Below are 51,208 nucleotides of genomic sequence, written 5' to 3'. Positions count from 1 at the left end.
CAAGGGCCAGTTTACCTAAAATTGGTGAAGCACCAACAATTATCGCCGCTTCACCTGAAATTATTGAAGTACCAGTAGCAAGGGCCAGTTTACCTAAAATTGGTGAAGCACCAACAATTATCGCCGCTTCACCTGAAATTATTGAAGTACCAGTAGCAAGGGCCAGTTTACCTGAAATTATTGAAGTACCAACAATTATCGCCACTTCACCTGAAATTATTGAAGCATCGGTAGCTAGCGCCAGTTCGCCTAAAATTGGTGAAGCACCAACAATTACCGCCACTTCGCCTGAAATTGTTGGAGAAGCAAATATTTTTAGAAAAATTCTTGATAATGAACAAACAGTAGAATCAGAAAATCCTGAAATATTAACCTGGGATAATGCAGATATTCTAGAAAACCCAATTTATCCACAAGATGAGGTAAGCACAGCACCTAAAGTTGAGCAAAATGCGATCGCACAAAAACCCGCACCTAAAGGTTATGCTACTGGTGGTCATGTTACAGACTCCCCCGTTGAAAATCGCCAGCAGATAGCACCGTCGGATACAATACCTGCAATGCTTACACCTGGGGAGTTTGTGATTAATACCAGGGATGCACAGAAGAATTTACCCCTACTACATCACATCAACACTGGTGGAACACCGCACGATATTATTCTTCCAAGTTTACAGACACCCAATTTTACAGAACCAGAAGAAATAACTTCTCTAGAGACTCCGACTAAAGTCGATTCTTTTTCAGACACTTCATTACAGCTAAAAAGTACTGAGACTGATTCACCTGAGATATCTAATTCTTTAATTCCTTCTTCCTTGGGGTTGAATATTAATCAAAATAAACTTTCGATTCTCAATTCTCCACAGCTTAATCCTCTTCAAAATGAAACAATAGATGTCGGTGAATCTTCACCTCAATACTCATCGCCTCCCCTGATTTTCCGAAAAGCCAATTCTACTACAACTAAGACATCTTCCCAATGGTCAAACACACCTTCTCAATGGTCAAGTGTGGAAGATTTACTAAATGAAAATAATGATGATTTTACTAGCTTTAACTTTAATGAGGGAGAATTGAGCAGCCAAAATTATGAATTTTCTCATGTTTCAGAATCGCCACAAGTTTTTGCCAAACATTTTCCTTCACCTAGAGGTTTTGCTGATGGTGGAGAAGTCACTCTACCCGATATATCTAGAGAAATACAACCGATAACTGAGACTATAGAGAGTGCATCTTCATCTTTTCAAGGAGATGAAAAAGATGATACAGCCGATTTGGAAGCTCTAGCGCGTGAAATTTATCATAGGTTACGACAACGGATAGAAATTGAGCGAGAACGTCATGGCGGTTACTCAGGTAGATTACCTTGGTAGATTTACATTCAATAATTAATTTTTGGAGAATATTCAAATGGCAAGTCCAGCAATTATTGTTATTCAAAAACGTCAACCGCAACTTGAAAAAGCCAAACTTGTTGCTTATAACGGTGAAGCGCCAGATATTGAATTAATGTTTAATCCTACAGATATTAGTTTTGCTCGGACTGTTAAGTGGGAAAGTAAGGATGGTAATAGAGGAACTACTCTACTTCCGAAAGTAAATTTTTCGGGTGTTGAGCCTTACAGGTTTACACTTAAACAGTTACTTTATGATACTTATGAAACGAAAGAGTCGGTGATGAAAAAATATATAGACAATATCAAAAAAGGTGTGGAAACTATCAGTAAAGCAACTGATAAACGCCCACCTGTTTATATATTTACCTGGGGGAATGAATATTTCTATTGTGTAATCACGAGTTTAACTTACACTTTAAATATGTTTCTGAGTGATGGGACCCCAGTCAGGGCACTGGTAGATATAGCCTTACAAGAAGTAGATAAAAATAACCTTCCTGGAGGGCGTGAATCTGCTTCTAAAAACGAAGCTCGTAAGGGAGATAAAAAGGGTAAACAATTAGGTAAGACAAATTAATAAAGTGATGAATTAATATTTACTTTGTGATTAAAGGCGGAACTGAACATTTCATAAGTCATAGAATAATAGTTATGCCTCCTAAAAAAAGCCTTTATTTAAGCGAACCTAAAATACAGATAGATGGAAAACCAGCTTCTCCTGAATTAATGAAGGATTTGTTGCAAATTACAATCGAAGAAAGCCTTCATTTACCAGCAATGTTTACGCTAGTAGTCCATAACAGCTATATTCCTGCATCTGACCGAGCAGAAAACAAGGCTTGGCGACATGAGCAGTTGTTTAAGATTGGAAAAAAAGTGAAGTTAGGTTTTACTTCTAGTACTACTCTAGATAATAATTTTCAAGAGGAGGTAGGAGAATTTCTTATTGAAGGCGAAATTACAGCGATGGAGGTTCACTTCAATGAAAAATCTGAAGCTGATATCATTGTTCGCGGTTATGATATTTCGCACCGTCTGCACAGAGGTCGTTATAATCGTTCTTTTTTAAATGAAACTGATAGCGGTATAGTCAAAAAAATAATTCAAGAAGTAGGTATAAGACCTGGCAATATAGAGCCAACTGGTGAAGTTCATAAGTACGTCTTTCAAGAAAATCAAACTAATATGGAGTTTTTGCGAGAAAGGGCTGCTCGCATTGGGTTTGAGTTATTTATTACAGAGGAAAAACTAAATTTTTGCAAACCAAAAACTCAAGGAGCTTTATCACTAAAATGGCTAGTTGATATTAATAAATTTAGTACTCGCGTTACCAGTGCTGAACAAGTAAGTTCTGTGGAAGTACGCGCCTGGGACTATACCCAGAAACAATTGATTAGTGGAACAGCTAAGAAAGAAAAGCAAGTAACCGAGACAGGTAATAAGCTAGGAAGTAGTACTAGTAATGCATTTTCTAATCTTAAGTCTCCCAAAATGATTGTCGTGGATAAACCTGTTGCTAGTAAAAAACAAGCAGAGACGATGGCTCAGGCTTTGTGTGATGAACTAGGAGGAGAATTTGTTTATGCAGATGCAAAATCAGAAGGGAATCCTGAGATTCGTCCTGGACGGGTTATTAATCTTGAGGGTATGGGCGATCGCTATAGTGGTAAGTATTATGTTACAGAAACGCGCCATTTCTTCAGTCAACGCGTTTATGAAACTGATTTCAGTGTGCGGGGACTCCGTTCTGGTAACTTATTCACAACTCTATCCCCAGAAAAACGTCTACAGCCGTCTGAGACTTTATTAGTCGGAATTGTGACTGATAATAAAGACCCAGAGAAAATGGGCAGAGTGAAAGTTAAGTTTCCCACTCTCACAGAAGACCATACAAGCGACTGGGCGAGAGTTGTCTCTGTGGGAGCAGGTCAAAACAGAGGCTTCGACTGTTTACCAGAGGTAAACGATGAAGTTTTGGTAGGTTTTGAACATGGCGATATTCACCGTCCCTACGTCATTGGTGGGGTGTGGAACGGGAAGGATGCACCACCGGAAAACGTGGGTGATTCAGTTACAAGTGGTGTAAGATTACGCACCATTAAGACTCGCGTTGGTCATGTTTTACAGTTTGTTGAAGAGGATAAAGGAACTAGTAAAACAGGTATTCGCGTAGAAACTAAAGACGGTCATAAAATATATCTCAATGATAGTCAAAGGTGCATAGAGATTGAAACTAAAGGCGGACATAGAATCAAAATGGACGATATGGCTAAATCTGTCTCGGTGAAATCAACAGGTAATATGTCATTAGATGCTGCTGGAAATATAGACATTTCAGCCAACGGCACGATTACAGTCAAAGGTGCATTGATTCGACTTAATTAATTTGTAATTTTTAATTTTCTATGTTTTTTCTCAGCGCTCTCTGTGCCTCTGCGGCTTAAAAGTAATTTATCTAACCACAGAGACGCAGAGAACACAGAGGCAAGAGATTAAAAATGGATTTTTTGACTAACTGTTTTTAACCATCTTGAAAGGGTTAGGGCGTGTTTTCAAAGTCTTAGATCCCCCCAACCCCCCTAGGGGGGCTAAGAATCTCTTCAAGTCCCCTTTTTAAGGAGAATTTAGGGGGATCTAAACAATTAGGAGGCTAAACGAGTAGTTTGAAAATATGCCCTAGTACAGTTGCGAAACAGCTAATTAAAAACACTATAGGAGGTTGTGATGGGTAAACCAGCAGCAAGAATTACCGACAATGTAGCGCATCCTTTACCCCCAGTCTTAACAGGAGGGCCGGGTAGTCCCAATGTGTTGATTGGGTCTTTACCTGCGTGGCGCGGCGTACTTGCCGCAGCAGTACCAGGTTTGCAGTCTGCCAAAACAGCTTCTGATACAGCTATCCAAGCGGCTGAGGCTGCTACCCTAGCGGCGGCAGGTACACCAGGCGCACCTGCTGCCTTAGCTACCGAACAAACTACAAAGGCAACATCAGCAGCTACTATGGGTAGTGCGATCGCTGCTGCTGCTGCTGGTGCTGATATTCATAATTGCGCTACACCTTTACCCTTACCTCCTCACGGCCCTGGGGTTGTAATTGATGGTAGCCAGACTGTGCTGATTAACAATCTACCCGCCTCTCGGATGGGCGACACTATTATAGAAGCATTAGGGCCACCGAATAAAATTATCAAAGGTAATCCCACTGTTTTGATTGGTGGCTGATTGAAGAAATAAAGAAGATTGGGCAGAAGAATACTGCACGTGTGAGTATCAAAGACTCGTGTATGAGTCTTAAAGTTACAAATCATTCAATACAGTTCAGTTAAGCTTTTTTCTCTCCCCCTGCTTCCCCTGCTCCCCCTGCCCTCCCCCCCGCCTCTTCATCCTCGACCTTTGGCGAATAGGCTTAAACCATCTGTGCCGATATCTTTAAAGGTATAAATATAATCAATATGCCAGATATGGTTTATGGTCGTGAACGAGCCTATTTGGGAACAGGTTGGGCTTATCCACTGGATTTAAGCGTGCAAGGTGGAATACAACTTAGCCGTGAAGATCAAAAAGTTAAAGAATCTATTTGGATTATCCTCCGCACGGGAGTAGGTGAGCGGGTTTATCGACCTACCTTTGGTTCGCGCTTATCGGAACTGGCATTTGCACCTTTGAATAGCGAAACCTTACTGCGAATCCGTCTTTATGTTTTGGAAGCTTTAGAAGTTTGGGAACCACGCATTATTATCGATGAAGTTGTCACCGATCCTGACCCTGTGCGTGGCAGAGTGGACATCATCATCAATTATCGACTTAAAGACAGTCCCGATATTTATAGTTTTGTTTATCCTTATTATTTGGTTTCAGCTGGGGAGGAATCGTGAACTTTGACTTTTTACCGAAATTACCTTCTTCTAACTTAGACGATCGCGCCTTCGATGATTTGGTGGAAGAATGTATGATGCGTATTCCTCGCTACTGTCCAGAATGGACAGACCACAATCTCAGCGATCCAGGAATTACGCTAATTGAGTTATTTGCTTGGTTAACTGACCAAATGTTACTCAGATTTAACCAAGTACCTCGAAAAAATTATGTTGCTTTCTTAGAATTACTGGGTATTCGTCTTCAGCCTCCCGCCTCAGCCCGCACGGAATTAACTTTTTATTTAAGCGCTGCATTACCCGAAGCCTATACGATTCCAGCCGGATTAGAAGCCTCAACTATTCGCACTGAAACTACAGAAGCGATTACCTTTAGTACAGATGCTCCTCTAATTATCGGCAATCCCCGCATCCAACACTTCTTAACTGCCCAAACTACCGAAGATATTCCCCAATCTCTGCGCGAAAGAGTCACAACTTCATGGACTCGTCAATCTAACGGTTTCTGGACAGGTAATGAACAACCAATATTTGAAGAGGAACCCCAGCCTGGTAACTGTTTTTATTTAGCAATTAATTCTGACGATCCTTTAGATGCTAATGTTTTAGAAATTATTTTCCAAGGGGCTGCGGCTACTCCTGCTGGGATTAACCCCAATCAACCACCCCGCAAGTGGGAAGCCTGGGACGGGGAAAATTGGCAACCAGTTTTATTGCAAGAGTCGGATGATAAAACTCGCGGTTTCAGTTTTTATGAAATGGCCCAACAGGGTGGAAACCCGTCTCAAGGTGCAGAGGTACGTTTGCATTTACCTCAAATTTGGCCTGTGGCTAATTTTACTTCTTACCGAGGTCGCTGGTTGCGATGTAGCTTTATTAGTACAGAAGCCAATGAATCTGGTTACAATCGTCCGCCAAGAATTATTGGTTTAGCAGCGCGGTCAATTGGCGGTACTGTTAGGGCTAGTCACAGTACGCTGATTGTAGATGAGCGATTGGGAATTAGTGATGGTACACCTGGTCAGAGTTTCCAGTTACAAACAGCACCAATTTTAGAACGCCGAGAAAATGAATATATTTTAGTTACTCCCAGTGGTGGTTTGCCTCAGCAGTGGACTGAGGTAAGAGATTTTGCTGATTCTGGGCCGCATAACTTCCATTACACCATCGATTCCATCACTGGTACAATCCAGTTTGGGCCGTTGATTCGGGAACCTAGCCAACTTAAACAGCATACCCAGATGCGATCGCGAATTCAAGAACCATCGCTAGATAACACATCTGTACAAGTTTTAGAAAATAACCAGTCGGAACACCAATATGGGGCGATTCCTCCCCGTGGGGCAGAGATTAAAATTGTTACTTATCGTACAGGCGGTGGGAGAGAAGGCAATGTGCAAATTGGGGCAATCCAGTTTTTGAAGTCTGCGTATCCTTACATTACAAGTGTGGTCAATCGTGTACCTGCAATCAATGGAGCCGATGCCGAATCGCTAGAACAGGCTGTAATGAAGGCTCCCCGCATCCTCCGCACGCGCGATCGCGCCGTCACTGCTGAAGATTTTGAAGTTTTGACCCAACAGGCGGGTGCTGGTGCGATCGCCCGCGTCCGGTGTTTGCCAGCAAATTCTCGCAGACAAGCTGGTATAGTTAGTTTACTTGTAGTTCCATTCGCAAATACAGATGCGATCGCTCAAAGTGGTGGTATGGCACCAGAAGAATTTGCCCTCAGTAACGCCCTGCAAGAGCGAATTTTGAGTTACTTAGATGAAAGACGGTTATTAGGGGTACAACTAGAATTACAAGAGCCGAATTACGTAGGTGTTTCGGTACAGACAGAAGTTGCTTTAGAGCCAGCATACAACAACCCTTTTGCCAGCGAAGAAATTCGCCGGAATTTAAGGATATCACTGTATAAATATTTAAATCCCTTAACTGGAGGAATGGACGGCAAAGGTTGGCCATTTGGGCGACCAGTTTATACATCAGATATTGTCGCACTACTGCAACAAACTCCAGGCGTGCGTCATTTAGGCCCCGTCCTACTGTTTCCCATCCGCAAGCAAGGAGAAAATTGGCGACGACAACCATCACCAGAACAATTAATTGACCCAGGCTCGGAAGGTTTGATATGTTCTTGGGCTGACACCAATCTACGTTCAAATCACGACATCCAAATAATTCGGAATTAGTCATTAGTCATTAGTCATTAGTCAGAAATTCTTTTCTCCTCTGCTCCCCTGCTTCCCCTGCTCCCCTGCTCCCCTGCTTCCCCTGCTTCCCCTGCTTCCCCTGCTTCCCCTGCTTCCCCTGCTTCCCCTGCCCTCCAATCCCAATCCCCAATCCTATGGTTCAAAGTCGCTCTAGTCCGGCTGTAAGCATTCAATTAACGCCAATGCAAATACCCGAAGCTTTACCTGTGGCGGGTTTAGGATTTACAACTGCGGATATTGATATAGGTGGACGTACTTTACTTTTGCATCCTGGACATCCCAGCGAGATGATTGTGCAAGTGCAAAACTTAGAACAACGTCCTTTGCGGGTAAGCTTAAGCGTTGACGGAAACTTTCCGTCCCAGTGGTGTCAAATTGGCACAGAAGGTAGTGAAATACCGCCTCGTGGACAAATGGATGCTGTTCTCTACTTCTCAATTCCTGACACATTTTTTGAAGACCAAGAAGCGATTTCCCCTGGAAAAAAAGATAAACTAACACTCAATTTTCGCAGCCTAATTACTTTACATATAGACTCAGGCACGGAGAACGAACAAATCGAGAGAAGCGAGTATTTCGATTTATATATCCGTCCCTACACCGCCTACATGGAGTTCTTGCCAATTTTGTATCGAGAAGTAGACTTTATTGGTCGCTTCATGAAAATATTTGAGCAAGCTTTTCAACCAATAGTTGATAGTTACAATGTCATGTGGGCAAACCTCGATCCTTTGACAGCACCGCAAGCATTACTACCCTTTATGGCTCATTGGGTTGCTTGGCAAGTAGATTCTGTTTGGGATCTCCAGCAACAGCGGCGTTTAATTCGTCGAGCCGTAGAACTCTATCGCTGGCGCGGAACTCGTAAAGGATTGCGTCTCTACTTACATCTTTATACTGGTTTACCGCTAGACGAAGATTTACCGAATGAAGCTGATAAACATATTAGTATTACAGAACCTTTTGGGCCAAGTTTTATTATCGGAGACGCACAATTAGGAAATGCAGTTTTAGCAGGTGGGCAACCATATCATTTTATAGTACGTTTGCGTTCCAACATTTCTAGTGGCATTATTAACGAACAACTTATTCAAAGAATAATAGAACAAGAAAAGCCAGCTTTCTGTACCTATGAACTATCTATCGAAAATCCCTCTAATTAAATAATTCGTAATCCGTAATTTTTTAAAATTAAACAGATTATTAATCTAAAATCCAAAATCTAAAATCGCTATGTCCCATCCTTTCCCACCTCCACCAATCAAATCCCTTGAACGCCTACAAGCCGCAGACGGTTTACTAATCAATGCGGAACGCTGGCGCACAGCCCATGATTATCATCGAAATCGGCAAAATGCTCAATATCAAAGTTTAAATCAACCAGGAATTGTCTGCGGTTTAGGCGTTCGAGATGTGACAGCCCCAAGCCAAGTTGAAGCTAGATATCGAGATGGGCGTTGGGTACAAATTCAACCTGGCATTGCCATTGATTTAGCAGGTAATCTAATTGTTGTACCGACTTCTTATGATTTTCCCATTGATATAGAAGTAGTAAGTTCTGAACCACTCACGATCTACTTAGTAGTTAGCTATGTAGATCCTGATGAATTGCGGCGTGGACAGCAAAGAGATATTGTTCAAGAAACCTATCGAATTGACCAAATAAACTCCATACCAGCCAGTTCAGAAATAGAAATATGTCGGATACTTCTGCAACCAGGACATACTGAAATTACCCAACCTGCGGATGCTTTCTTTCCGGGATATAACAACATTGATTTGCGTTATCGTCGTCAGGCACAAATGCGTCCTCAAGCACTTGTGTGTATGGCACAGGCGACTCATAGCGATCCTGATTGTGCGCGTAATTTTTTCAGCCTTTCGTATTTGTTACAAGCAGTAGAACCCCTGTATCCCAGTTTACGAGGGTCTGATGAACCAGGTCAGGTTTCTTTAGGAGAAAATATTCAAGATTATGACCTCCTTTATCTAACAGGTGGACAGGCAATTTCTTTAAATAGTCTCGAATTTGAATCGCTCAAAAATTACTTAAATTTGGGTGGTGTGCTTCTCGTCGATGCACCAACAAATGCTAATGCTTTAATTGAGAGTACTCAAGCCTTAGCACAACAGTTAGAAAGTCCTTTAAGACCTTTAGAAGAATTGCAACGGAGTCATCCTTTAAGAACAAAACCTTTCTTATTTGCTGCCTTGCCAATGGTTAATCAACAGCAAATTAAATTGTTAATCGGTGGTGGAATTATTTTAATAATTGGTGATTTAGCAACTGCTTGGGGACTGGATAGAGATTTGAATTTACCCAGATTGACCATTCGTACAGCCCAGGAACTTGGAATTAATATTCTTCACTATGCTTGGAAACGGCGACAGTTGATAGGTTTGCAACAAGAAGATAATTCCGGGCAGTGGTGAAAGCCAAATTAGTCGGGTGAGCATTGCTGCCAATAATATACAGCAGATTGCAGGTAAGTTAGGTACAAAATGCCGGACTCACGCATTAGAGATAAAGAGTTTCTATTTCCTGCCTCCTGCCTCGAAACCCGTAGCTTTGTACTTCATGCAAAGAAATACTGCTGTATATTGCCCCTACGACATCTCTATCAAACCAACCGCGTACTATTAGATCGAAGCAAGCTACGCGCAACGTCGCCCAGAGAAAGCGGTTCAATAATTTTCATAAATTAAATAGGATTCCTATAGTTGTTCGTGGTTATAGGAGTTCTTTTATAGATTGACTAATTTACAGTCTGCAATGTTTGACAGGCTGTAAATTCAACGAGAAATTTATACTTCCAGGATTTTAGATATTTTTTAACTTGCAGTTGTATACAAATGTTCTCAAGTAAGTTATTATTCTCATGATGATTTAATAGTAATTATAACTAATAAGGTTATCCATGCTTTTTCCCTTCTTGATCATGTTCCGAGAGGGCGTTGAAGCTGCACTTGTCGTGGGCATCATTGCCAGTTATCTGAAGCAAACTGGGCGTACCCATTTGATGAAGTCAGTTTGGATTGGCATCGCACTAGCGACTTTTATTTGTTTAGCTGCTGGGATTATTTTGCAAATAACCAGTCAGGAGTTTCCGCAGAAACAACAGGAACTATTTGAAGGGGTAATTTCCATCGTCGCAGTTGGGGTTCTCACCTGGATGGTTTTCTGGATGCGCCGTGCGGCTCGTTCGATCAAAGGCGAGTTACAGTCTCAAATTGAAACTGCCATTCAGTCGGGAGATAAATGGGGTACAGCACTGGTGTGGATGTCATTTTTTGCAGTGCTGCGGGAAGGTTTGGAAACAGTAGTGTTTCTACTGGCGACGTTTCAGCAAAATTTGGGAATTCAAGCTCCTGTGGGAGCATTGTTTGGATATGCAGCCGCATTAGCCGTTGGTGTAGGCATCTATCAGGGTGGTATTCGCATCAACTTGAGGCGATTTTTTAAATGGACAGGAGCCTTTATTATCCTGGTTGCTGCTGGACTCTTAGGAAGTGGGGTGAGAGCTTTTCATGAAGCCGGAGTGTGGAATTTACTACAAACAGTGGTATTCGATGCTAGTGGAGTAATTCCCAATAACGGGTTTCTAGGTTCACTTTTGGCAGGATTTTTTGGATATAACGATGCCCCTACTGTCAGTGAGGCGATCGCCTATCTTGGCTATCTAATTCCTACCATGTCGCTGTTCTTCTTAGGGGATAACGCTAGACAGAAGACTAAAGCAAGTCATTCTTAGCTACTTCAATAATTTTTAGGAAAATACAACAATGAAAAATGTTTTAAAGTATTCAACAATTATCTGTCTAATTGCCTTGACAGTAGCCGCCTGTGAATCCAAGAAATCAAGCGATACTTCCGCGAATAGTACTCCAGAGGCGAAAGTAGCCAGTGATACTTCTAGCAGCAGTTCTGCAGAAACTGCTTTGGCTGTGACAGATAAAGGTTGCGAACCCAATCAGCTAACGGTAGCATCTGGGCAAAATAGTTTTGTGTTGACCAACAAAAGCAGCAAACCTGTGGAGTGGGAGATATTGTCTGGGGTGAAAGTCGTTGAGGAAAAGGAAAATATTGCTCCTGGCTTCGTTCAAAAACTCAAAACCAATCTAGAACCAGGTGAATATGACATGGCTTGCGGTTTACGTAGCAATCCCAAAGGGAAAATCACTGTGAAAGCAGGTGGAGATTCTCAAGCCAAAGGGACTGTAGATCAGGGTCAATTAGTCAGTGCGATCGCAGAATACAAAGTCTACGTCACCAAAGAAACTGACCAGTTGGTGGCAGATAACAAGACCTTCACAGATGCCGTAATTGCTGGCGACCTTCCTAAAGCTCAGAAACTCTATGCCTCTACCCATGTTCATTGGGAACGTGCAGAACCGATAGCTGAATTGTTCTCCGACCTTGATAAAACGATGGATTCTCGTGCTGATGACTTTGCTAAAAAAGAGGTCGATCCACAATTCACTGGATACCATCGCATAGAGAAAGCTTTATTCCAAGACAAAACGACAAAAGGGATGAAACCTTTTGCCGAAAAGCTACAGAAAGATGGACTGGAACTACAAAAGCGCATTGCTACGTTGACCATTGAACCAAAAAATATGGTTGGCGGTGCTGCTGGGTTGATTGAAGAAGTAGCTGCTACCAAAATTTCTGGAGAAGAAGACCGTTACAGCCATACTGACCTATGGGACTTCAGCGCTAATGTAGACGGTTCCCAAAAGATTGTCGAGTTATTGCGTCCCGTCATCCAAAAAGCCAACCCAGATTTACTCGCGCGTGTGGATGCTAACTTTACCAAAGTTAATCAAGGACTTGCAAAATACAAAACCCCTGATGGTGGTTTTGCTACCTACGACAAAGTAAGCGAAACAGACAAGAAAGACATGAAAACAGCGATCGCTGCTCTTTCTGAAGATTTGTCTCAACTGCGCGGCACTTTGGGCGTTAATTAAATTTTTGCATAATTCCCACAACAGTAAACTATGTCTAGTTCGGAACAACCAAGTTTACGCATTACTCCCCGGATCAGCCGTCGTGATTTGCTGATTGGCATGGCAGCAGCCGGTGGAGTAGCAGCTTTGACCAGTTTGGGTTATCGCACTTTTTCGGAAACTGCTGAAGACCCATCTGAGGAGACTGTGCCATTTTTTGGTATTCACCAAGCAGGTATTATTACCCCTGTCCCAGCTTCTGCCCTGATGGTGGCATTTGACACAACAGCTAGAACGAAAGCGGATTTGGTGCGGTTGTTTCAAACTCTGAGCGATCGCATTCAGTTTCTCATGGCAGGGGGAACACCCAAGCTCCGCGACCCCAAATTTCCACCCAATGATTCGGGAATTCTAGGGTCTGTAGTGGTTCCCGATAATCTCACCATCACCCTAGCAGTAGGTGACTCGCTTTTCGATAACCGTTTTGGACTTGGCAACTTGAAACCCAAACGGTTAAACACTATGCCAGGTTTTTCCAATGACCAACTTGACCCGGATTTGTGTCATGGAGATATACTGCTGCAATTTTGTGCCAACACAGAAGAAGCGAATATCCATGCTTTGCGGGATATTATTAAGAATCTGCCTGATTTGCTAACTCTGCGTTGGCAAATAGAGGGGTTTTTACCACCTAATACTCATAAAAAGCTTGGCAAAACCACAGTGCGTAACCTGCTTGGTTTTAAAGATGGCACTGCAAATTTAGATGCTAGCGATGATAAATTGATGAACCGGATTGTTTGGGTAAGGCCAAACAATGGCGAACCAGCTTGGACAGCAGGGGGAAGCTATCAAGTGGTGCGGGTAATTCGCAACTTAGTCGAACGCTGGGATCGGACACCACTACAAGAGCAACAGACAATTATTGGGCGTAGTAAGGACTCTGGCGCACCCTTGGGGATGAACCACGAGAAAGATATTCCCAATTATGCTCAAGATCCCAAAGGTCAACAAATCCCTTTAGATGCTCATATCCGCCTTGCTAATCCCCGCAAATCAGAGTTAGGTTTGATTCTGCGGCGTGGTTTCAACTATTCACGCGGGTTTGACAAATCTGGACATTTAGATATGGGTTTGTTGTTTGTCTGTTTTCAGGCTGACCTAGAAAAGGGCTTTGTGACGGTGCAAAATCGCTTAAGTGGGGAACCTTTGGAGGAGTATATTCGCCCTATTGGTGGTGGATATTTCTTCGCTTTACCTGGTGTCAAAGCTGAAGGAGGTTATCTCGGTCAGTCATTACTAGATGGATCAACAGTGTAGATTTATGATTTAATTTTTAATTTTTTGACGGTGGTTAGCAGCTTGCAATAACAGAGATTCGGCAAAAGCGATCGCATCACTTGCTGATTTACCACCAGCTAACTGTGCTAGTTCTTCCCGGCGTGTGGTTAAATTATCTAAGGTAGTAACTCTCACAACAGTACGCTGTTCACCATTTTCATTGTTAGCTTTTTTACCTTTGCCTTGATTTATAGTTTGCTTATCCACCCGGAAATGGCGATCGGCCATTGCTGCAACTAAAGGCTGGTGGGTAACACACAATACTTGGTTGCGTTGACTTAGCTGGTGTAATTTTTCCGCGATCGCTTGGGCGACTCTTCCCGAAACCCCAACATCAATTTCATCAAATACCATAGTTCCAGCCGCATCAACCTGAGAAAAACAAGCTTTCAGCGCCAGTAAAAAGCGGCTCATTTCCCCACCAGAAGCAACTTCTGTTAGAGGTTGCAGTGGTTCTCCAGGGTTGGAACTAAACATAAAGGTAATTTTATCTGCTCCCATAGCAGTGGGGAAAGCAGGTACTATCTCAACTAGAAACTTCACCTTTTCCATCGCTAAAGGCTTGAGTTCAGCTATCAAACGTGATTCTAAATTAGCAGCCGCCTTACTCCGCAGTTGAGTTAACTGATTACTTGATTGGGTAAGCTTTTCAAAACACGCCTTTTCTTGCTGTTCTAGTTTTTCAATAGATTGTTCGCTATCGTTAAGTTGGGCTAATTCCTCTTGGATACGTTGGTAATAAGCGATCGCTTCTGTAATTGTCGGCCCATACTTCCGGCAAATTTGCTTTAATTCCTGAATTCGTTCTTCCACCTCTTCCAATCGCTGCGGATCGGCTTCCAAACCATCCCCATAAGCATTAATCTGCCTTCCCACTTCCGTTACAGCAGCTTGCGCGTCCCTAACCAATTCCAAAAGGTATTGAAGTTGAGTATCGTACTCCACCATGTCATTTAATGTCGTCTCACTATCTCCCAGTAAATCTGCTGCGGCTGGAGTTTCATTATCGTTTTGATACAAAGCCTGATAGACCTTGTAACTCATCTGTTGCAAATCTACGACATGATTCAGGCGTTCCCGTTCTTGTCCCAACTGTTCCAACTCATTAGGTTCGCACAGATTAGCTGCTCCCAATTCCTGCACTTGATAAGCGAGTAAATCAAGTTGTTGTAACCGTTCCCGTTCCGATGTCCGGCGTTTTTCTAATGCTAAATGCGCCTGTTGGTAAGCACTGAAATTTGTGGCAACTTTATGGCGCTGTTGCATTAGAGAGTCGCCGCCATATAAATCTAACCAGTCGCGAACTTGAGCAGATTGTCCTACTTGTACCGTTTGACCTTGAGCCGTGATTTCCACCAAGCGATCGCGCATTCCTCCCATAATCTGCCGATTTACCAACACACCATTTACCCGCGATCGACTGCGGATATTACTAGCAGTAGCTGTGATTTCTCGGCTAATAACTACGGAATTTTCATCAAGCAAATCTATTTCTTGTTCGGTCAACCAAGCGGCTAAGGGGGCATTTGAGGTGAAAGTCGCTTCTACCATTGCGCGACTCGTCCCTGTGCGAATCACTCGACTAGAGACTTTACCGCCTAAAGCAGCATCAATGGCATCCAAAATAATCGATTTTCCAGCGCCGGTTTCACCTGTAAGCACATTTAGTCCAGCGCCAAATTCCAATTCCAGTTGGTCGATTAGGGCAAAGTTTTCAATTCGCAGACAAAGCAACATCAAGCCAAATTCTCCATAAGGGCAGATGCCGAACACTTCTAATTTACAGGACAATAGGTATGATATTTCAGCAACTAGCAATACCTAATATTATTGAACTAGTATGCCCGTTTAAGTGTAACAAACCTTTAGAAAATGGGGAATGGGGAAGAAGCAAGGGGGCAGGGAGATTAGTTTTCCCCTCTGCTTTTGTCAATTCTCAATTCCCAATTCGTAAAGATATTGTTACAATCCTTAATGTGATCGTTCTGACTGGTGGCCTTTTTCATGATTGTTAAGACACTTCCCCCTAGTTCCCGACCGATTCAGGAGGACAGTCACAACGGCACAGATAGCCGAGGTGAACTGGATATTATAGATATAGTGCCAGAAGAAAATGGTACACCAAACTTAGTTGTGCGCTCGCCAGGACTATTAGCAGCCCAAAAGGTGAGGACATCTGCCCAACCAGAGATGCTTTACGATCCTGTGGGCATAGCGGCACATTACCAAAACAGACCCTTGGAAGTTTTACGGCGGATTTTTGCCGTGTTGGGGCCAACTTTATCCTTTGTTTTTGGGTTGTGGTCGGATAGTAAACGGGGAATTGTCGTCAAAAATGACCGCCGCCGAGCCACTCAGCTACGAGAATTGCTGACCAAACTGGGGCCTGCTTACATTAAAATTGGTCAAGCTTTATCCACTAGACCGGATCTAGTTCCTACCGTATACCTAGAAGAATTAACCAAGCTACAAGACCAATTACCACCTTTTCCCAACGAACTTGCTTACCAGTTTATCCAGGAAGAACTAGGCGCACCTCCAGAAGAGGTTTACGCCGAACTCTCCGCCCAGCCAATTGCTGCGGCTTCCTTGGGACAAGTCTACAAAGGTAAGCTAAAAACAGGTGAAGAAGTCGCTGTAAAAGTCCAACGTCCTGACTTAAGAGAACGAATCGCTATTGACTTGTATCTTTTACGTAATATCGCCGCTTGGGTGCAGAAAAAAGTCAAACGGGTAAGAAGTGACTTAGTTGGGATTCTTGATGAATTAGGCGATCGCATCTTTGAAGAGATGGACTACATCCATGAAGGTGAAAATGCTGAAAGATTTTTCGAGTTATACGGTCACATAAAAGACATCTACGTACCAAAAATTTACTGGGAATATACCAATCGTCGTGTATTGACGATGGAATGGATTAATGGTATTAAATTAACCCAGACAGCAGAAATTAGCGCCCAAGGCATAGATGCTCGTTATTTAATTGAAGTGGGTGTTCAGTGTTCTTTGCGCCAGTTACTAGAACATGGGTTTTTCCACGCCGATCCTCACCCTGGTAATTTATTAGCAACACCAGATGGCAAATTAGCTTATCTTGACTTCGGAATGATGAGCGAGATTAAGCCACCACAGCGTTATGGTTTAATTGAAGCGATCGTCCACGTCGTCAACCGTGACTTTGAAGGTTTAGCAAAAGACTACGTTAAATTAGATTTCCTATCACCAGAAACCGATTTAACACCAATTATCCCAGCTTTTGCCAGAGTCTTTGCTGATGCCCAAGGAGCCAGTGTTGCTGACCTTAATATTAAAAGCATCACCGATGAATTATCGGCTTTGATGTATGAGTATCCTTTCCGCGTACCGCCCTACTACGCCTTAATTATTCGCTCCCTTGTTACCCTCGAAGGGATTGCAATATTTATAGATCCCAACTTTAAAGTCCTCAGCGAAGCTTATCCCTACGTTTCCAAACGCCTGTTAACAGACACAGCACCGCAATTAAGAGCATCATTGCAAGATTTGCTATTTAAAGATGGTAGATTTCGTTGGAATCGCTTAGAAAACTTGTTACGTAATGCGCGTAATAGTCAAGACTACGACTTTAACTTAGTACTGAACCAAGGCATAGAATTTCTATCATCTGAACGCGGTGCTTTCATTCGTGACAAGTTAGTAGATGAATCTGTTAATGGACTCGATGCTTTAGGTAAAAATGTTTTGCATAACTTTACCTCCCTCTTGCGAAAACGGGTAGGATTGACAGCAGTTAATGAAACTCCAGCAGCGACAGTTGAGCAACAACAAACTTTGGAACATATCAAACGTATATTAGGTATTCTCCAAGAAACACGAGGTTTTGACCCACTACAACTTGCATCCCAAATTTCCCAGTTGTTGGTAAATTCCGATGTACAACGTTTAGGTCAACAAATTGCCAATCGCTTCACACAAAAAGCTGTAGCCAGATTGATCCGGCAATTATTGGCATCCTAGTAAGAGTTATGAGTTAAAAACTTTCTTTAACTCATAACTCATTAACATTAGCAACTATGTAACCCAACTCTTCCAGCTTTTCTAAAACCTTAGTTGCACTTTGAACAACACTTTCTTGGTTAGTCTTGCATTCAACTTCAGAATGAAGTGGTATTTCATACAGATCGTCAATACCAGTGAAGTGCTTAATCTCCCCAGATCTGGCTTTTTTATATAAGCCTTTTACGTCTCGCTGTTCACAAACTTCTAATGATGCATTGACGTAAACTTCAATGAAATATGGAATATTTTGGCGCACTTCTTCTCGAATTTGGCGGTAAGGAGAAATGGTCGAAACCAATACAATTACATTATTTCTGGCAAGAAGATGAGCCACAAAGCCAATGCGCCGAATATTCTCTTCTCGATCTTCTTTACTGAAACCCAACCCTTTGCATAGATTCTGACGCACCGCATCGCCATCCAGAACTTCAACTCTGTAGCCCTGTATCCGCAGTTCCTTCTCCACAAATTGACAGATAGTAGTTTTCCCTGCACCACTGAGACCAGTAAACCATACTGTCACACCATACTCTTCTTGTCTCATCCTCCCTCCGCAGTCCACTTCAAATAGCACGTCCAAAAAAGCTTTTTTGGATAATTTCAGGTTAAATAGCAATTTTATTTATAATCCTTTTTGAGCAGAGATTTCAGACATTGCTTAGTACTTGTTGTAGTATTTATTACTTTCTTTTCACTAATTTCAAGCTTATTTATTGCACTTATACGGATCTCGGCTCAATACCTAATATACCAGTTGGCAATGTCACACCTACAACTTTCTCAAGCCTAATGCTTCTTGACATACCAAGAAAACTGCTGAGGTAGGCTGCAAATTATTAAAGTTTTGAATAAGTTTTATATTCAGTACATATACAGATTTTATTTAAAAAAATAGTCTTTATTATGACAATACAATACTAAATAAAATTTACCATTAAGAAATTATAAAAAAACTAAGTTCAAAATGTTTACAAAGATTAAATCCAGTGCAGCTTTAGCTTTATAGCGGCGTGACTTTTTGTTTGGGGGCGATTAGGTGTGTTTCTAGTACAGGCTTGTTTATTGACAATAATGACACGCTTAGTAGTCTATGAAGGCAAGTTTGCTGAGTGAGATACTTCTTAAACATCTTTTTTCCTCTGATTCTGTGTTCTCTGTGCCTCTGTGGTTGATTCCCCTTCAAACTTCACCTTACCAATACTATTCAGTGTCATTAGTTTTTCACGATTCATAGTGAGCGATTTATCGCTCAATTTTAAAGGCTAGAGCCACTGACTCTTTTTTTGTATTCAACTAAATCCAAATTTCCCCGACAAAATTTGAAATTTAATTCAACTTATTTATGTTAGCCACCTCTACCACTACTGCCCCAGAACAGAATAACTTCATTCAGTGTGATGCCGATCGCGGATTTATCTCCTGGCTAAGTCAAGCAGGAGGCTCAGTTGCCATCACCACCTACCAAGCCGGGAAACTAGCAGTTGTGGGCTGGAATGGACAACAGATAACCATGCTGTTACGCCAATTTTCTAAACCAATGGGGTTAGCAGTGAATGGTTCGCGTCTAGCACTGGCTAGCCATCACGAAGTCTGTTTGTTAACCAATGCCCCTGCATTAGCTTATGAGTTTTTAGAAGACCAGCCCGGACGCTACGATGCCCTCTACCTACCACGGATGGCATACTTCACAGGCGACTTGAACATTCACGACCTAGAATTTGGCAGAGAAGGACTATGGATTGTCAACACCCGCTTTTCCTGTCTCTCTGCCTTGAGTCCAGACTTTAGCTTTGTACCGCGCTGGCATCCCAAATTTATTTCCCAAGTAGTACCAGAAGACCGTTGCCACCTGAATGGATTGGCAATGGTAAATGGCAACCCCAAGTATGTGACTGCCCTTGGTGCGACAGATACCGTCGGCGGGTGGCGACCAGGTAAAGCCAACGGTGGGGTCGTTGTGGAAGTAGAGAGCAATGAAATTATTGTAGATGGATTATCAATGCCCCATTCCCCAATCTGGCATGACGGGTTTTTGTGGTTGCTCAATTCTGGTGCTGGGGAAATATGGCGCATTCATCCAGAATCAGGGGACAAACAGGTAGTCTGTGTACTCCCTGGATTTCTGCGAGGGTTGTGCTGCGTGGGATATTACGCCCTAGTCGGACTTTGCCAGATTCGGGAACAGCATATTTTTGGGGGGTTGCCTATTGCCCAACGCTTTGAGCAGTTGCTATGTGGTGTGGCAGTAGTGGATTTACGAAATGGGCAGCAGGTAGGGATGCTGAAATTCACCGCAGGCTGCCAAGAACTTTATGATGTGCAGTTTCTTGCTGGTGTACAGCGTCCGATGGTTTTAAATCAGGAACGAAAAGAAACCCGCCAAGCGTTTACCGCTCCAGAGTTGAACTACTGGCTGCGACCAAGTGCAGTGATTCCGAATGATTAGACCTCTTGCATAAGTCGAATAGACCCCCCTTAATCTCCCCGATATATTGGGGGGAAACTTCAAATCTTGGGCCCTCCCTTTGTGAAGGGGAGGGTTGGGGAGGGGTGATTCAAGGATTTTTGCAAGAGGTCTATTAAAGAGTCTGCTTAATCAGAGCGTAATTGTTGAAATCAAACTTTTAGTTTTTTTCAGAGGTTTTTTCATGACTGAATTCCAAGTTAATACTTACACCAGCAACGAGCAAGTTAACCCCACAGTAGCGATAGATGCCACTGGGGACTTTGTTATTTCCTGGACTAGCTATGGTCAAGATGGGTCTGGCAATGGGATATATGCCCAACGCTACAACAGTGCCGGGCTAGCTCAAGGAAACGAATTCAAAGTCAATACCTCCACCACCGCCGATCAAATCAACCCGACAATAGCGATGGATGCCGCTGGAGACTTTGTTATTTCCTGGCAAAGCCTTGGTCAAGACGGTTCTGGCAATGGGATATATGCCCAACGCTACAATAGTACCGGGGTAGCTCAAGGAAACGAATTCAAAGTCAATACCTCCACCATTGGCGATCAAATCAACCCTACAGTAGCGATAGATGCCACTGGGGACTTTGTCATTTCCTGGCAAAGCCAAGACGGGTCTGGCACTGGGATATATGCCCAACGCTACAACAGTGCCGGGGTAGCTCAAGGAAACGAATTCAAAGTCAATACTTATACTGCCGACAATCAAATTAACCCCACAGTAGCGATGGATGCTGCTGGGGACTTTGTAATTTCCTGGCAAAGCTATTATCAGGACGATTCTTACTATGGGATATATGCCCAACGCTACAACAGTTCAGGGGTAGCTCAAGGAAACGAATTCAAAGTCAATACTTATACCACCAAGAATCAAACCAACTCCACAGTAGCAATGGATGCTACTGGAAACTTTGTCATTTCCTGGCAAAGCCTTGGTCAAGACGGGGCTAGCTATGGCATATATGCCCAACGATACAGCAGTGCCGGGGTAGCTCAAGGAAACGAATTCAAAGTCAATACTTACACCACCAGCAGTCAAGATAACCCCACAATAGCGATAAATGCCAATAATGGAGACTTTGTCATTTCCTGGACTAGCAATGGTGAAGACGGCTCTAGCGAGGGGATATATGCCCAACGCTACAACAGTGCCGGGGTAGCCCAAGGAAACGAATTCAGAGTCAATACCTATACCGATAGCTTTCAAAGTTACTCCACAGTAGCACTCGCTGCTAATGGGGAGTATGTCATTGCTTGGCAAAGCCTTGGTCAAGATGGGTCTAACAATGGGATATATGCCCAAGTCTACAACGGCTCTATTCCCCCGACAATTACCTCTACTTCTGCCTCTGCCCTGGGCTACACCGAAAACGCCATTACAGCTATTGACTCAAACATTACCGTCAGTGATACAGACTCTCCCAACCTGGCTAGTGCCACCGTCAGCATTAGCAGTGGTTTTGTTTCTGCTCAAGATATTCTCGCCTTCACCGACCAAAATGGGATTACGGGCAGCTACAACAGCAGCACAGGTGTCTTAACCTTAACTGGCAGTTCCAGCGTTGCTAACTATCAAACTGCACTTCGTTCCATCACTTATACCAACAGCAGTGATAACCCCGATACTACACCTCGTACCGTCAGCTTTATAGTTAATGATGGGACTGCTAGTAGTACTGCCCTTACCCGCAATATTAATGTTACGGCGGTGAATGATGTACCCGTTGCAACTGGCACTAACGCTGCCCTGACATACACCGAGAAAGCCACTACAGTTATTGACTCAGGCATCACCGTCAGCGATGCAGACTCCCCTAACCTAGTTAGTGCCAGTGTCAGCATTAGCAGTGGCTTCATCTCTACTCAAGACGTTCTCGCCTTCACCAACCAAAATGGGATTACGGGCAACTATAACAGCAATACAGGTGTCTTAACCTTAACAGGTAGTTCCAGCCTTGCTAATTATCAAACTGCACTGCGTTCCATTACTTATACCAACAGCAGTGATAACCCCAGTACCACAACTCGTACTGTCAGCTTTATCGTCAATGATGGGACTGCTAATAGTACCGCCATTACGCGCAATATTAATATTACGGCAGTTAATAATGCACCCGTTGCTACTGCCACCAATTCTGCCCTAGTATACACTGAGAATGCTACTACACTTATTGACTCAGGTATCACCGTTAGCGACGTAGACTCCCCTAACCTGGCTAGTGCTACCGTCAGCATTACCAGTGGTTTTGTCTCTGCTCAAGACACCCTCGGCTTCACCAACCAAAATGGAATTATTGGCAGCTACAACAGCAGCACAGGTGTTTTAACCTTAACTGGCAGTGCCACCGTCGCTAACTATCAAACCGCACTGCAATCTATTACTTATACCAACAGTAGCGACAATCCCAGTACTACACCTCGTACCGTCAGCTTTATCGTCAATGATGGGACTGTTAATAGTACTGGCGTTACCCGCAATATTAATATTACGGCGGTGAATGATGCTCCCGTCGCTGTTAACGACAAAATCACCACAAACAAAAACACACCCTTTGTCATTAGCGCTACTAGTCTGTTAAGCAATGATACAGATGTTGATATTAGTGACGTATTGAGCATTACTAGCTTCACCCAACCTAGCCAAGGAAGCTTAGTTAACAACAACAATGGTACTTACACTTATACGCCTGGCCAAAACTATTATGGCTCTGACGGCTTTACTTACACCATAAGTGATGGGCATGGAGGCAGTAGCACTGCTACTGTCAACTTGACTATTAATGAAATCACCCCTCCGATTAATGGCACTTCAGGTGCAGATAACCTGACTGGTACGGTGAACGGCGATAGCATCTCAGGATTGCTGGGCAATGACACGCTCCAAGGATTAGGTGATAGTGACACACTCGATGGTGGTGACGGCAATGATTCCTTAGATGGTGGTACAGGCAACGATAGCCTCATTGGTGGTAAAGGCAATGACACTTATATTGTGGACAGCATCGGTGACACTATTACTGAAGGCTTAAATGCAGGCACAGATTTAGTCAAGTCTTCAGTGAGTTGGGTGTTGGGAAATAACCTGGAGAATTTGACCTTAACTGGAACCGACACAATTAATGGTACTGGTAACAGCCTTAATAATATCTTGACTGGAAATACTGCCGCTAACATCTTGAGCGGAGGAGATGGTAACGATAATCTGATTGGTGGTGCAGGTAATGACACCTTGTTGGGCGGTGCAGGTAATGACACCTTGGATGGAGGTTTAGGAGCAGATAGTCTTAATGGTGGAATCGGCAATGATATTTACATCGTAGATAACCCCAGCGATACAATTACTGAAGGCTTAAATGCAGGCACAGATTTAGTTAAGTCTTCGGTGAGTTTTGTGTTGGCAGATAACGTGGAGAACTTGACCCTGACCGGAACCGACGCAATCAATGGTACTGGTAATAGCCTTAAGAACATCCTGATTGGAAATACTGGTGCTAACATCTTGAGCGGAGGAGATGGCAATGATAGCCTCTTTGGTAGCTCAGGTAATGACACCTTATTGGGCGGTGCAGGCGATGATACTTTGGATGGAGGTTTGGGAGCCGATAGTCTCAATGGTGGAGCCGGCAATGATGTTTACACCGTAGACAACCTGAACGATACTGTTACTGAAGGCTTGAATGCAGGCATAGATTTAGTTAAGTCTTCGGTGAGTTTTGTGTTGGCAGATAACGTGGAGAAGTTGACCCTGACTGGAAGCGGGGTAATTAATGGTACTGGTAACAACCTTGATAACGTACTGATTGGAAATACTGGTGCTAACATCTTGAGCGGAGGAGATGGCAATGATAGCTTAATTGGTGGTGCAGGCAATGATAGCCTAATTGGTGGTGCAGGCGATGACACTTTGGATGGAGGTGCAGGGATTGATAGTCTCAATGGTGGAGCCGGCAATGATACTTACACCATAGACAACCTGAAGGATACGATCGCTGAAGGCTTAAATGCAGGCATAGATTTAGTTAAGTCTTCGGTGAGTTGGGTATTGGGAGATAACCTGGAGAACTTGACTCTGACTGGAAGTGCGACAATTGGTACTGGTAACAGCCTTGATAACATTCTGATTGGAAATGGTAGTGCGAACACTTTGACTGGAGGAGATGGTAAGGATAGTCTCTTTGGTAGCTCAGGTAATGACACCTTGTTAGGCGGTACAGGCGATGACACTTTGGATGGAGGTGCAGGGATTGATAGTCTCAATGGTGGAGATGGTAATGACATTTACACGGTAGACAACCTCAGCGATATTATTACTGAAGGCTTAAATGCAGGCACTGATTTAGTTAACTCTTCGGTGAGTTGGGTGTTGGGAGATAACCTGGAGAACTTGACCTTGACTGGAACCGGAGCAATCACTGGTACTGGTAACAGCTTTAATAACATCCTGATGGGAAATACTGGTGCTAACACCTTGAGCGGAGGAGATGGTAACGATCGCCTCTTTGGTAATTTGGGTAATGACAGCTTAGTAGGCGGTATAGGTGATGATAGCCTCTATGGTGGAGTTGGTAAAGATACGCTGACTGGTGGAGCTGGTCGAGATAGCTTATATCTGACTGATACCCGCACTGGAGGCTATGATACAATTACCGATTTTACTGGTGCTGATGATACTATCTTCATTTCTAAGGCGGAATTTGGACTGAGCCAAGCTCAGGATACAACACTCGATCCGAGCTTGTTCCGACTTGGTACGATCGCTACAACCGCAAGCGATCGCTTCATCTACAATCAAACTACGGGTAACTTATTCTTTGATAAAGATGGATTAGGTGGTACAGCACAAGTTCAAATAGCCCAATTCTCGAATAACGCACTGCTTGGTAGTGCAAATATTACTGTGATTGCCTAACTTTGCTAAAACAATTAACCTAGCATAAACCTATGTAGAGACGCGAAGTTTCGTGTCTCTACACGTTTTTTAGGTAAGTCTTGCCTTCTTCCCTCTGCCTTATTTTTGGTCTACAGTTTGAATTGTCAACATTTGAGGGGGTGTAGCATCTGGTGGGTAGAGAAAATCCACTTCTACCGATCGCAGCTGGCCTGGAGACATTTTTAATTGAGCAAGCGGTTGTCCCATCTGTCCCCGTTGTTGAACTAAATGCCAATATTGGGTTCTGGGTAAGCCATTATCGTCATTGTAGCGAATACGAACTGTGCCTCGAAAAAAGACGGATGGTTGGGGTGGTGAAAAAAAGCGAAGCCCAGGTTTACTTAACTCGTCTTCTTTGATAGGCGTTTGGAAAAGCACATTTACAGTTTGGAGTTTGTCCGTATTGTTGATTAAGGGTAGAGAGATGTTGTATTCAATGCCGTAGTTGCCGTGAGCTTCGTAAGCAGTACCAGGATAACGCACCGCGAGTTTGGCAGTTTGGTTTTGTCCAGTACCCATTTTACCTGCCAAAAGGGTACTTAAACCGTATGAAAAAGCTTGTCCTGAAGCGGGAATTGTCAGGTATGAACTATTGGAGTTGGTAACTCGTGCTTGCCAACGAGAGCCAACAGCTACCGCCGCTACCCGACCGTAAATTTCTGCTGTCGCTGTCAGGTTATTTGGAGGACTAGGAGCAGGTTCGCGCGGCCCTGCAAAATCACCATTTTCTAACAAGCTTTCCCATTCTTTTAAAGTGGGCGCTCGTTCAGTAGCATCTGGATTGGGTTTGGCAAACATGGCTAAGTTCGCCATATAAATTGGACTATCACTGTACAAACGCAACAAAGTAGAACGTCCATTCAATGGCGGTGTTAAAGGACGCACTGGAATTGGATGATTCATTAACATCCGGCTTTGTTTTGGTGGAATTACCAACTGGGCTGGCCATCCTAACTGCCGTTTTCCTCGCAGCACATCATTCATAACGCGATCGCCTGGCCCAGCATAAATGTTTCCCGAATTATTTGACTGCATGGGGGGAAGTTTGAGAAAAGGTGCATCAGGTTGACTAACATAACTGGCGGCTTGTAAGATATTTATAGTTGCAGAGCGATCGCTAGGATTGTAAACAATCACCCCCAAATAAAGAGTCCGCAAATCATTTGGAGTCTCAATGGCTCTAGCAATATGATGAGAAAAGAAATCAAAGCGTCCCTTCCATAAAAAGTTCAGGTGGGCGCTAGGCACTCTTTTACCCTGGGGAGGAAATGTAGACAGCAGAATACCTTCACTCTGAACTACTTCTGGGTTATTACTGTTAAATACTGGTATTGTATCAAGATGTCCGGGTAAAGGTCTTGTTTGCTGGGGTATGAAGATTTCCTGGGGTTCAGTTGTTGAAGAAGGCGTTGCTTGAGCAAAAAGCAAATAGGAAATAAAATCAAGCATTTATATCAAAAATAAATTTATCGGTGAAGTTAAGAATACAGCATACTTATACCAATTCTGTATGAGGTTGTGCTTTATTCACCTACGCCATAAAATTTTTATAGTTGACATTGACTTAAAGCCAATACCCGTGAATAAAATTCTTAAACTGTCTTTGGAGAAAGAATTTCTAAATTTTTACTCAATGTCACTCGGAGGATAATTTGTCCGAGTCTGGGAGCATAAGCTAGAAGTTTAATATCTTTTAAATGATTAAAAAACCGCAGAGACGCTGAGAAGCCAGTGCGTTGCGGTGAATCCAGCGCTGTAGGCAGGTTTCCCAACCTAGGCGACTGGTTTTCCCGTTGGGGGGTTCTCCCCGTTGAAGCAACTGGCGCGGCGCAGAGGCAGAGGAAAAAGGAATAATTTCGATACAAACGGATTTGATCTGAAAGCCTGATTTTGGGGAAAGTCGGCCAAGCTGTCACCAGGCGCTATGCGACTCTCAAAAGCATTGCTTTTAACTTTCCTCTTGGGGATAACCGTTTTTCTCGCGTTTGAGGCTTTCTTCTAAGGCTTGAATTTGTTCGCGACGGGCTTCTAATTCTAAGGAACGCCGCGCTAAGTCTTGGTTTTGCAACGTCAAGGATTGTCGCCAATGTTCTGCTCGTTCGGCTTCGTGCTGCAAAAATTCTGGGGTAATACCAATGGTGAGATAGTTTTGTACCAGATGGAGTACCCAGTTGGTAGCGTCTTCTATTTTTTCAATGTCGCCTGTAGGGGAAAGTTCTACTAAAACAAGTAAGTTCTCACTGACGATCTTTCCCTTTCCTAGCAGAATGAAAGCCTCTTCTGGAATTATCGCCCACAAGTTATCAGCTTCTTGACGCGCCAATAAGCGTAACTGGTGCTGGTCTAAAAAATCGTTTTTACGCACCTGGGCTAGATATAGCATGAAAGTCGCTTCGCTCCAATTCAAAATCACCGAAGTTGAGATCGCCAGAAGTCGGCGCTCCGACTTCTCTCAAAATTCAAAAAAAATTTAATAAAATAATTAACTACCAGAATTGATATTTTGATTTTGGTAATGGGTAATAGCTAATGGGTAATTGGAAATTATTGACACTCCCATTACCCATTACAGTTATCCTAAGCCATGCAGGCGATACCTACGACAATGCCTTTAGGCGATCGCGCAAAATTTCCACTTGTTTCTGTGCTTCTATTAAAGTATCCCGCGCCCCTTGTACCACATCGGCTCTAGCTCTGTCTACGAAACTAGGATTGTTTAATCTGGTACTGAGGGACTGAACTTCTGCTTCAGCTTTACTCAAGCTTTTCTCTAGCTTGGCACGCACAGCTTCAATATCTACCACACCGCTCAGAGGAATTAGCACTTGTATTGTACCAATTACACCTGCGATGGTATTTTCTGGTTCTTGTGGTTGTTCTAATTCTCTCTGCGGGAAAAACTGGCTCCATAACTTAAGTCTCGATTGAGCAGTTAGGAAATTTTGGCTGACAAACCAAGCTGTGTAACCAAAACCAACCATTTCAAAGAAAGTTCCAACGATGGGAATATCATTAATGGCATTTCCCGCAGCCAAACCTAATCTACCAAAGATGATGGCCACGATAATTAAGCCAATTGTCTTTAAACCCCTCTGAGGTTTTTTAACAGCAACAGTTTGGCTTGTTTCTTTGTCAGTAATGGTTAAAGTCTCAACTTTCGCCAAATCTTTAATATAAGACTGTCCAGCAGTGAGAATTTCCCGCTCCTTCTGGCTTTCAGTTTGCAAATTCGCGATTACTTTCAGCCCTGGTTTAATATCCGCTTCAGCCCGCAAATTCCGAATTGTGCGGATAGTAGCAATTAGCAAATCAAACTGTTCTTCTAATTCGGAATCAATTAAATTTGCATCCACCTGTGGATAGATTTGCAATGACAAAGTTTGCGGGGAATCTGCTGATTGTTGGGTGAGAGTTTGCCAAATTTCTTCGGTAATATGAGGCATGAAAGGATGAAGCAGTTTCATAATCCCCTCCAGAACGTAGCCAAGGGTTTGCTGTGCTACCTGCCGCGATGCTCCCTCGGCATCTGCTTGCAATCTGGATTTTACCAATTCAATATATTGATCGCAGAAATCACCCCAAATAAACTCATAGAGTCCTTTGGCTGCTTCCCCTAAACCGTAATTATCGATGTAATTAGTGGTTTGTTTGACAACTTGATGATACCGCGAGATAATCCAGCGATCGCTCAATTCGGTAGCAACTGGGTTCCCCAATTGTTGCGGTGTTTGTCCATCCAAATTCATCATTACAAATCGGGCAGCATTCCACAACTTGTTGGTAAAGTTGCGGGATGCTTCTACAGATGCTGATTCATCCTTTTTGCGATCGTACTCCAACCGGATATTTTGTCCAGCGCCAGCCACTTCTCTAATTAGGGTATAGCGCAGGGCATCAGTACCATATTTGTCAATTAATAACAACGGGTCAATGCCATTACCTTTGCTCTTTCCCATCTTCTGACCTTTTTCATCCAGCACCAAGCCGTGGATGTAAACTGTTTTAAAAGGCATTTGCCCGGTGAAATGACTAGCCATCATGGTCATTCTGGCTACCCAGAAAAAGATGATGTCAAAGCCTGTCACCAAAGTGGTAGTTGGGTAGTAAGCTGCTAAATCTTGAGTTTGTTCTGGCCAGCCCAAAGTCGAAAACGGCCATAGTCCAGAAGAAAACCAAGTATCTAGTACATCAGGGTCTTGTTCAAGCTGGACATTTTCACCAAACTGTGCTTTAGCTTTCTCCCAAGCTTCAGTTTCCGATTTCGCTACCAAAAACGGCGTATTATCGGTAATTTGCCCACCCGTTTCACTGACAGCGTACCAAGCAGGAATTCGGTGTCCCCACCATAATTGACGAGAGATACACCAATCAGTGAGTTTTACTAGCCAATCACGATAGACCTTTGTCCAGCGTTGGGGGACAAACTCTGGGGAAGTTTGCTGGTCGAGGAATTCGAGAGTATTGTCAGCTAGGGGACGAATTTTGACGAACCACTGAGTTGAGAGGAGGGGTTCAATAGGTACTTTTCCGCGATCGCTGTAGGGAACGGTATGCTTATAATCTTCAATCTTCACCAAAAAGCCATCTGTTTCTAGGCGAGAAACCACATTTTTTCTAGCAACAAAGCGGTCTTGTCCTTGAAACTCAACAGCATTGGCGTTGAGAGTGCCGTCTTTATTCATAATATTAATCAACGGCAGATTGTGACGCTTACCCATGTCAAAATCGTTCGGGTCATGGGCGGGAGTTACCTTTACGCAACCTGTGCCGAAAGTGGGGTCAACAAATTCATCGCCAACGATCGGAATTTCTCGTTGTAGAATGGGCAGAGTTAGAGTTTTGCCGATAAGATGTTTGTAGCGATCGTCATTGGGATTAACAGCTACAGCCGTATCGCCTAGCATCGTTTCTGGTCGAGTTGTCGCCACCTCTACAAAACCAGAACCATCGGTGAGAGGATAGCGGAAGTGCCAGAGATTTCCATTAACTTCTTGATTTTCCACTTCCACATCAGACACAGCCGACTGGGAAGCTGGACACCAGTTAACTAAATATTCACCACGATAAATTAAGCCTTCCTCGTAGAGGCGAGTAAACGCCTCGACAACAGCTTTGGATAAACCTTCATCCAGAGTAAACCTTTCCCGTGACCAGTCCACAGAGACACCCAAGCGTCGTAGCTGATTCAGAATCGTTCCCTCAGACTCCGCTTTCCATTGCCAAGCGCGTTCTAAAAACTTCTCGCGCCCCAACTCGTAGCGAGTCTTACCCTCTGTTTTGAGTTGCTTTTCCAGCATACTATGCACAGCAATGCTGGCGTGGTCAGTTCCGGGTAGCCACAGGGTATTGCGTCCCTGCATCCGGTGGTAGCGCACGAGGGTATCAATCAATGCACTTTCAAAGGCGTGACCCATGTGTAAGCTGCCGGTGACGTTGGGCGGCGGGATGACGATGCAGTAGGGTTCGCCGCCTTTGGTGGGGTCAGCTTTGTAAATTTGGTTGTCTTCCCAGAATTTTTGCCACTTGGCTTCGGTGGAAAAGGGGTCGTAGAGACTGGGGAGATTGGGAATGGTTGCGGTCATGCGGGAAAACTAAGGAAGGACTTTTATAAATTTTGCCATAGGGTTGGGGAGGGATTATGGAAACGAACCGCAGAGGCGCAGAGAACGCGGAGGGAAGAGAGTTAGGAGAGGAAATGAAACGGCTTACGGGTGAGGTGATTGGGGCGGCGATTGAGGTGCATCGGGTGTTGGGACCAGGGTTTTTGGAGGAGGTGTATAAGGAGGCGTTAATTATAGAATTTTTCAGGTGCGGGATACCTCATCTGGTTGAGAAGTCGGTAACAGTAAATTACAAAGGACATGAAGTTGGTAAGGGGAGACTAGACTTTTTGGTTGCTAATTGTCTAATTGTGGAATTAAAAGCTATCCAAAATTTAGCCCCAATCCATGAAGCTCAAGTCCTCTCCTACCTTAAAATGACTAATTACCCCCTAGCCCTCCTTATCAACTTTAACGTCCCCCTCCTCAAAGACGGCATCAAACGCATCATCTTCTCTTAAATCCCTCTCTGCGCCCTCTGCGCCTTCGCGGTTCGTTCCCCCAACCTATGAAACACCAAACAACCTCCCCCTGGAAATTCATCCCCACCCTATATTTCACCTCCGGTATCCCTTACATCATCATCAACACAGTTTCCGTAATCTTTTACAAAAAACTCGGAATCGATAACGCCCAAATTGCCCTTTGGACAAGCTTCCTTTATCTACCTTGGGTCATCAAAATGTTTTGGGCCCCAATTGTAGATACTTACTCTACCAAACGCAAATGGATACTTTATACTCAATTTGCCATGTTCTGCTGCTTAGGTTTAATAGCCTTCTCTTTACAACTACCAAATTTCTTTTTCATCTCCCTTGCAACATTAACAATAGGAGCATTTATTTCTGCAACTTATGACATTGCCACAGATGGCTTCTACCTCCTCGCTTTATCTCCAGAACAACAAGCGTTTTTTGTAGGCATTCGTTCACTTTGTTATAGACTTGCCGTAATCTTTGGCTCTGGGATATTAGTAGTCTTAGCAGGACAGCTTGAAGTCTCTCTCAACAACATTCCTTTAAGCTGGACTATTGCTATTGGCTTCTCAGCTTTAATTCTAGCAATCCTGTTTATTTCCCATCGCCTAATTTTACCATTACCTGAATCAGATAACCAAAGGCAAGTACAAGTTAGAGAAGATATGCCATTTTGGTCAATCATTAGCTCATATTTTGCTCAGGATAAAATTATCAGTATTTTAGCCTTTATTTTGCTCTACAGACTTGGTGAAGCAATGCTTGTCAAGATAGCCTCTTTATTCTTATTGGATAAACCAGAAGTAGGAGGCTTAGGGCTATCAACGTCAGATGTTGGGTTAGTCTACGGGACTTTTGGGGTAATATCTCTAATTTTAGGAGGAATTTTAGGAGGCTTACTAATCTCTAAATATGGATTAAAAAAGTGTCTATTTCCTATGGCTTTGGCATTAAATTTACCGGATATATTTTACGTATATATGGCTTACACGAAACCTTCGCTAACATTAATATATCCCTTAGTTTCCTTAGAGCAATTTGGGTATGGTTTTGGATTTACCGCTTTTAGTGTTTATTTAATGTATATTTGCCAAGGCGAATACAAAACTTCTCATTTTGCCATATCAACTGGCATTATGGCTTTAGGAATGATGTTACCAGGTTTAATTAGCGGCTATCTGCAAAAAGCACTTGGTTATCCATTATTTTTTGTCTTGGTCTGCTTGCTTACCATTCCTGGGATGATTGCTATCTTTTTTATACCTTTAAAAGAAGAACCGAAGCGTCAAAATAATTAATATTATTACAGATCATGAGTTATGTTTTAGGAATAGATGGCGGCGGTAGCAAGACTGTTTGTATTTTGATGGATGATTTGCGTCAAGTGTTAGGTCGTGGTGAAGCTGGGCCATCTAATTATCAGAGTATAGGAAGAGAAGCAACTTTCCAATCTATTCAGTCAGCAATTCAAAATGCTTTTGAGGCAGCAATAATTACAAATACTGATAAAATTGACGCGATATGTTTAGGTTTAGCGGGTGTAGGGCGTGCAGCAGATATTGAATTAGTAAAAGATTTAGTTAAAGAATTACAGAATAGCAAATTGCCTATTGTCTGGGCATTGCAACCAGCGAATATTGTAATTTGTAACGATGCTTTAATCGCTTTAGTTGGTGGAATTGGTCAGCCTGTAGGAATTGTGGTTGCAGTCGGCACTGGTTCGATAGTTTTCGGGCAAAATCATCAGGGATATACTAAGCGAGTCGGCGGCTGGGGTTATATTTTAGGAGATGAAGGGAGTGCCTATAAAATTGCGATCGCAGGGATGAATGCAGCATTAAAATCTTATGATGGACGGGAAATATTAACGAGTTTGATAGAGGCTTTCCAACAGCATCTTGATTTGGAAAGTATAGAAGATTTAATAGAAGTAGTATATCGCCGAGAATGGGGAGTTAAACAGATTGCAGCTTTAGCACCAATTGTAGATTTGGCAGCAGCATCAGGTGATGAAGTAGCGAATAATATAATTGATGATGCTGTCAAAGAGTTAGTAAAAGCGACATCTACAGTAATTGATGCAATTTTTAGTTCTGACTCAGCTTTAGAAGTAGTCACAATAGGAAGTGTGTGGCGCGGTAGATGCAAGATCCATGATAGATTTACAGCGTCTATTTGTAAGAAGTTTCCTGAAGTAAAGGTGATTTTTCCGAGATATGAGCCTGCTTATGGTGCTGCTTTGTTGGCGTTGCAGACAATTCAAAATTGATAAAGCATTAACAATTCAAAATTCAAAATTCAAAATTCAAAACAATTTCAGGCGGGGATTTAAACCCCGACTGAAACTGGGGCGACCTGTAGAGGTAGGGGTCTTAAACCCTTTTCTTTACGAGAATAACGTTTTCAGGTTGTAAATATGCGCCCTAAGAAAGTTATTATTTCAGACCAAGCAGAGGTGCTAGCACTAGAATCATAACGATAACCGTCGTCGCGCATGAAGGTATGTTCTGCTTCATACAGAAAAACTTGGTGAGGTATGTTAGCACCTTCGACTGCTTTAATTATAGTTTGGCGATCGCTCTCTGGAATATGAGGATCGAGAGTACCAAACACCATTAGCATCTCGCCTTGAATTTCATTTACCCTCTGGATTGTATCCGCTACCTCTTTACCCAGTTTGCCACTGGGAATACCAGTCGGGTAACAGCAGACACAAGCCCGAATTTCGCTTTGAAATGCGGCGCGGAAAGCTAAATGTCCACCAATACAAAAGCCGAGAGTGCCTATTTGATTTGGAGAAACCGCACTTTCTCCTTTCAGAAATTCAGTCACAGCAAGGCAATCGGCATCATAATCCGCTATGGAGGTTCGACGAGCATCGTCATTTCCCCGCATCCGTCCCAGATCGTCTGGCTCAATTACTAAACCAACTGGCTCAATTCGGTGAAAAATTTCTGGGGCTGCTACTACATAGCCATATCCTGCTAAATAGTTAGCTAGACGAGTTATAGCATCACCTAACTGATAAATATCACTGTAGAAGACAATACCAGGATATTTTCCTGCTGCTTTGGGAGCCGCAACGTAAACACGCATTAAGCTGCCATCTACTCTTAACTCAACGTTGCGCTTAATGATTTGCACTTTTTTGTCTCCGTGTTCTGCTTGCTCTCATTAAAAAAATACTCGAAGTTTTTCCAGCATCAGGATATCCTCAATTCCCAATTTGGTCATTGGTCATTGCACATCTACTTTTTTGGATCGTTTACTTTTTTTGGTAGTCCTTAATGCAATAATTTCTTCAAAGCAGAAGCAGTCTACGAGATTGGTTAGTGCCTCGATCAGGCGATCGTGCTGCTCAGGAATTTGCTTAATCAGCATCAGAACTTCCTTAGCATTTATTCTAAGCGCTGCCTGATGCAGTTGCTCGATCCAGTCGCTGGGCATGACGCTTAAATCTGCAACTGTTAATAAATTAGGTGTGAAGGATGAAGTCTTAGAAGTCCAAGATGCTTTTTCCTGATTTTCTAGTTCATCAGCATAAACATAACGAACACCCAAATATTCAGCCATCTTTTCAAAAATTACAGTAGTCCGAAATGGCTTTCGCACAAAGTCATCAAAGCCTACAGACATGGCTGTTAAGCGGTCTTCTTCAAACGCACTTCCGGTCAAGGCGATAATCACTGGTGCTTGAGCGCCTGCTGCTTTGATATGTTTGGTTGCCTCAAATCCGTTCATAATTGGCATCCGCAAATCCATCCAGATGAGGTTAGGCGAGCAGGTTTGCCAAAGGTCGATCGCAGCTTGACCATTTACTGCCTCATGCACCTCAAAGCCAATGGGGGTTAATAACTCAACCAATAGCTGGCGATTTTCTAGTTTATCCTCAACAATCAGAATGCGATAGCTGGGTTGCCCCTTTTCTAAACCGATAACTTGCCGATTTGGTGCAGGTGTTGGCAAGGTATCCATAATTACTGCACGAGTTCGGATCTCAAAGAGAAAAATTGAACCTTTTCCTAGCGTGCTATTCACTCTGATATCTCCGCCCATCAGCCGGACAAATCGCTGGCTGATGGGTAATCCTAGTCCAGTCCCTTCCTGAGCTTTTTGTCCCGCCTCTGTTTGGACAAATGGCTCAAATAGACGATTAAAGTCAGAGTTCGCAATGCCGCAACCCGTATCTTCGACGCTGAAGTTCAGGGTGATGGGTTCATTCGGTGTGATGTTTTGGTTCAGAGTTTCTACCCGCAAAGTTACTTGACCAATCTTGGTAAACTTTATGGCGTTTCCTAATAGATTAACCAAAACTTGGCGTAATTTACTTTCGTCAGCGCAGATGTATTGGGGAATCGCTGGCGATCGCTCCAAAATGAGTTGTAACCCTCTCGATCCCGCTTTCAATGCAAACATCTGTTGCAGTCGATCCAAAAGCCCGTAGAGGTCAAAATTTGTTTCGCTGAGAATAACTCGACCTGCTTCAATTTTGGACATTTCCAACACATCATTGATTAAGGTCAGTAGGTCTTCGCCACTGCGGTTGATCGTGTCAAGATATTCTTGTTGCTGTGAGTCGAGCGATCGATTTCGCAGCAGCAGTTGGGTAAAGCCAAGGATGATATTAAGAGGAGTCCGCAGTTCGTGGCTCATGTTGGAGAGAAACTGGCTTTTGGCAAGGTTGGCAGCATCTGCGGTTTCTTTGGCTTGTTTGAGCGCGGCTTCGGTTTTTTTCAGCTTGGTGATATCACGAGCAACCCAAAGTACTGTATTGTCAGACAATGGCGAAACACTAGCTAAAAACCAAGTTTCTCGATTCTTGTTGGATAAGTGGTATTCAACAAAAACATTTTTGCGGCTGCCATCAGGGTTTCTGGGTTCTTCTCTCAGATGCAACGCTTGCTGAATGGCATCGATTATTAAATTGGCGATTTCTTTTGGTAAAACTTCATCAACTTTTTTGCCAATGCGATCCATATCAGGTTTGTAAGCGAAGGATTGGGTTAGCACATACTTAGTTTGTACATACTTTTGATAACGACCCTCTGCATCAAAAACTACTACCATATCAGTCATGGCGGCGAACATTAACCGGAGTTCTGCTTCGGATGTTTTTAGTGCTGCTTCTACTTTTTGGCGACCCCTTTGGGCAGCTTCGCTAACGCGAATTTCCCGTTGAAGTTGGGTATTTTTCTCTCCAAGTTCTGTGGTGCGTTGCGTGACTCGGCTTTCTAATTCCTCGTTGGTTCGGGCTAAAGCTAGAAAGGACTCACGCAACTGATGGGCCATAAGGTTAAAAGACTCTGCCAAAGAGTTTAACTCGGTTGTACTGTTCACAGAAACCTTCTGGTCTAAGTTTCCTGAGGCGATCGCTTTGGCTGTACTTCCTAGTTGGAGAATTGGCTGTGTAATCCAGTGAGCGGTAAAAATACCCAATCCGGTTGCGAATGCAAAGGCTACCAGGCAAAGCAAAATTGTAGAACGAGTATTGGCATTGATTTGATCCATGAAATCAGTTTCTGGAACAACCACAACGATTAGCCAGTCCAATCCCTGCTGATTCTTCATTGGGACAATCTGTAAAAATTGCCGTTTACCCTCAATGTCAAAATCTAGTTGTTGTTTTTCGATAATCTGGGTTAAGTCTTTAAAGTGTTGGTGCAAATATTCAGCAGTGTGTCGCGTCAAAGGATCGTTACTTGCGATCGCCTGAACTCGAACCGGATTCTGCGCTGTGATTGGGGCTGTGGGATTTTCAATTACGTAGGGTTGTTGAGTGGCGGAACTGCCAACCAGCAATCCTGTACGGCGTTCTAGGATGAAAGTTTCGCCCGTGCGCCCGATTTTTAGACTCCGCAGATATTGACTAATCCCAGTCAGTGAAAAATCGACAGCAGTAACGCCTAGCAGATTGTCGCCTCGATCGTAAATGGGTAAACTGGCATTTAGTACATATTTTGGCGTGGCAAATAGTCTATAAATTCCACCCCAATTAGCCTTCTTAGACTTAACTGCCGATTCATACCAGGGACGAGTTCGCGGATCGTAATTAGGCTTGGATCTTAAAAGGTTAGTGTAATGTCCCGGTCGATCTGCGGCATAAATCCGAATTTCATTCCCAGTGGACTTGCCTGAAAGTTTCACCTGAAACTGTCCATCATCTGCTCTTTCAACCGCAACGTGTTCTCCATATTTTGACCCAACGTAAACTGCTGTCACCGTGTCAAAGGTCTTCAGTTGATACCAAAGATGTTGTTCTAATGTTGATAATTTTTGGATATTAACTTCACCCAGTTGAATGGCATTAGCATTTAGTTGATTGATTTTATGAGGCGTTTCAACATATATTTGTAAGTACTGCTGGATTCGAGCCGTGATTTCATTTCGGAGTTGAATTGCAACTTCATTGACTGCCCGTTGCCCATTCTGTATGGATAGCCACCCGGTTAGCCCTACAGCTAAAGAAATTTGCAGGATAAACGGCACTACAAGAATGTGACGCAACTGCACATTTTTAGTTAGCTTTGAAACTTGAAGGGTGAGAGGATGCATATCCAAACTCCTGAAATTAAATAGCAATGTTGGGGTACGAATATTTACACAGAAGCTTCTTAATTTTTGTGAATTTTATTTGCATAATTATAGAAGATTAACTGTCTCAGATGATATTACCCTCTTGGGTAATATTGACAAATAATACACAACTTAATTATGTGAGAGTTGGAATTTATCACTCTCTTAACAACTTCAGAATGTCCTAAGTCTTTTTGCTTTAGCAGACACTAGGCGTAGCTGGGTTGTACTGAGCTAATTTTGGACAATCAAGCTAAAAAGCATATAAAAATAAGGTTGTAACTTGATTTTTAATTGTGAAAGAATCATTTAAACAATTAAAGTAAAAAATTTTTATGTACTCAATTTATTTTTAATTACTGCCAACAAAAATAACTTAAGTAGATAGACGGATATCAAGATAACTATATAAATAAATGTAAATATAGCAGCGCTTTTGAAATAACAAATATCATCAATAGATTTGTTACACAGATGGAATTTAGCATCACTTATAATCCACAATTTCTGTACAATACATTATCAGTAACTTGATAATCAACAACTCTCTTAGCCCTTTGAGAAGTATGGAATTAAGCCAATCAGCCAAGGGAGATATTCTCATCGTTGATGACACCCTAGATAATCTTCGCCTCCTATCAGCAATGCTTACCGAGCAAGGATACGAAGTTAGGAGTGTTACCAATGGTTCTATGGCGTTGATTGGCATACAAGCTCAACCTCCAGATTTGATTTTGCTGGATATTACTATGCCCGGAATGAACGGCTATGAGGTATGTCAGCACCTCAAATCGAATCCTCTAACACAAGAGATTCCAGTCATTTTTATTAGTGCTTTAAATGAGGTATTTGATAAAGTGAAAGCCTTTTCGGTTGGAGGCGTTGATTTTATTAACAAACCTTTTCAGATTGAAGAGGTAGTTGCACGAATGGAGCATCAACTGAAACTTTGCCGCTTACAACTGCAACTCCAAGAGCAAAATCGGCGCTTGCAGGAGACAGAAGCAGAACTGAGGCGATCGCTCAATCATCAGAGGGCGCTGAATCAACGCATTGAGGAAATGGTGGCGCTAGAAGAACGCAATCGGATTGCGCGTGACATCCACGATTCTCTAGGACATTCCCTCGTAGCGCTAAATGTGCAAATGGAAACAGCATTAACCCTTTGGGAAACCGATTCCAATCGAGCGCGATCGTTTTTATTAGAAGCGAAAAAATTGGGTTCCGAAGCCCTGCAAGAGGTGCGAGAATCAGTTTCGGCAATTCGCTCCGATCCACTCCACGGACAATTGCTCGAAAATGCGATCGCTAACCTTGCAGAGGAATTCTATCACCTCACTGATGTCTTACCATACTGCAAAATTGATTTATCACAACCGCTATCCGATTCAGTAAATCATGTTGTATACCGCATTATCCAGGAAGGGCTAACCAATATTTATAAACACGCCAATGCTACAGCTGTGCAAATCAAAATTCAAACAACGGCGGCGGGACTATCATTGATACTCCAAGATAACGGCAAAGGTTTTAAATGCGATCGATCTGTAGCAGGATATGGACTCCAGGGAATGCGAGAACGAACGGTTACAGTAAACGCCCAACTAGAAGTTGTCAGTAAACCTGGCGGAGGTTGTCGAATTGTTGCTAACTTTCCCAGAGATTAAGCATTGGGGAAGGAATCTAGAGACGTTACATGTTGTAACGTTTCTGCAAGGGTTTCAGGTAATGCTTCATTCATTTTTGAAGATATCTATGCGATCGTTCATCAAAACCAGAAAGAGATAATTACCATGAAAAATGATAAATCCTCTCCTATTCGCCTGTTAATCGTTGACGATCAGAGTCTCATTCGTCAGGGACTGAAAGCAATGCTAGAACAGGAACCTGACTTGGAGGTAGTCGGTGATGCTGAGAATGGTAAAGTTGCTCTAGAGCTTGTTGCAGAACTCCAGCCCGATGTGGTGCTAATGGATATTCGGATGCCCGAAATGGATGGGCGAACTGCAACAAAACTGATTATGCAAAACTTTCCTAATATTAAAGTTCTCGTCTTGAGTACATTTGATGATGATTCTTATCTAACAGGGGCAATGCGTGCAGGTGCAAAAGGATATTTGCTTAAAGATATGCCTTCAAGTGAGCTAGCAGATGCAATTCGCTTTGGTCATTCTGGCTATACTCAATTTGGGCCGGGGTTATTTGATAAACTTTTAGTTACACAAGCAGCTTCAACAAGCCAAAATTCCGCCTCATCAAAGCCATCAGAAATTACCGCCCGAGAACAAGAGGTTTTATGTTTGATCGGTGTTGGCGCAACGAACCGCGAAATTGCCCAACAACTTTATATTACAGAAGGAACGGTAAAAACTCATGTGACGAGTATTTTAAGCCGCCTCAATCTCAAAAATCGATCGCAACTTGCAATCTATGCAAATTCTGCTCTTAATCAAGAAAAGAAACTAGCCGGGAAGCTACCAGAATAAACCGGAGAGCGATGAACAATTATTATAAAAACATCTCAACAAGGGGCTTATGCCCGAATGGCACGCTTGTAAAGGGAAAATCGTTGAGGCTCTTGGGTGCGGAGGAGCAGGGGAGCGGGGGAGCAGGGGAGCAGGGGAGCAGGGGAGGAAGAAGAAGTTTTAGGTATTGCGTTTGGATATTTAGAAATTCCCCTCTGCAATCCTTACGCTGCATACTCTTCAGCTTAACTTAGTGTCATTCGGGCTTATGCCCCTTGTTTATTAATATTTATTGTTTAAAATTATAAAATAGGTAATCAGCCGTATAATTCACGGGGATTTCTTGGTTTTGAGATGATTTGTCGCACCCTTTAACAGGAGCTTTTCCACCAACTGTATTAATTCGTTGAATCCAATTGACTTGGTGGAAGATACCATTTCCCTGATGAGATTGTGCCTCTAATAATAGCCAGGGAATAGCATCTTCTTGTGGTGCATTTGCCTTAAATTTCAACTTCCCCACAACTTTGCTACCGTCTTTGGCTTCCCAGGTTGGGCCTGCATAATGCTTGCCCAAATCTTGCCCTTGCTCATTCATTAACACGGCATCAGGAGCCTTAAACGTCCACTCATACTGCTCAGGGGATTCTGATTTCGGTTTGCAGATATAGATTTGTGAACCCTTGGCAGATGCTTTCAAAAGAAGTTGCTCACCATTTGGAACTTTTATACTATCAGGGATTGCAGCCACATCTGCTATGGGTTGGAGAGGCTCCATAGTTCCGGCGATCGCAGTTTTGCTCGAAACACCCCAGCCATTCAACATCAGCAGTGAAAACACTAGGCTGCAATTAATCTGAATAATTTTAGAAAAAGTATGTAACATCATGATTTCTCTTTCAACACTAAAGTCTCATGTCTTCACCACATTCATTAGCTAAATAAGTGAATTACGAATTAGGTTAGCCTAGCCCATTACGAATTACGAATTATTTTAAAGCTTTTGTCGCGCCATCAGTTGGGCAAACAATCCTGGTTGATTGGCGAGTTGATTAAAACTGCCTTCTTGGACTACGCGACCATTCTCGAATACATAGATGCGATTGGCGTTGCGAATGGTACTCAAACGGTGAGCGATCGCAATGCGTGTCACCTTCAAACGCTCTAAGCTTTGACTGACGATCGCTTGGGTGCGATTATCTAAGGCACTGGTAGCTTCATCAAATAACAAGATTTTAGGTTTTAATACTAGCGATCGGGCAATCAATAATCGCTGCCGTTGTCCTCCAGATATATTAGTTCCCCCTTCACTAATTACCGTATGCATTCCCATTGGCATCGATTCAACATCCTCAGCAAAGCCAGCCATCCGCGCAGCTTCCCACGCTTCATCCATCGATATCGTTGCGCCACTGGCGATATTTTCAAATATGGAGGCAGATGTCAAGCGGCTATTTTGCATCACAACGCCTAGTTGACGACGCACTGCATGAATATCTAGCCCCGCTAAATCTTGTCCGTCGTAGTAAATTGTGCCAGATTCCGGGACATCAAACCCCAATAATAATCGGAACAGCGTTGACTTTCCACTTCCCGAAGCTCCAACAAAAGCGATAAACTCGCCAGGTTGAGCATGGATGCTAACATCATCCAATGTTAATGGCCCGTCATCTCGATACCGGAAAATCACACGATCCACAACCACTCGCCCAGAAAGCCGACCTGGATCGCTTTTTTCAGAGTCAACTTCCGGTTTGGATTCCAGAATTGGCTGCGCTCGTTCCCACAAAGGAACCACTTGCAAAACATCTATAATTGTGCTGCTGAGACTAGTTGCTCCACCGATAAATGTGCCAAATGCCGCATTAAATGCTAAAAATACACCTGTAGATAAACTCCCTTCTTGGGAATTAGTTTGCTGAAGTAAACTGCTGGCAAACCAGAAGAGAATTGCTGTAGTCAATACAGGCAAGATTTTATTAATTACGGCTAGAGCATCTTCAATACCTTGGGTACTCAGCATCCATTTAATTTGCTGACTATACTGTTTTCCCCAAAAAGCAAAGGCGCGGGCTTCTGCGCCGGCGACTCGTAATTTGCTAACGCCGTTGATTAACTGCACCATCACCCCTGAGAGTTGTCCTTGTAACTCTAGTAAGGGACGAACCTTCCGCAGAGTGTAGATTCCCGAAACTAGAGTAATAGTAATGTTGACAAAAGCAACCAGAGTGGCAATTAACGCTAGCGAACCGTTGTAGTAAAAAAGCAGTCCTAAATTTAGAAATGCAAACAAACTAGTGAAAATACTTCTGAGAACCGTGCTACTAAGCTTTTGGCGGATTTGGCTAATGGCGCTTACCCGTGAATTCAAGTCTCCAGTTGAGTACTGACGGAAGAATGATGCTTTCAGATTCAATAATCGATCCCAGACTGCTGCTTGGGTAGAAGCATCAGCAAAAGTTTCCACCCGCATGATGGCAAAGCCTTGGGCAAGTTGAAACAAGGTGCTACCAAATGCAGTTGCTAGCAGCGCTAAGGCAATTTGCACTAATAAACCGCGATTGGCATCAGGAATCGCACTATCAATCAAGATCGCCATAGCTTGCGGGACAATCATTCCTAATAAACTTGTCGCCATCCCCGCAGCCAAGACAATCAGCAATTCTTTGTAATGTCCTTGGAGAGCAAATTTCAGTAAATCAAGGGTGGTGAGGACTTTATCAGGTAATGGCCGATAGAACGTATACCCAGTGAGCGCCAGTTTAATCGCACTTTTAGCATTAACCGGAGTGCGCGATCGCGCAATTGGATCAAAAATCTCATAGTGTGTATCAGATACAGGCAATAGTGCCACCGGATGGTTATCTTCCATCGTGTAAGCCAGCATAGCACCGCAATCCTTCTTCCACCATTGACCCTGCAAAACAATTGTTCGGGTTCGTAAACGAGAAGCACGAGCGATCGCTTGTAGCGGATCTTGAACTCGTTTCAGGTCTTCAGACTTGGCTGGTGGTAGAATCGTCACCCCCAAAGTTCGCCCAACAGCACCCGCAGCAATCAGCAAAGCTTGGTCAAAATCATTAGCTTCAACTTGAGCAGAAACGCCAATTTGCGGAGATTGCAGCAACGAGGACAACTCGCCCAGCGTCTCCTTCATCACGCGATCGTTGAGGTGTTGTCGTTCCTTAAATCGGTTTAATTCTACCGCTTTTTCCTGCTGTTCCAGAAGAAAAAGGCTTTGTAGAAAATAGACTTGCAGTTGAAAAAGTCCCCGAAACAGAATATTAGCATCCTCAATCTCAGCCGTATTCAAGGTTTCCAACTCGACTGTATCTTCAGCTTGAAACCACATATCGGCGCTCAACGGCAACAATCCTGATTGAGGTGTGACTAACAGTTCCTCAAACCCCATCCAAATCGCGTACCCACGCTGAATTTGCACCCAGGATACAAGCTCCCGTTGTGGTTGAAAAATCTGACCATTGCTAAGTGAGAAATAGCGCATCCCTTCTTCTTGAAACGGTAGTGCATGTGGAGTAACAGAAGACAAAACCAATCCTAGTTGCTCAATCCATCCCTCAATTAAAGTTAGGGCTTCGTCATTGCCAGCAGCGAGAAATTTCTGAAAATCTTTGATTGAGACTTTTAGAAGTTCCGTTTCTTCAATCGACACCGCCAGAAGTTGATACGGCATCGGCAGAGAATCGCTGACGATACCAAACATTGCCTGTCTCGATCGGGTAGTAAATAAATAGCGGCGACTTCCTTCAGCAATTCCCCCTTTCATCGGAACCGCAAACACCGCCAATGAACCCGATTTCACCACCCAAATCGTCTCTGGATCGTTAAGAATAATTGGTTCATTGCCCTTAAACTGATAATACTCTCCCGACAAGGTGGCAATCCGAATTTGATCTAACATATCTATTCCTGCTCCATAAAATTAATTCAAAATCTTGACGGTTCGATAAATAAAGTAATTGTGAATAAAAATTTTGCTAACCTCTTAATGTGTTCTCTGCGCCTCTGTGGTTAAATAAAAGATTTTTTAACCGCAGAAGACGCAGAGAGAAAAAAGAGATTTTATAGGTATATTTCACTTCTCTTGGAGTGCTTCTCCTTCACTGCGGATTAATTGTAAATATTTACCTTCAACTTGCTGTAATTCTTCGTGGCTACCGCGTTGCACCACCTTGCCGCGATCGAAGACAATAATTTCGTCACAATCTCGAATTGTGCTTAACCGATGTGCCACAATTACACAAGTGCAGCCACGCTCCCGGAGTTTCTGATCGATCGTTTTTTCTGCCTCAGCATCAAGCGCACTGGTCGCTTCATCCATCACCAAAATTGCCGGATTATTTACTAAAGTGCGGGCAATTTCTAATCGCTGTCGCTGTCCACCGCTCAAATTAGATGCTCCTTCTGCGAGGTCAGCGTTGTAGCCTCCAGGCATGGAAAGCACTACATCCTGAATGGCGGCATCTTTACAAGCGCGAACCAAGTTACTAAAAGGAACAGTAGAATCCCAAAGGGTGAGATTGTCGCGCACACTACCTGCAAATAGCGAGATATCTTGCTCAACCAGGGCAATTGAATTAGTGAGAATCGATCGCGGAATATGTTTTCTCGGTTGACCATCAAATAAAATCTCACCCGCCCACTGTTCGTATAATCCACACACCAGCTTGGCAACGGTTGACTTACCCGAACCACTGCCACCCACTAAAGCGACTCGTTGACCGGGTTTAAGTGAAAGACTGAGATTTTCAATCAAGGGAGGTGCAGAGCGGTTGTAGCCAAAGGTGATGTTACGGAGTTCAACATAACCTTGGAGTCGAACGTTTGCGGCAGGTAGTTGAGTTGTTGATGCACTTATGTTTTGCTCTACAGCTGGGTCGATCGCATTGCGTAACACATCATCCAATCGACCTAAATTGCCTTCCATTTCCTGGAGTTCACCCGCTAAACTTACCAGATTATTTACAGGTTCTAGAAATCTTTGCATCAAAGCTTGAAAGGCAATGAGCATCCCAATACTGAGTACCCCATCCATTACCCGTAGCCCTCCCACCGCCAGCAAAAGCATAGATGTAATCGAGGAGAGAAATGATGGCAACACACCCAAATTTTGATTAGTTGTATCCATTTCTTGCCGAGCATTAATGGCTTTAGCGTAATAACCTGCCCATCGCGAAAAGAATTCTGACTCTAGCCCGGATGCTTTGAGCGTTTCCATACTTTGCAGTCCAGAAATCGCTACCCCGCTCACTTTGCCTTGTTCTTGCATTAATCGCAAGTTGGCATCGACACGCTGCCGGGAAACCCATCGCCAGACGCTAACATTGACGATGACAAAAGCAATGCCGATCGCAGTCAGAACAACATCATATTGCAGCATCACTAAAGCATAAAAGACAACGGTGAAGGCTGAAATAACTGTAGTTGCTAATCTTCCTGAAAGCAGATTTGCCAAGCTATCATTCAGGCGAACACGGCTGCTAATTTCTCCGGCAAATCGCTGATCGTAAAAACTAACTGGTAAGCGCAAAATATGCCACAAGAATCGGCTAGACATCCCCACAGCTAGCTTAATTTTCATCCGTCGCAGAAATTGCAACTGAAGCAATGTTAAAAAACCATTCAATATAGCTGTGAAAATCATCCCTAAAATTAACGGCCGCAACCAATCACTTCTGCCTTCAATTAAGACATTATCAACAAAGGCTTGGGAGAATGCAGGGATGGCTAATCCGGGAATCACTAACAACAAACCGGCGATCACACAATAAACCAATGCTCCCAGAGAACTCTGCAATCGATCCCATAAGGATAATGTCAGGCTGGGTTTCCGTCCTCCTGGCTGGAATTCTGCACTCGGTTCGCCAATTAAGACTACCCCAGTAAAAGACTGATCGAATTCTGGGAACGAAACTGTCCGCGGTCCGGTGGCAGGATCGTTGAGATAAACTTTGTCTTTGGCAAATCCTTCAACTATCAGGAAATGGTTGAAATTCCAAAAGACAATATAAGGGCATTGTAGTTTGCGTAACCCAGCCAAATCGACCTTAAAGCCTTTCGCCTGCAATCCATAGCTGCGGGCGGCATTGAGAATATTAGATGCTTTACTGCCATCCCGTGAAACACCGCAAGCTTGACGGAGTTCTGCCAGGGGGACAATGCGATCGTAGTATCCTAAAATAATCCCCAGTGCGGCTGCACCGCATTCCACAGCCTCCATTTGTAAAAGAGTGGGAGTCCGCCGACGGCGATCGGGACGGCTGATGAGGCGTTGAATTTTTTTAAATCTACGCCCAATTTGTGATTGAATTTGCCGCATAATCAATACATTCCACTCCACGATCGCAGAATCGGAAATACAAAAGAAATCGGGGATTGTTCATCTATCTTCACGCGCACTGAAGCAGTGGTTCCAGATGTGATTTGGCTATCTGGCCCTTTAGACGACGACCACTGAAAACGGGTTTTAGTCGAAGGATCTGGCTGAAGTTCCGCGAAAACTTGAATTTGTGCTCCTTCTGTGGTTAACCCTTGCAAAACTTCCAGACCGCCAACCACGCTCGATGCGCTGTCCTTACTAACCGGAAAGGCAGAGATACTTGTGACTTTCCCGATAATGCCACCAAAGCGTTCTCGTTTAACGGTAGAAGGAGTGACTTGCAACTCCATCCCCTTTTGAATCTTTTTGCCTTCGCTGACCGGGAAGAATGCCACTCCAACTAGCTTATTCCCAGAATCTCTAGCTTCGATTGTGCCAATGCGAGAGCCTTTTTCCAGGGTTTGTCCAGGAACGGCAGAAAGTTCTAAAATCCGTCCATTGAAACTGCTGATAACTTGGCTATTTGCTTTGATTTCTAATCTTAATTCTGCGATCGCTCGCTGCGTGTCTTGAATCTCTTTTTTCCGATTAGTAGAAATAGTTAAATCTTGTTCTGCTTGCCCAGCAAATTTACTATCTAGTACTGCTAACTGAGCTTGTAGTTCTTTAGTTGAATTTATATTTGCTAAGAATTCTCGTTCTGCATCAGCTTCTTTAACATTAAGTTGTTTGAGTTGCGATTTGATTTCATTGATTCTAGTTTTGCTATTGAGAAATTCCTGTTGCGCCTGAAGAACGGTATCACTCGAAACGGCTCCTTCTTGGCGTAACTTTTGGCGAATTTCAAATCGTTCTTTGAACGTGGGTATTAAATCTCGCGTTGTCTGCAACTGTTCTTGTAAGTTCTGACGCTCTTGCTGAATTGACTCCAGACCTTTACTTCTGAGAATTGGCGTTAGCGATTGGGTTGTTTTGAGAGTTTGCAGGAGCGCCTGACGTTGTTGTGCGATCGCACCCTTATCTAAAACCGTTCGCTGAAGTTGCAAAGAATTGGCATTTTGGTCTTGTTCTTGAAGTTGAGCAAGCTTGACTCGTGCAAGTTTCAACTTATCTTGAAGTTCAGTTTGGTCGATTGTCGCTAGTACCTGTCCTTTCTTCACCTCATCGCCTGTGCGAACAAAGAGCATAAGAATCTGCCCAGAACTAGGAGATTGGAATCCAACGACTTTGCTAGGAAAAACCACTACGCCTTGTCCGGCTACGGTAATGGGAATGCGACCAAAAACACTCCAAGTAAGTCCAACGGCAATTAGAGATCCCATCGCAACCAATGGAATCCACTTCTTTGGTTGAACCACCTGCATGAGTTGATCGAGCCGCTCTGGGGAGGATAAGCGATCGAGTGCTTCTTTGCGAAATAGATTGCTTTTATTGGTCGTCACCATAATGACTCCATTCAATTTGTATATTAGGGATTGGGGACTGGGGACTGGGAATTGAATACTTTAAATTAAGAGCTAAAGACAACAGAGATAGAGATTAGAAATAGAGATAAAGAGTAAATTTTTTCTAATACCCAATCCCTAATCCCCAATCCCCAGTCCCCAATCCCCAATCCCCAATTCAATTACCGCGAATCTGCTTCAACATCCAATCAAATCGAGTCCCCGCTAATGTCACTTGAGCCAAAAAGCTAGAACTCAATTCATCTTCATAAGTCAACCGTTCATCTAAAGATTTGCCTGAGCTATAGTTGATTCTGCCGTAACCCAGACTATTGATAATTCCTTGCTGTTTATCTGCTAACAAAATCGCTAATACTCGATAAAATCGGGCAGCAAACCCTACATCGTGGAGTAATTTGGCAGAAAGTCGCCATCGGGGAATCGATAAGACGATCGCATCCTCAACCGCCCGAATGGTCATCGCGGGTGGACTGGCTTCGACAAAGGGCGTTTCGCCAACTATGTCACCCCGCGATAATCTTGCAAACTCTCGTTCGATACGATCTGTTTGTTCTAAAGTTGAAAAGGCGCGGGTGAGAGGATTGCTTGTATCTTCAGCAATAGAAGCCACCATCTTGCCATCTAACAAAATATAGAGAGCGTCAACGGGTCTTCCGGCCTGAAACAACACTGTTCCCGCAGGAAGTCTCATCGCATTGCCTGCAACAATCATCCAACCAATATCGCTATCATTTAATTCTGCAAATGTAAATAGAATTTCTCGAATTTGTGGCTGAAAAAGCACGACTGTACTTTGGCCAATTTGGCCGATCATCTGCTCTACTCGGTGAGCAAGTAAAACTGCGATCGCTCGATAAAAATGGGCAGCAAAGGTGACATCTTCTTGCAATTTTTGAATCAACTGCTGCTGAGGAATCATCAACACCAGTGACTTTCTCGCGGCTTTGACTGTAGTTGAAGACTGGTACGAGGCTAAAAAGGGCATTTCCCCTACAACTTCACCATTAGCCAGCCGTGCAACCTCTCGTCCTGATAGTTCACCACCTTCAAGAGCCGCAAACGCCCGACCAATGGGATTATCGTCAGATTGAGCAACAGTAACGCTTAATGCGCCATCAAGCAGAATGTAGAGGGCATTAACAGGTGTTCCTTGGCGGATGAGGATCGTACCAGCAGTAATTTCTTCTCTTTGACCCGTTGCCAAGATCCAGTCAATATCGCTATTTGTCAGTTCTTTAAGTAGAACTTCTGTCATAATTTAACTTCCTTGTGTTCTGCTAACGGGAGAGAAATGGGGAGCGGGAAATAATACCAATTCATCATTGAGAAATTCAGATTAAATCTGGTTTGCAGATAATTGCATTTATTGTCTTATTTTGTAGAATTAGTATAATTACCGAACAATCTCCTCATCACGGATCAACCAGATGCATAGCAACTAGAAGCACGGATCGATGTCTGGTGTTTTGTGATTGAAATCAGGAAGCTTTACATCTTCAAGCTTTTTTGCGATCGCTTCAGATACATTGCTATATAGATTGTCGGTAGGATACTCACCTGGATAATGCTCACCTACGGCAATACCACCTGAAAGATTTGCGAGTTCTTGAGCCGATAGCTCTTGTGATTCATTTTGCTTTTTGTTTTCCATTGCCATTCTTTTTCCTTGTCATTTCATCTATGAATAAATTTGTCTAATTTTATGAAAGTGAAGTGATTAATCACATCAAAACAATTTCAGAAAGCAGTTGAGCAAGACTTGTCCAACTGCAATTGATTGATTTGATAAACCCGTTTACGTAGAACCTTCGATTGCAGATATATCTCCAAACAACTCGCCAAGAACTTTTAGATCCTCCGTTGTCGCGTCGGTGATGGTGAGTTGGAACAGAGAAGAGTCTGTTGTCTCTGCATGAAAAGACGACCGTGTTGAGTGACACCCTCGCCTTCGTGATGTTTCTTGGGTAAATCCCCTTGTCGATTTGTGAAATCGTGCAGCCGTAAACTGCAAATTGAAACCACCCGCTACATCATCTAACTCTTCATCCGATAGTTCAATCGCTTCATCTTTCGGAGTAATTTCGTCATCTGACATAGAAACTCCTTTACGTCACGTGTTAAAGTTAAATAAGGCGGAGGGAGTTAACCATGAGCCTAGTAGCAACTCGGTTAACAACCCCTCCTGCTCCTGAAATCCGTCAAACTGAGAAATTCAGATTAAGCTTCAGGGCTAGGAATACCCGCTTCCTTAAACTCTTTAAGATCCTGGTCAGAAAAAACACTCACTTGGAAGGTAACGCTTGTAATACCGCCTTCTTTAGGAATTTCCACAAAACCAAGCTGATAATCTTCGGCATTTGCATTTTTTCCAAATACATCGCTAGTAGCGCCACCTGCAATATAATCAAGTTCTTGATTGGATAGTTCCAGCATTTCATTAGGCTGCACATTTTCTACAATCATTGTTATTCTCCTTGTGGTGTTAATTATGAGCCTAGAAACAAATTACTAGGAATCCCGCTAGGAAATTCTTCTCCAGTGAATTTGATTTCGCGTAAATCTTGTTGAGATATAGTAGTCTCCTGACTGTTGAAAGATGCAATACCGCCATCAGCACCGATAATTACTGCACTAGTTTGCTTATCTGAATAGTTGAAGTTGTGAGCATCAACAAAGCTAAAAGCACCACCAGCAACGTTATCTAATTCTTCAGCAGATAGCTCTACGGCTTTAATGTCGTCAGACATAATGTTTTCTCTTCAATTTGTGATGTGTGCTGTATCAAGCAGAATGCAATATTTAAGTTCTGGTTACTAACTTGCAAGAGTGGGAGTCAAGAAACCAGTTGCTTTGATTTCGTGCAAACTTTGATGAGATATAGCAGTTTGTTGAACGGTAGAAGATGTAATACCGCCATTAGGGCCAACAACGGTTTCACCAGCTTGCTGATCTAATGCATTGAAGTTGTCAGCATTGACAAAGCTAAAAGCGCCACCAGCAACGTTGTCCAATTCTTCAGCAGATAATTCTACGGGCTTAATGTTGTCAGACATGATGTTTTTTCCTTAATT

General features: G+C 43.2%; 36 protein-coding genes and 1 pseudogene. 19 read left to right on the top strand and 18 right to left on the bottom strand.

Annotation, left to right across the window (positions count from 1 at the left end):
* From V7K42_RS02865 to efeB, 11 genes are all read left to right on the top strand, one after another.
* Positions 1-1,376, top strand: a 1,376-nt coding sequence (locus tag V7K42_RS02865) for a hypothetical protein (RefSeq protein ID WP_334913354.1), incomplete at its 5' end; no start/stop codon positions are given.
* A 37-nt stretch (positions 1,377-1,413) separates the two neighbouring features.
* The gene (locus V7K42_RS02860) at positions 1,414-1,977 is read left to right on the top strand and encodes a CIS tube protein (protein ID WP_334913352.1); all 564 of its coding nucleotides are present in this window, start codon (positions 1,414-1,416) and stop codon (positions 1,975-1,977) included.
* A gap of 74 nt (positions 1,978-2,051) precedes the next feature.
* Positions 2,052-3,785 (top strand): VgrG-related protein, encoded by a 1,734-nt coding sequence (locus V7K42_RS02855; RefSeq protein ID WP_334913350.1) that lies wholly within the window; start codon positions 2,052-2,054, stop codon positions 3,783-3,785.
* Between the two features lie 339 nt (positions 3,786-4,124).
* Positions 4,125-4,622, top strand: a complete 498-nt coding sequence (locus tag V7K42_RS02850) for a PAAR domain-containing protein (protein WP_334913348.1) — start codon at positions 4,125-4,127, stop codon at positions 4,620-4,622.
* 230 nt (positions 4,623-4,852) lie between these two features.
* Complete coding sequence (locus V7K42_RS02845; RefSeq protein WP_334913346.1) at positions 4,853-5,275, top strand: GPW/gp25 family protein; 423 nt, start codon at positions 4,853-4,855, stop codon at positions 5,273-5,275.
* Positions 5,272-7,467: a putative baseplate assembly protein gene (locus V7K42_RS02840; RefSeq protein WP_334913344.1), complete on the top strand. Its 2,196-nt coding sequence runs from the start codon at positions 5,272-5,274 to the stop codon at positions 7,465-7,467. Before V7K42_RS02845 ends, V7K42_RS02840 begins: the two co-directional genes overlap by 4 nt.
* Before the next feature lie 155 nt (positions 7,468-7,622).
* Complete coding sequence (locus V7K42_RS02835; protein ID WP_334913342.1) at positions 7,623-8,651, top strand: phage tail protein; 1,029 nt, start codon at positions 7,623-7,625, stop codon at positions 8,649-8,651.
* Between the two features lie 70 nt (positions 8,652-8,721).
* Entirely contained in the window at positions 8,722-9,921 is a 1,200-nt protein-coding gene (locus V7K42_RS02830) for a DUF4159 domain-containing protein (protein WP_334913340.1), read from the top strand.
* Between the two features lie 485 nt (positions 9,922-10,406).
* Positions 10,407-11,240, top strand: a complete 834-nt coding sequence (gene efeU, locus V7K42_RS02825) for an iron uptake transporter permease EfeU (protein ID WP_334913338.1) — start codon at positions 10,407-10,409, stop codon at positions 11,238-11,240.
* 31 nt (positions 11,241-11,271) lie between these two features.
* On the top strand, positions 11,272-12,459 hold the full coding sequence (gene efeO, locus V7K42_RS02820; protein ID WP_334913336.1) for an iron uptake system protein EfeO: 1,188 nt from the start codon (positions 11,272-11,274) through the stop codon (positions 12,457-12,459).
* A 30-nt stretch (positions 12,460-12,489) separates the two neighbouring features.
* Positions 12,490-13,758, top strand: coding sequence for an iron uptake transporter deferrochelatase/peroxidase subunit (efeB, locus tag V7K42_RS02815; protein WP_334913334.1), 1,269 nt, complete (start codon positions 12,490-12,492; stop codon positions 13,756-13,758).
* A 9-nt stretch (positions 13,759-13,767) separates the two neighbouring features.
* Here efeB and recN read toward each other — a convergent pair whose 3' ends face one another.
* On the bottom strand, positions 13,768-15,516 hold the full coding sequence (gene recN / locus V7K42_RS02810; RefSeq protein WP_334913356.1) for a DNA repair protein RecN: 1,749 nt from the start codon (positions 15,514-15,516) through the stop codon (positions 13,768-13,770).
* Positions 15,517-15,783: 267 nt separating this feature from the next.
* Between recN and V7K42_RS02805 the strand changes: the two genes are divergently transcribed.
* Positions 15,784-17,775 carry an ABC1 kinase family protein gene (locus V7K42_RS02805; protein WP_334913332.1) on the top strand — a complete coding sequence of 664 codons (1,992 nt, stop codon included), beginning with the start codon at positions 15,784-15,786 and terminating at the stop codon, positions 17,773-17,775.
* 31 nt (positions 17,776-17,806) lie between these two features.
* Here V7K42_RS02805 and cysC read toward each other — a convergent pair whose 3' ends face one another.
* A complete protein-coding gene (cysC, locus tag V7K42_RS02800; RefSeq protein ID WP_334913330.1) occupies positions 17,807-18,361 on the bottom strand; it encodes an adenylyl-sulfate kinase in 555 nt (184 codons plus the stop codon).
* A gap of 798 nt (positions 18,362-19,159) precedes the next feature.
* On the opposite strand from cysC, the gene V7K42_RS02795 reads away from it, so the two are divergent.
* Both V7K42_RS02795 and V7K42_RS02790 read left to right on the top strand, forming a co-directional pair.
* Complete coding sequence (locus V7K42_RS02795) at positions 19,160-20,263, top strand: TIGR03032 family protein (RefSeq protein ID WP_334913328.1); 1,104 nt, start codon at positions 19,160-19,162, stop codon at positions 20,261-20,263.
* 202 nt (positions 20,264-20,465) lie between these two features.
* The gene (locus tag V7K42_RS02790; RefSeq protein WP_334913326.1) at positions 20,466-25,196 is read left to right on the top strand and encodes a beta strand repeat-containing protein; all 4,731 of its coding nucleotides are present in this window, start codon (positions 20,466-20,468) and stop codon (positions 25,194-25,196) included.
* 99 nt (positions 25,197-25,295) lie between these two features.
* On the opposite strand, the gene V7K42_RS02785 is transcribed toward V7K42_RS02790, so the two are convergent.
* The 4 genes from V7K42_RS02785 to V7K42_RS02770 all read right to left on the bottom strand — a co-directional run bounded on the left by V7K42_RS02785 (position 25,296) and on the right by V7K42_RS02770 (position 30,799).
* Complete coding sequence (locus V7K42_RS02785) at positions 25,296-26,666, bottom strand: DUF3370 domain-containing protein (protein ID WP_334913325.1); 1,371 nt, start codon at positions 26,664-26,666, stop codon at positions 25,296-25,298.
* Positions 26,667-26,809: 143 nt separating this feature from the next.
* Positions 26,810-27,133 carry a hypothetical protein gene (locus V7K42_RS02780; RefSeq protein ID WP_334913323.1) on the bottom strand — a complete coding sequence of 108 codons (324 nt, stop codon included), beginning with the start codon at positions 27,131-27,133 and terminating at the stop codon, positions 26,810-26,812.
* 32 nt (positions 27,134-27,165) lie between these two features.
* The gene (locus V7K42_RS02775) at positions 27,166-27,600 is read right to left on the bottom strand and encodes a hypothetical protein (RefSeq protein ID WP_094343743.1); all 435 of its coding nucleotides are present in this window, start codon (positions 27,598-27,600) and stop codon (positions 27,166-27,168) included.
* A 214-nt stretch (positions 27,601-27,814) separates the two neighbouring features.
* Positions 27,815-30,799: a valine--tRNA ligase gene (locus V7K42_RS02770; protein WP_334913320.1), complete on the bottom strand. Its 2,985-nt coding sequence runs from the start codon at positions 30,797-30,799 to the stop codon at positions 27,815-27,817.
* A 56-nt stretch (positions 30,800-30,855) separates the two neighbouring features.
* Here V7K42_RS02770 and V7K42_RS02765 point away from each other — a divergent pair, with 56 nt between their 5' ends.
* The 3 genes from V7K42_RS02765 to V7K42_RS02755 are packed head-to-tail and all read left to right on the top strand — an operon-like array spanning position 30,856 to position 33,562.
* Positions 30,856-31,278: a GxxExxY protein gene (locus tag V7K42_RS02765; RefSeq protein WP_334913318.1), complete on the top strand. Its 423-nt coding sequence runs from the start codon at positions 30,856-30,858 to the stop codon at positions 31,276-31,278.
* Between the two features lie 47 nt (positions 31,279-31,325).
* Positions 31,326-32,591 carry an MFS transporter gene (locus V7K42_RS02760; protein WP_334913316.1) on the top strand — a complete coding sequence of 422 codons (1,266 nt, stop codon included), beginning with the start codon at positions 31,326-31,328 and terminating at the stop codon, positions 32,589-32,591.
* A 14-nt stretch (positions 32,592-32,605) separates the two neighbouring features.
* Complete coding sequence (locus V7K42_RS02755) at positions 32,606-33,562, top strand: N-acetylglucosamine kinase (protein ID WP_334913314.1); 957 nt, start codon at positions 32,606-32,608, stop codon at positions 33,560-33,562.
* Positions 33,563-33,696: 134 nt separating this feature from the next.
* On the opposite strand, the pseudogene V7K42_RS02750 reads toward V7K42_RS02755, so the two are convergent.
* Together V7K42_RS02750 and V7K42_RS02745 are read right to left on the bottom strand one after the other, a co-directional pair.
* A pseudogene (locus V7K42_RS02750) lies at positions 33,697-34,440 on the bottom strand (dienelactone hydrolase family protein); the annotation flags it as partial.
* Positions 34,441-34,530: 90 nt separating this feature from the next.
* On the bottom strand, positions 34,531-37,845 hold the full coding sequence (locus V7K42_RS02745; RefSeq protein ID WP_334913310.1) for an ATP-binding protein: 3,315 nt from the start codon (positions 37,843-37,845) through the stop codon (positions 34,531-34,533).
* 587 nt (positions 37,846-38,432) lie between these two features.
* Between V7K42_RS02745 and V7K42_RS02740 the strand changes: the two genes are divergently transcribed.
* Together V7K42_RS02740 and V7K42_RS02735 are read left to right on the top strand one after the other, a co-directional pair.
* Positions 38,433-39,533, top strand: coding sequence for an ATP-binding response regulator (locus V7K42_RS02740; protein WP_334913308.1), 1,101 nt, complete (start codon positions 38,433-38,435; stop codon positions 39,531-39,533).
* Positions 39,534-39,659: 126 nt separating this feature from the next.
* Positions 39,660-40,352 (top strand): response regulator transcription factor, encoded by a 693-nt coding sequence (locus V7K42_RS02735; protein WP_334913306.1) that lies wholly within the window; start codon positions 39,660-39,662, stop codon positions 40,350-40,352.
* Positions 40,353-40,620: 268 nt separating this feature from the next.
* Here the strand turns inward: V7K42_RS02735 and V7K42_RS02730 are convergent, their stop codons facing one another.
* The 10 genes from V7K42_RS02730 to V7K42_RS02685 all read right to left on the bottom strand — a co-directional run bounded on the left by V7K42_RS02730 (position 40,621) and on the right by V7K42_RS02685 (position 51,190).
* Positions 40,621-41,220 carry a DUF3455 domain-containing protein gene (locus tag V7K42_RS02730; protein ID WP_334913304.1) on the bottom strand — a complete coding sequence of 200 codons (600 nt, stop codon included), beginning with the start codon at positions 41,218-41,220 and terminating at the stop codon, positions 40,621-40,623.
* Positions 41,221-41,325: 105 nt separating this feature from the next.
* Positions 41,326-44,253, bottom strand: coding sequence for an NHLP bacteriocin export ABC transporter permease/ATPase subunit (locus tag V7K42_RS02725; protein ID WP_334913302.1), 2,928 nt, complete (start codon positions 44,251-44,253; stop codon positions 41,326-41,328).
* A gap of 174 nt (positions 44,254-44,427) precedes the next feature.
* Positions 44,428-46,671, bottom strand: coding sequence for an NHLP family bacteriocin export ABC transporter peptidase/permease/ATPase subunit (locus V7K42_RS02720; RefSeq protein WP_334913300.1), 2,244 nt, complete (start codon positions 46,669-46,671; stop codon positions 44,428-44,430).
* 2 nt (positions 46,672-46,673) lie between these two features.
* Positions 46,674-48,116 (bottom strand): NHLP bacteriocin system secretion protein, encoded by a 1,443-nt coding sequence (locus V7K42_RS02715; RefSeq protein ID WP_334913298.1) that lies wholly within the window; start codon positions 48,114-48,116, stop codon positions 46,674-46,676.
* 178 nt (positions 48,117-48,294) lie between these two features.
* Positions 48,295-49,392, bottom strand: coding sequence for a cyclic nucleotide-binding domain-containing protein (locus V7K42_RS02710; protein ID WP_094342164.1), 1,098 nt, complete (start codon positions 49,390-49,392; stop codon positions 48,295-48,297).
* A 183-nt stretch (positions 49,393-49,575) separates the two neighbouring features.
* Positions 49,576-49,788, bottom strand: coding sequence for a hypothetical protein (locus V7K42_RS02705; RefSeq protein ID WP_334913296.1), 213 nt, complete (start codon positions 49,786-49,788; stop codon positions 49,576-49,578).
* A 144-nt stretch (positions 49,789-49,932) separates the two neighbouring features.
* Positions 49,933-50,232, bottom strand: coding sequence for a CTB family bacteriocin (locus V7K42_RS02700; protein WP_334913294.1), 300 nt, complete (start codon positions 50,230-50,232; stop codon positions 49,933-49,935).
* Positions 50,233-50,354: 122 nt separating this feature from the next.
* Complete coding sequence (locus V7K42_RS02695; RefSeq protein WP_334913292.1) at positions 50,355-50,600, bottom strand: hypothetical protein; 246 nt, start codon at positions 50,598-50,600, stop codon at positions 50,355-50,357.
* Between the two features lie 23 nt (positions 50,601-50,623).
* Positions 50,624-50,884 carry a CTB family bacteriocin gene (locus V7K42_RS02690; RefSeq protein WP_334913290.1) on the bottom strand — a complete coding sequence of 87 codons (261 nt, stop codon included), beginning with the start codon at positions 50,882-50,884 and terminating at the stop codon, positions 50,624-50,626.
* Positions 50,885-50,950: 66 nt separating this feature from the next.
* Positions 50,951-51,190 carry a CTB family bacteriocin gene (locus tag V7K42_RS02685; RefSeq protein ID WP_334913289.1) on the bottom strand — a complete coding sequence of 80 codons (240 nt, stop codon included), beginning with the start codon at positions 51,188-51,190 and terminating at the stop codon, positions 50,951-50,953.
* Positions 51,191-51,208 lie beyond the last annotated feature (18 nt).

The sequence above is a fragment of the Nostoc sp. genome, from assembly GCF_036917455.1.
Lineage (GTDB): Bacteria > Cyanobacteriota > Cyanobacteriia > Cyanobacteriales > Nostocaceae > Nostoc.
The sequence above is the reverse complement of the archived record's forward strand: the minus strand, read 5'-3'. Positions and strand labels throughout refer to the sequence as shown.

Excerpts from the sequence above, each read along its gene's own strand:
- efeU (WP_334913338.1), top strand. The coding sequence starts at position 10,407 with ATGCTTTTTCCCTTCTTGATCATGTTCCGAGAGGGCGTTGAAGCTGCA.
- V7K42_RS02790 (WP_334913326.1), top strand. The coding sequence starts at position 20,466 with ATGACTGAATTCCAAGTTAATACTTACACCAGCAACGAGCAAGTTAAC.
- cysC (WP_334913330.1), bottom strand. The coding sequence starts at position 18,361 with ATGAGACAAGAAGAGTATGGTGTGACAGTATGGTTTACTGGTCTCAGT.
- V7K42_RS02705 (WP_334913296.1), bottom strand. The coding sequence starts at position 49,788 with ATGGAAAACAAAAAGCAAAATGAATCACAAGAGCTATCGGCTCAAGAA.
- V7K42_RS02685 (WP_334913289.1), bottom strand. The coding sequence starts at position 51,190 with ATGTCTGACAACATTAAGCCCGTAGAATTATCTGCTGAAGAATTGGAC.
- V7K42_RS02855 (WP_334913350.1), top strand. The coding sequence starts at position 2,052 with ATGCCTCCTAAAAAAAGCCTTTATTTAAGCGAACCTAAAATACAGATA.
- V7K42_RS02860 (WP_334913352.1), top strand. The coding sequence starts at position 1,414 with ATGGCAAGTCCAGCAATTATTGTTATTCAAAAACGTCAACCGCAACTT.
- V7K42_RS02770 (WP_334913320.1), bottom strand. The coding sequence starts at position 30,799 with ATGACCGCAACCATTCCCAATCTCCCCAGTCTCTACGACCCCTTTTCC.
- recN (WP_334913356.1), bottom strand. The coding sequence starts at position 15,516 with ATGTTGCTTTGTCTGCGAATTGAAAACTTTGCCCTAATCGACCAACTG.
- V7K42_RS02745 (WP_334913310.1), bottom strand. The coding sequence starts at position 37,845 with ATGCATCCTCTCACCCTTCAAGTTTCAAAGCTAACTAAAAATGTGCAG.
- efeO (WP_334913336.1), top strand. The coding sequence starts at position 11,272 with ATGAAAAATGTTTTAAAGTATTCAACAATTATCTGTCTAATTGCCTTG.
- V7K42_RS02695 (WP_334913292.1), bottom strand. The coding sequence starts at position 50,600 with ATGATTGTAGAAAATGTGCAGCCTAATGAAATGCTGGAACTATCCAAT.
- V7K42_RS02850 (WP_334913348.1), top strand. The coding sequence starts at position 4,125 with ATGGGTAAACCAGCAGCAAGAATTACCGACAATGTAGCGCATCCTTTA.
- efeB (WP_334913334.1), top strand. The coding sequence starts at position 12,490 with ATGTCTAGTTCGGAACAACCAAGTTTACGCATTACTCCCCGGATCAGC.
- V7K42_RS02835 (WP_334913342.1), top strand. The coding sequence starts at position 7,623 with ATGGTTCAAAGTCGCTCTAGTCCGGCTGTAAGCATTCAATTAACGCCA.
- V7K42_RS02690 (WP_334913290.1), bottom strand. The coding sequence starts at position 50,884 with ATGTCTGACGACATTAAAGCCGTAGAGCTATCTGCTGAAGAATTAGAT.
- V7K42_RS02795 (WP_334913328.1), top strand. The coding sequence starts at position 19,160 with ATGTTAGCCACCTCTACCACTACTGCCCCAGAACAGAATAACTTCATT.
- V7K42_RS02760 (WP_334913316.1), top strand. The coding sequence starts at position 31,326 with ATGAAACACCAAACAACCTCCCCCTGGAAATTCATCCCCACCCTATAT.
- V7K42_RS02720 (WP_334913300.1), bottom strand. The coding sequence starts at position 46,671 with ATGCGGCAAATTCAATCACAAATTGGGCGTAGATTTAAAAAAATTCAA.
- V7K42_RS02755 (WP_334913314.1), top strand. The coding sequence starts at position 32,606 with ATGAGTTATGTTTTAGGAATAGATGGCGGCGGTAGCAAGACTGTTTGT.
- V7K42_RS02735 (WP_334913306.1), top strand. The coding sequence starts at position 39,660 with ATGAAAAATGATAAATCCTCTCCTATTCGCCTGTTAATCGTTGACGAT.
- V7K42_RS02765 (WP_334913318.1), top strand. The coding sequence starts at position 30,856 with ATGGAAACGAACCGCAGAGGCGCAGAGAACGCGGAGGGAAGAGAGTTA.
- V7K42_RS02775 (WP_094343743.1), bottom strand. The coding sequence starts at position 27,600 with ATGCTATATCTAGCCCAGGTGCGTAAAAACGATTTTTTAGACCAGCAC.
- V7K42_RS02700 (WP_334913294.1), bottom strand. The coding sequence starts at position 50,232 with ATGTCAGATGACGAAATTACTCCGAAAGATGAAGCGATTGAACTATCG.
- V7K42_RS02715 (WP_334913298.1), bottom strand. The coding sequence starts at position 48,116 with ATGGTGACGACCAATAAAAGCAATCTATTTCGCAAAGAAGCACTCGAT.
- V7K42_RS02845 (WP_334913346.1), top strand. The coding sequence starts at position 4,853 with ATGCCAGATATGGTTTATGGTCGTGAACGAGCCTATTTGGGAACAGGT.
- V7K42_RS02730 (WP_334913304.1), bottom strand. The coding sequence starts at position 41,220 with ATGATGTTACATACTTTTTCTAAAATTATTCAGATTAATTGCAGCCTA.
- V7K42_RS02710 (WP_094342164.1), bottom strand. The coding sequence starts at position 49,392 with ATGACAGAAGTTCTACTTAAAGAACTGACAAATAGCGATATTGACTGG.
- V7K42_RS02740 (WP_334913308.1), top strand. The coding sequence starts at position 38,433 with ATGGAATTAAGCCAATCAGCCAAGGGAGATATTCTCATCGTTGATGAC.
- V7K42_RS02725 (WP_334913302.1), bottom strand. The coding sequence starts at position 44,253 with ATGTTAGATCAAATTCGGATTGCCACCTTGTCGGGAGAGTATTATCAG.
- V7K42_RS02830 (WP_334913340.1), top strand. The coding sequence starts at position 8,722 with ATGTCCCATCCTTTCCCACCTCCACCAATCAAATCCCTTGAACGCCTA.
- V7K42_RS02805 (WP_334913332.1), top strand. The coding sequence starts at position 15,784 with ATGATTGTTAAGACACTTCCCCCTAGTTCCCGACCGATTCAGGAGGAC.
- V7K42_RS02785 (WP_334913325.1), bottom strand. The coding sequence starts at position 26,666 with ATGCTTGATTTTATTTCCTATTTGCTTTTTGCTCAAGCAACGCCTTCT.